Source organism: Ralstonia sp. Ralssp135, from assembly GCF_047304345.1.
Lineage (GTDB): Bacteria > Pseudomonadota > Gammaproteobacteria > Burkholderiales > Burkholderiaceae > Ralstonia > Ralstonia chuxiongensis.
In genome coordinates this window covers 56,590-99,946 of the sequence record NZ_JBGLYZ010000020.1, presented here as the reverse complement: position 1 = coordinate 99,946, position 43,357 = coordinate 56,590, and the positions used below count along the sequence as shown (strand labels likewise).

Here is a 43,357-nt window from a genome sequence, read left to right as displayed (position 1 = left end):
CACGATCGTGGCGGCAATGGCAACCACAGCGGTGACCACGAACGTGGCGGCAATGGCAACCACAGCGGTGACCACGAACGTGGCGGCAATGGCAACCACAGCGGTGACCACGATCGTGGCGGCGAACGCGACGACTCAGGCGGGCACGGCCAGCATCATGGTCAGGGCGAAGGCGGCCCGGGCCAGAACGACAATCATCAGGGCAACGATGGCAGCAACACGCACGGCAACGGCCAGCAACGCGGCGGCGACGGCGGACGCGACTGACCGCTCCCCCTTCGGCAGAAGGTCCGTCCTTAACGCGCCCGAACCCGGCCTCCAGATGTGAAATAAAACGCACTTCCGGAGGCCGGGCGGCCACCCCGCGTCATCGGGACGGCAGGGCTTTTGGTGTATGCTGGGCCGATGTTTAACGACGCGCGACCGCGCCATGAATGATCCGTATCCCAGTCCGAAGCCAGCCGACAAACCCCGTACGCTGCTGGAACGCCTGACCGACCTCATTTCGCCCGAGCCCGAATCGCGGGCCGAGCTGCTCGAAATCCTCCAAGACGCCCATGCGCGCAACCTGATCGACGCCGACTCCCTGTCGATGATCGAGGGCGTCTTCCAGGTCTCAGACCTGTGTGCGCGCGACATCATGATCCCGCGCGCGCAGATGGACGCGCTCAACATCGCCGACGCGCCGTCAGAATTCATCCCGTTCGTGCAAGAAGCCGCGCATTCGCGCTTCCCCGTCTACGAGGGCAGCCGCGACAACATCATCGGCATCCTGCTCGCCAAGGACCTGCTGCGCTTCTATACGGACGAACGCTTCGACGTGCGCGACATGCTGCGCCCGGCCGTGTTCATCCCCGAATCCAAGCGACTGAACGTGCTGTTGCGCGACTTCCGCGTCAACCGCAACCACATCGCCATCGTCGTTGACGAATATGGCGGCGTGGCCGGCCTCATCACCATCGAAGATGTGCTCGAGCAAATCGTTGGCGACATCGAAGACGAATACGACTTCGATCAGGAAGAAGACAACATCCTGCCGACCGCCGATGGCCACATGCGCGTGCGCGGGCTGACCGAAATCAGCCAGTTCAACGAAGCCTTCGGCACGCATTTTTCCGACGAAGACGTCGATACCGTGGGCGGGCTGCTGTCCAACCACCTGGGCCGCGTGCCGCACCGGGGCGAGAAGATCGTCATGGGCACGCTGCAGTTCGACGTGCTGCGCGCCGATGCGCGCCAGGTGCAGGTGCTGCTCGTGCGCCGCCTCACCGCGCCGGCCGGCGGCAATGCCACGACCGACACTTCTGGTTCCCACCCCGCCTGATCCTTCCGTGCCCGCTCAGTTCTCTTCCCCTGCCGCACCGTCCCGTCGGCAGGACGCCCAAGCTGTGCCGCTCGCGCGGCTGCGTTTTGCGATGCCGCTGGCAGCGCTGCTTGGCGTCATGCATACGCTGTCGTTCGCGCCGAACCACTGGTGGTGGCTGCAGATACTCTCGCTGACGGGGCTTGCCGCGCTGGTGCAGCGCGCACCGCGCTTGCGTGATGCGGCAATGGTTGGCTATGCGTTCGGGCTCGGCTGGTTCCTGTCGGGCGTGTGGTGGCTCTTCATCAGCATGCACGTCTACGGCGACATGCCGGCATGGATGGCCGCCCTGGCCGTGCTCCTATTCGCCGGCTACCTGGCGCTGCATCCAGCGCTGGCGGTGTGGTCATGGCAGTGGCTCACGCGACGCGGACGGTGGCCGGGTACCGCATCCGCGCTGGTATTTGGCGCGGCATGGGCCGTCACGGAGTGGCTGCGCGGCACGGTCTGGACGGGCTTCCCCTGGATCAACGGCGGCTACGCACACACCGATGGCCCACTGGCCGGCTATGCGCCGCTGGTGGGCGTCTACGGCATCGTGCTGATCGCCGCCGTTCTGGCCGGTCTGCTGTGCGTCGCGGCCGAGCGCCGCCTGCATTGGCTGGCCGGCATCGGGGGCGCGCTCGTGTTGGTGGCCGGCTGGCCGCTGCACGGCATTGCGTGGACGCAACCGGTGGGCAAGCCCATTTCCGTACGCCTCTTGCAGGGCAATGTGCCGCAAGACGTGAAGTTCCAGCAGACCGGCATCGAACGCTCGCTGGAGCTGTACGCCAAGATGGTCACCGAGAAGCCCGCACAACTCGTGGTCACGCCCGAGACGGCCTTCCCGATCATGATTCAGGAGATGCCGCAGGAGATCGCGCTGGCCATCCGCACCTATGTGGATACCACCGGCTCCAGCGTGCTCTTTGGCGCCGCCAGCGAGGACTCACGCGTCGATTACACCAACAGCGTGTTCGGCGTCGGCCCACAATTCCAGGGCGTCTACCGCTACAACAAGCACCACCTCGTGCCGTTCGGCGAGTTCATCCCCTTCGGTTTCCACTGGTTCGTCAACATGATGAACATGCCGCTGGGCGACTTCCGGCGCGGCCTGCCCGTGCAGCCGCCCATGGCGGTAGCCGACCAACGCGTCGCACCCAACATCTGCTACGAGGATTTGTTTGGCGAGGAAATTGCCGCCTCGCTGCGACATGCTGATCAGCCTGCCACGATGCTCGCCAACGTGACGAACCTTGCTTGGTTTGGCGACACCATCGCGCTGGACCAGCACCTGCAGATCTCGCGCATGCGCGCGCTGGAAACGGGCCGCCCGATGCTGCGCGCCACCAACACGGGAGCGACCGCCGTGGTGCGGCCGGACGGCAGCGTACAGGCCCGCCTGCCCGTCTTCACGCTTGGCGCGCTGCAGACTGACGTGCAGGGCATGCAAGGCTTGACGCCATTCGTGCGGGCCGGCAACGCGCCTGCGCTGGCCCTGGGCGCGCTGGTTCTGCTGGTGGCATTCGTGCGCCGCCGCCGGGCATCGGCAGATTGATCGTTCAGCGTCCGGAGGGCTTTCAAGCCACTTTCCGGAGTCGCTGACAAAAAACGCTAAAATTCAACGTTTTACGGCGGGCACGGAGCCAGGCGCTTCTCGTGCCCGCCGCTGCATTCCACCGTCGCGCGGTGCAACGCACGTTCCGTGCCGCCGCGGACCAACGGGTTCCACCATGCTCACCTTCCAGCAACTCATCCTCAAGCTGCAGTCGTACTGGGACGCCCAGGGCTGCGCCCTGCTGCAGCCGATCGACCTCGAAGTCGGCGCCGGTACGTCGCACGTGCACACCTTCCTGCGCGCGATCGGCCCGGAGCCTTGGCGTGCCGCCTACGTGCAACCGTCCCGCCGCCCCAAGGACGGCCGCTACGGCGAGAACCCAAACCGCCTGCAGCATTACTACCAGTACCAAGTAGTGCTCAAGCCGGCGCCGGAAAACATCCTCGACCTGTACCTCGGTTCGCTGGAAGCGCTGGGCCTGGACCTGAAGCAGAACGACGTGCGCTTTGTCGAAGATGACTGGGAAAACCCCACGCTCGGCGCCTGGGGCCTCGGCTGGGAGGTGTGGCTCAACGGCATGGAAGTCACGCAATTCACGTACTTCCAGCAAGTCGGCGGCCTCGACTGCAAGCCCGTGACCGGTGAGATCACCTACGGCATCGAACGTCTGGCGATGTACCTGCAGCAGGTCGAGAACATCTACGACCTGGTCTGGACGGAGTGGGAAGAGCCGGGCCCGAATGGCCCCGTGAAGCGCCGCCTGACCTACGGCGACGTCTATCACCAGAACGAAGTCGAGCAATCGACGTACAACTTCGAGCAGGCCGACACGACTGTGCTGTTCCGCCGCTTTGCCGAGCACGAAGCCGAAGCCAAGCGCCTGATGGGCGTGCGCGCAGAAGGTGATGCCGCTGCCGAGGGCGACGCACCTGTCGTGCAACTGGCCCTGCCCGCCTACGAGCAAGTGCTCAAGGCCGGCCACACCTTCAACCTGCTGGACGCACGCGGCGCCATTTCGGTGACGGAGCGCGCAGCCTACATCGGTCGCATCCGCAATCTGTCGCGTCTGGTCGCGCAGGCTTACTACGATTCGCGCGAGCGCCTGGGCTTCCCAATGTGCGGCACGGCCGCTGCCGCCGCCAAGACCACGGAGGCCGCATGACGGCCAACCGAGCACGGCGTGGCCTGGCGCTGCTGACGGCAGCGTCCATCGCCGCGCTGGCGCTACCGGCGAGCGTTGCGCAAGCGGCCCGACATCGCAGCTCCAAGGCGGCATCGGCGGAGAAGGTTTTTGTCGTGCCCAACACGTTGACGCAGCTTTGCGTGGCCGATTCCAAGCCGCTCCAGCAAGCGCTGAGCGGGGCCTGGGCGCCGCCTCCGCCGTCGCTCGATCAATGGACGAGCCTGGTGCGCACGATGGCCTGCGACCTGTCCGGCGCGCGTGACCTCGGCTGGCATCGCGTGCCGTTGCGCACGTATGCGACGGCCCTGCGCTTCCCGCTCACGTGGGTGGAGTGGCAAGGCACCGGCGCAAAGGCACAGCGCCGTGCGCGCGTGTTCCGCTCGGCAGGGCAATTGCCGAGCCGTCTGGAATTCAACGTGTCCGGCACGCTGCAGGAAGTGCGTTACGACGCGCGACGCGGCTTGCTGTCGGCCCGCTTCCTGCGCCGCGATGCGGCCGCGCCCGGCACCACGCCCGCGCCGATTGCACCGCCACCGCCGCCGGGCCAGTGCGCCGGCACGCAATTGCAGTTCCAGCAGCAGAACGGCGTGTGGCTGCTCTCGGGCGTGGAGCCCGTGCCCGGCTCGCCCTGCTGATTACTGAACCGAACCACACAACGTACCGCCGCACCTGATCTGAACACCCAGCGGCGCAGAACAACGACGTCACCGATTCAAACGCTATGTCCACCCTCCTGATCGAACTGCTGACCGAAGAACTGCCGCCCAAGGCGCTGGCTCGCCTGGGCGAGGCGTTTGCGCGCGGCCTGTTTGACGGTCTGTCGGCGCAAGGCCTGCTCGAAGAGGGCGCCGCCGTGGAAGGTTTTGCCACGCCGCGCCGCCTGGCTGCATCGATCACCGGCGTGCGTCGCACCGCGCCCGATCGCGAGCTGCGCGAGAAGGTGCTGCCCGTGACCATCGCCTTCGATGCCGAGGGCAAGCCCGCCGCGCCGCTGGTCAAGAAGCTGGCCGCGCTGGCCAAGACCGTGGGCGTGGACGCCATCGCGCCTGAATTGCTCGAACGCGCGCCTGACGGCAAGGCCGAAGCGCTGTTTTATCGCTACACCGCGCGCGGCGCCGTGCTGGCTGACGGCCTGCAGACTGCACTGTCGCAAACCATCGCCAACCTGCCGATCCCGAAGGTGATGACATATCAGCGCCCGAACGGCGAGAACGTTCAGTTCGTGCGCCCGGCCCACAAGCTGATCGCACTGCTCGACAGCGAAATCATCCCCGTCAGCGCATTTGGCCTGCAAGCGGGCAACGTGACCCTGGGCCACCGTTTCCTGTCGGCCGGCGAGATCGTCATCAAAGACGCCACGTCGTATGCGAGCGCGCTGGAGTCGCAGGGCAAGGTCATCGCCAGCTATGGCAAGCGCAAGGAAGCCATCCGCGCCGAACTGCTCAAGACCGCCGGCGCCGATACGGTGGTCATGCCCGAAGCGCTGCTGGATGAAGTGAACGCGCTGGTCGAATGGCCCGTGGTCTACCCCTGCCATTTCGAGGAAGCCTTCCTCGCCGTGCCGCAGGAGTGCCTGATCCTGACCATGCAGACCAACCAGAAGTACTTTGCGCTGACCGATGCACAAGGCCACCTGCGCAACCGCTTTCTGATCGTCTCGAACATCGCCACGGGCACGCCCGAGGCCATCATTCAAGGCAACGAACGCGTGGTCCGCCCGCGCCTGGCCGACGCGCGCTTCTTCTTCGAGCAGGACAAGAAGAAGCCGCTGGCCGATCGCGTGCCGCTGCTCTCGCGCGTGGTCTATCACAACAAGATCGGCACGCAGCTTGAGCGCGTGTCGCGCCTGCAGGCCATCGCGGGCCAACTGGCCGAGAAGCTCGGCGCGGATGTGGCACACGCCTCGCGCGGCGCGTTGCTGGCCAAGGCCGATCTGCTGACCGACATGGTGGGCGAGTTCCCCGAGTTGCAGGGCACGATGGGCACGTACTACGCCCGCCACGATGGCGAACCCGACGACGTGGCGCTGGCCTGCTCCGAGCACTATCAGCCGCGCTTTGCCGGCGACGCGCTGCCCAGCACCGCCACCGGGACCGTGGTGGCACTGGCCGACAAGCTGGAAACGCTGGTCGGCATCTGGGGCATCGGCCTGCAACCCACGGGTGAGAAAGATCCGTTCGCGCTGCGCCGCCACGCGCTGGGTATCCTGCGCATGCTGATTGAGAAGCCGCTCGCGCTCACGATCGACGATGCGCTGCGGATTGCTGCCGCCAGCTTCGATGGCATCGCGGCCGTCAAACCGGATCTGGCCGCCATCTCCGACTTCCTGTACGACCGCCTGCGCGGCTACCTGAAGGACAAGGGCTACAGCACCAACGAGGTGGAAGCCGTGGTCAGCCAGCGCCCGCAGCGCCTGGACGACATCGTCGCGCGCCTCGAAGCCGTGCGCGCCTTTGCTGCTCTGCCGCAGGCAGAAGCGCTGGCCGCCGCCAACAAGCGCATCACCAACATCCTGAAGAAGACCGACGTGGCCATTGGCGCCGTGCAGCCGCAACTGCTCAAGGAAGACGCCGAGCGCGCGCTGCACCAGGCCGTGGCCTCGTCGGAGCCGCAGGTGCACGATGCCTTCGCACGCGGCGATTTCACCACCGCGCTCAAGACGCTGGCCGGCCTGCGCGAAGCGGTCGACACGTTCTTCGACGGCGTGATGGTGATGGCCGACGACACCGCGCTGCGCGACAACCGCCTCGCGCTGTTGGGTGAACTGCACGGCTTGATGAACCGCGTCGCGGACATCTCCAAGCTGGCCGCCTGATCGGCACTCCAAGCACCGTTCGGAGCCCACCATGCCCCATGTTCCCAAACTGGTGATTCTCGACCGCGATGGCGTCATCAACCGCGACAGCGACCAGTTCATCAAGTCGCCAGACGAGTGGATCGCCCTCGACGGCAGCCTGGAAGCCATTGCCGAGCTGAACCAGGCCGGCTACCAGGTGGTGGTGGCAACCAACCAGTCGGGCATCGGACGCGGCCTGTTCGAGGCCGCCGCGCTCAACGCCATGCACGAGAAGATGTACAAGGCGCTGGCCACCTACGGCGGGCGCGTCGATGCCGTCTTCTTCTGCCCGCATACCGCCGCCGATGCGTGCGAGTGCCGCAAGCCCAAGTCCGGCATGCTCCGCGAGATTGCACGCCGCTTCGACATGGACCTGACGGGCGTGCCGGTCGTGGGTGACTCGCTACGCGACCTGCAAGCCGGCGTCGAAGTCGGCGCCGTACCGCATCTCGTACTGACCGGCAAGGGCGCCAAGACCCGCGATGCCGGCGACCTGCCCCCAGGCACCCAGATTCACGAGGACCTGCGTGCGTTTGCGCGTGCGCTGCTATCCCCTGCGCCCCAGGGCACGCCCACGCGCGCCCCTTGAATTCGCCCCCATGACTTTTATCCGTTCGCTGCTGTACCTGGTTTTCTTGATCGTCTGGACACCGATTTATGCGGTGACCTGCTTCATCGTCTTTCCGTTCATGAACCCGCACCGCCGTTTCTGGATGGTGTCCGGCTGGACGAAGTCTGCAATCTGGATGGCGCGCTGGCTGCTCGGCATCCGCTGGCAATACCAGGGCTGGGAGAACATCGAGGAAGCCGTCGCCACCAACAAGCAGGTGGTACTGCTTTCCAAGCATCAGTCAGCGTGGGAAACCATGGCCTATGTTGCAACCATGCCGCGCCCGCTGTGCTACGTGTTCAAGCGCGAGCTGCTATATGTGCCGTTCTTCGGATGGGCGCTCGGCATGCTCAAGATGGTGCACATCAACCGCAAGGACGGCGCCAATGCGTTCGCCTCGGTCGCGCGCCAGGGTAAAGAGCGCCTTGCAGATGGCGCATGGGTGATCATGTTTCCGGAAGGCACGCGCACGCGCTCGGGCGACCCGAAACCGCGCTACAAGAGCGGCGGTGCGCGCTTTGCCGTGGATACCGGCGCATGGGTCATTCCCATCGCGCACAACTCCGGCCGGGTGTGGCCGCGCAATTCGTTCCTGAAGCATCCGGGCTTGATCACGCTGTCGGTCGGGCCGGCCATTCCGAGCGCCGGCAAGACCAGCGACGAGCTTAACCGCGAAGTCGAAGCGTGGATCGAAGCAGAAATGCGTAGAATCGACGCCGATAGCTACCGCGAGCACGCATGAAACTGCTGCGCCCACCGACTTCGCCCACCCCCGCCGACAGCGTCCAGCTTGAGCTGCCGCTGCTCGCGCCCGCAGCCCCGTCGCCTTCGCAGCCGCCTGACGCGTCCCTCCTCGCCCCGCCCGCACTCGACTTTTCCACCGCACCGCTCGGCCCCAACCAGCGCCGTCTGACGCTGGGCGAGCGCGCGCTCATCTATAACCTCAAGCGTTCGTCGCGACGCACCATCGGCTTTGTCATCGATGATCGCGGCTTGTCGATTACGGCACCGCGCTGGGTCACACTCGCCGAGATCGAACACGCCATCGCCGAAAAGCAGAAGTGGATCTTCGCCAAGCTAGCCGAATGGCGGGCCAACGCCGCACGCCGCATGCTGCCGCCCATGGACTGGCAGGACGGCGCCGCGCTGCCGTTCCTCGGCAAAACGATCACGCTTAAGCTGGAATCGCCCATCGGCGCGTTGATGTTCGATGCCGACACCAGCATGCTGCATCTGGGCCTGCCGCCCAGCACCACCGAGCAGCAGATCAAGGACCGCGTACAAAGCTGGCTGCAGACGCAGGCGCGACGCCTCTTCGGCGAACGACTTGAGGTGTATGCCGAGCGCCTGGGTGTGCGGCACAGCGCGTATGCGTTGTCTTCAGCTGCCACGCGGTGGGGAAGCTGCACCGCCGACGGCAAGATCCGTCTGAACTGGCGCCTCGTGCATTTCCCGCTGAGCCTGATCGACTACGTGGTTGCGCATGAGCTCGCGCATCTCAAGGAAATGAACCACAGCCCACGCTTCTGGGACACGGTGGAGTCGATCTTTCCTGAGTTTCGTGAGGCTCGCGAGCAACTGCGCTCGCATCCGCCGGAATACTTGCCGGCGTTCTGATTCGCCTCGCCCACGCCGCAACGGCGTACGAGGGATGCGGCTGCAGGAAAAAAACCCCGCCTGCACGCTCCGCCACACCCTCCTACAATATGGCCTTCCGCAGTCCCCCAGGAAGGAAATCCCATGCGAATGCTCCACACCATGCTGCGCGTCGGCGACCTGCAGCGATCGATCGACTTCTACACCAAGGTGCTCGGCATGCAGCTGCTGCGCACCAGTGACAACCCGGAATACAAATATTCCCTCGCGTTCGTCGGCTACGGCCCGGAGGCCGGCAACACCGTCATCGAGCTGACCTACAACTACGGCGTGAGCGAATACGACCTCGGCTCAGCGTTCGGCCACCTTGCCATCGAGGTCGACAACGCCGCGCAGGCCTGCGACCAGATCCGCAACGCGGGCGGCAAGGTCACGCGCGAGGCCGGCCCGGTCAAGGGCGGCAGCACCATCATTGCGTTTGTGGAAGATCCGGACAGCTACAAGATCGAGCTGATCCAGGCGCGCTCGATGCCCGATGGCAACCGCCACTGACGCCATCCGCCGGCCGCTGGACGGCACCGCCATCGGCCTGATGGTGGTGCTGTGCATGTGCTGGGGCTTTCAGCAGGTCGCCATCAAGGTGGCCGCGCACGACGTGGGCCCCGTCATGCAGGCTGGCGTGCGTTCGGCAATTGCGTCGGTCCTTGTGTTCGCATTTGCGCTCTGGCGCGGCACGTGCCTCTCGTTGCGCGACGGCACGCTGGCCGGCGGCCTGATGGCCGGCGTGCTCTTCGGCGTCGAGTTCCTGTGCATCTTCATCGGCCTGGGCTACACGACCGCGTCGCGCATGGCGGTGTTCCTCTACACCGCGCCCATCTTCACCGCGCTCGGCCTGCATTTCTTTGTGCCGGGCGAGCACCTGCGCCCGCGCCAGTGGACGGGCATCGGCATTGCATTTGCGGGGATCGTGCTGGCGTTTGCCGACGGTGTCCTGCACCCGGCGGCCGGACCGTCGACGTCGTTGGGCGACGCGCTGGGCGTCGTGGCAGGCGCGCTGTGGGGCGCGACGACCATCGTCGTGCGGGCAAGCAAGCTCTCCGAAGCACCGGCGGCGAAGACGCTGCTGTACCAATTGGCCGTCTCGGCCGTGCTGCTGCTGTTGATGGCCGCCGGCACCGGCCAGGCCTTTACTGCGAACCTCACGCCCACGGCGCTGGCGAGTCTCGCTTACCAATCCGTGCTGATCGCATTCGCCAGTTACCTGACGTGGTTCTGGCTGCTGCGCCGCTACCTGGCGTCGCGGTTGTCAGTGTTCTCGTTTCTGACGCCGCTGTTTGGCGTGGCGTTTGGCGTGCTGCTGTTGCACGAGCCGGTGGGCCTGCGGTTTGCGCTGGCGGCGGCGCTCGTGCTGTCGGGCATCCTGCTGGTCAATCTTCGCTAAGCTCGGAAACGCTGCCGGCGATGCGGTTGGCCGGCAGCGCATTCGCCACCGCCACGAAATCTGCTACCGGCACTTCTTCTGCGCGGCGGCCCAGGTCAAAGCCAAGCGCTTCGAAATCGATCACGTCGCGCAGCGCGCCCAGCGTGTTGCGCAGCACCTTGCGCCGCTGCGAAAACGCCATCGTCACCACCGTGCCTAGCGCGCGCATATCGACCGGCGCATACGGCGATTTATCGGCTGGCCAGGGAATCATCCGCACCACCGCCGAATCCACCTTGGGCGGCGGGTTGAACGAACCCGGCGGCACATCCAGCACCAGCTCCATGTAGTACCGCACCTGCAGCATCACCGACAGCCGGCTAAACGCCTTGCTACCCGGCGCGGCCACCATGCGGTCAACCACTTCTTTCTGCAGCATGAAATGCTGATCGCGCACACGATCGACGAACGTAGCCAGATGGAACAGCAGCGGGCTCGAGATGTTGTACGGCAGGTTGCCGACGATGCGCAGCGGCCGGTCCGCCTCCACCAGCGAGCCGAAATCAAACGCGAGTGCATCACCTGCATGCACGATCAGCCGATCGCCGAAGCGCTTCTGCAAGCGCGCGACGAGGTCACGGTCAAGCTCGACTACCTGCAGCGTGCGCACGCGCTCCATGAGCGGCACGGTGAGCGCGCCCAGGCCCGGGCCGATCTCGACGAGCACATCGTCGGGTTTCGGATCAATGGCTGCAACGATGGCGTGGATCACGCCGTCATCGACCAGGAAGTTCTGGCCGAAGCGCTTGCGGGCCTGGTGCCCCTGGTGAACGCCGGTCGTGGATCGTGCCATTGCGAACTCGAAATCGAAAAGGTGAAGAAACTCAGGAACGTACCGTGTGCCGCGCCATGGCGATGGCGGTATCGATCGCCTCGATCATGCTGCCGAACTCGGCGCGCCCCGTGCCCGCTAGGTCCAGCGCCGTACCGTGGTCCACCGATGTGCGCACGAACGGCAGGCCCAGCGTGATGTTCACGCCATGCCCGAAGGTGCCGTACTTGAGCGGCGCCAGACCTTGGTCGTGGTACATCGCCAGCACGCAATCGGCGTCTGCCAGAAGGCGCGGCTGGAACAGCGTATCGGCCGGATACGGACCGCGCGCATCCATTCCGCGCGCACGCGCACGCGCGATGGCGGGCTCGATCACCTCGAGCTCTTCGCGGCCGAGGTGACCTGATTCACCCGCATGCGGATTCAACCCCGTCACGAGGATACGCGGTGCGGTCAGGCCGAAGCGTGTGCGCAAATCGCGCTGCACGATGTCGAGCGTTTCGTCGAGCACTGCGGGCGTGATGGCGTCCGGCACCTCGCGCAGCGGCAAATGCGTCGTCGCCAGCGCGACGCGCAGCATGGCGTTGTCGTGCGCCGGCTGCGGGCCAGCGAGCATCATCACCACGCGCGGCGTGCGGCTGCGCTCTGCCAGGTATTCGGTATGGCCAGTAAACGGCACGCCTGCGTCGTTGATCGTGCTCTTCTGCACCGGCGCCGTGACCATCGCGTCGTAACGGACGCCGTCCGCCGTGCCAATCTGGCAGCCGTCGATGGCTGCATCGAGCAGGTCCAGCACATAGCGGCCGTTGGCGGCATCGAGCACGCCAGCGCGCACCGGCGCACCCAACGGGCGCTCCACAATAGTCAGTGCCGTGGAGGCAACGCGCCAGAAATCGCCCTGCCCGATCGCATCAGCGCGCGCCTGCAGCAATGCCGCATCGCCCATCACATGCCACTGCACATCGGCGTAACGCGGCGCCGCCTGTCGCGCCAAGTGCAGCAACGCTGCCACGGTGATATCGGGGCCGATACCGGCAGGTTCTCCGGTGGTGATGGCAATGTTCAGCATGCAGCGCTTTCCTGCGATGGTTTCCGGTCGGTCTAGAAACGCCACGGCCGCCCGCAGGCGGCCGTGAGCGATGCGGATCTCCGTAGCTTACTGCTGACGGTTCACGCGGTATTCCACGTGTGCCGAATCGCGCAGCTCACGCAGCCAATCTTCATAGGCGGCCTGCACCTTCTGCTCGCGAATCACAGAGCGTGCGTAGTCGCGCTGGCGGTCTCCCGACACCTCGGCCTCGCGGCGACCTTCCACCTGGATCAGATGCACGCCGAACTGGCTCTGCACCGGCTGCGACACATCGCCCGGCTTGAGCTGGTTCATCGCCTGCTCGAATTCCGGCACCAGCTGACCCGGGGACACCCAGCCCAGCTCGCCACCCGCACCGGCCGAACCGTCCTGCGAATACCGGCGTGCCGCATCGCCAAAGTCATAGCCGTGGACGATCCGATCACGCAGGCCCACCAACTGGCGGCGCGCGTCATCTGCCGACATCGTCGGACCGGTCTTGATCAGGATGTGGCGCACTTGCGTCTGCTGCACCTTGGCGGCAATCGCCGTGCTCGGTGCGCGCTTCTCCAACAGCTTGATCACGTGATAACCAGCCGGGCTTTCGACCACTTGGCTCGCCACCTGGCCGGCCTTCATGTCGACCACGGCATTGGCAAACACAGCCGGCAAGCGACCGATCGGACGCAGCCCAAGTTCGCCGCCTTGCGAGGCATCCGGCGCGCCAGAATTGTCACGGGCCAGCTTGGCGAAATCCGCACCGCCCTGTGCTTGTTTGAGCAGAGCTTCCGCCTTGCTGCGCGCTGCGGCCTTCTCGGCATCCGTGGCGCCTTCAGCGACCGGCACGAGAATCTGCGCGACGTTGTATTGCTGCTCGCCAGCCGGGGCCGTTCCTCCGCCCTGCTGTGCCAGATAGTTGTCAATCTCGCCGTCGTAGACCTGCACCTTGGAGTCGACCTCGCGCTCGCGCAGGCGAGCCAGGAGGATTTCCTGACGCAGGTCGTCGCGGTACTTGTCGTACGTCATGCCGGCATCTTTCAGCTTGCTCTTGAGCTGCGGCACGGACAGGTTGTTGCGCTGGGCCACGCTTTCCACGGCACGATCCACATCGGCGTCAGACACGCGGATGCCGCTTTCCTTGGCGGTCTGCGCCTGCACGCGCTCCAGGATCAGTTGCTCAAGCACTTCGCCGAGCATATCTGCGCGCGGCGGCAGCGGACGGTTCTGGGCGCGGAACGTACGCTCAACCAGATCGGCGCGGTTGAGCAGTTCGCGGCGGGTGATGACGTCGGTGTTGACCACGGCCACCACCTCGTCGACCAGCTGGCTGCGCGGTGCACCCGGAGCCGTCGGCTCGGGCAGCGTGCCCTGCAACAGCGGCTGGCTCGGCGACGAACCCGGGTTGGCGAAGATGCCGCGCACGGGTGCACTCTTCTTTGCCGATTGCGCCGGCTGCGCGTGGACGGCTGGCGACAGCGTGGTCCCCGCCATCAGCGCGACCAACACGCCGGTGGCAACACGCAAGCGGCCCAGAGGAGCCACACGCGTGGCGAAAGCGGTTGATTGGAAAGCCATGATGTCGTTATTCATATTGATCCAGCACGGACGGCGTGATCGGCTGCGCGGTCACCGGCTGGTAGCCGGGCACGTTCAAACGAATCACGTCGATCGGATTGTTCCCCACCTTCGACAAACCCTTGAATTCGATCTGGGCAAAGATATGCGTCGTATAGCCCGAAACCGCATTGCTGTAGCGCTGTACCGCCAGTCGGCCGACCCAGCAGTCCGCCACATACTCGAGGCCAAGCAGCATATCCGACGGCTTGCGTGCGTTCAGGTCATAACCGACGCGGCCCAGACCGTACAGACGCCGTGTGATCGGCCACTGCGTTGAGATATCGGCCTGTTCGAGAGGCAGTTGGCCGGTATTGGCATCTTGCCGGTAATAGCGGTAGCCGAGGTTGATCACCTTGTTGGCTTCCGGCTTCCAGCTGAATGCGACGGTCGAGCGCATGATGCGGTCGATGTCCTGATTGTACTGAAGGTTCGTATCGAAAAAGATGCCGCGGAACATCTGGATCGTGGTCGCGCCCAGAAGGTCCGAATAGCGGCGCACCGACGTCGGCGCCGCCCCCGCCAGCGTCACGCGCTGGCCTTCGAAATCGATGCGCTGCGCGATCGTGGCACGCAAACGCTCAATGCCCGATTCCGCTTCAATAAAGCGCGTGGTCACGCCCGCCGTCAGCTTGTTGTTGTCGGCAATGCGGTCATAGCCAGTGTACGGATTCTCCGTAAAGATCTGGCCGAGGTTGTAGTCGGACTGCGCTGTATCGAACAGCGGGATCTGGGACTGGTCGCGGTACGGCGTGTATACGTAGAACAGACGCGGTTCCAGCGTCTGGATGTAACTCACGCCAAACAGCTTGGTAACCAGCGGCGCATCGCGCTCGAAGGTCATGCCGGAGTCGAGCGAGAACGTGGGCAGCGTGCGATTGATCTGCGTGTCCTGCGTATCGCCTGCAGGACGATCCAGGCGGTATGCAGTGGCGTTCAGGATGAACTTCGGCGTGACGTACCAGCCCGGGCGGACGATCGGATAGCTGATCGTCGGCTGCATGAACAGGCGCTCGCCCTGGACGGTGTTAGCCGTCGGGATCGAGAACCGCGTGTAATCGGTGAGGAAATTGACGTCAAACCCGCCAAGGTCGAATCGCGCGTATGTCAGGCTCAATTCCGGCACACGTTCGTACGGTGCCGAAAGTGGCGTAGTGGCGGTCGACAAGGTCTGGAACTTCTGCACGCGCGCCTGAGCCACCCAGTCCCCGATGGAATAGGTAACGCCGCCTTCCTGGGTGTACTGACGCTGCGTCGCCGTGACGATGCTGCGGCCAAGGTCATCCGGATAAGTGTTATCGGAGACCTTGTTGTAGTTGATGTAGCCGGTCAGGCCCGGCGCTAGGCGCTGCGTGTGCAGTGCTGAAATCGACCAGCGATTGCGACCCGCCTCACGATCATCGGGCAGAAATTCGCCGCGCAGGACGCCGTTGTACGAGGTATCAAGATAGCGGTATTCGGCGCCGAGCTGCAGACCCCGCTGGCTCAGCAGACGCGGGTACAACGTCAGATCGCGGTTCGGCGCGATGTTGAAGTAATAGGGCAGCGTAATGTCTGTCCCGCTGCGGCTGTTGTAGCCGAAGACCGGTGCCAAGAAACCGCTGCGGCGGTCGTCATTGAGCGGGAAGTCCATGATCGGCGCGGCAAACACCGGCACGCCGAAGAAGTGCAGCACGCCGTTGCGGCCAGTACCGACCTGGCGATCGCTGTCGATGTCGATGCGGCTTGCGCTGAAGTACCAGTCGACATTGTCGGGCGAGCACGTGGTGTACGTACCGTGCGTGATGCGGCTGTTGTCCTTGTCGATGAAGTCGATGCGGTCTGCGGTGCCGTGGCCACCGGTCGAGTGGAACTCGTAGGTCGGCGTGCTGATGGTGCCTTCGTTGGCGGTGACCTTGAGTTTGGCATCCGGGCCGGTGACGAGCGTGCCGCCCTTGAACAGACGCACGTTGCCGGTGGCGGTGGCAACGTCGGTGTCCTGGTTGTAGTCGAGGGTGTCGCCCTTGAGCACCGAACCGTTGCGGCGCAATTCGCCATTGCCGCGCAGGTGGATGTCTTCATTGGTGCGGCCGTCCATCTTGTCGGCCGCGGTAAAGGTGGGGACAGTGTTGTCCGGTCGCTGGACGGGCTCGGCCATCTTGGGCACCAGCGGACTGCCGCCAGGCGTGGTCGGGCCGGACGTGGCCAGCGCCGTCACCGACGAGGCCGGGGTGACAGCAGGCGCCGTCGCCTGCGTGGTGTCCGCGCTCTGCGCCGCGGACGTCGCTGTCCAGACACCGGCCACCGCGAACACCAGCGGGCGCAATGCCAGCGTGCCACGCCGGTTGGCGGGCCGCTGATCGGGCGCGGCAACAGCAGCGCGCTGCCGGTTTTTCCTGGCTCGGTTCGGTTCGGTCATGCAGATCGGGAACAGGGCCGCACGCGCAACGGCACGCACAGGCACAAAATCAGTCAGTACTGCGGTCAATCCCGCCGCCGGACGCGGCCTGGACAGGGCCGGCGCTCGCTCGCGGCGAAACTCGGTCGGGTATTATACGGGGCTTCCTTCCAGCCTCATTCCAGCATTCTCTCAGCATGGCCTCGACCCCTGGCGCCGCAGCAGGCGCAACCGACGCACGTCTCAGTCAACTGCGCGACTGGCTCGGCACATTGCCCGCCGCCCACGGCCTGCGCATCGACACGCTACAGCCCGCTTCGGCCGATGCCAGCTTCCGCCGTTATTTCCGCCTGGACAGCGCCAACGGCACGCTGGTCGTCATGGACGCCCCGCCGCCGCAGGAAGACTGCCGCCCCTTCGTTCATGTGGCGGGCTTGCTGAATGGCGCCGGCGTTCATGCACCTCAGGTGCTGGAGCAGGATCTCGCGCAGGGCTTCCTCCTGCTGACCGACCTGGGCCCGCAAACGTATCTGCAATCGCTGCGCGAACGCAATTTCGACCTCGCCTACGCCAACACGCTGTTCCGCCCCGCCATCCATACCCTGGTGCGCTGGCAATTGGCCTCGCGCGAAGGGGAACTGCCGCCGTACGACGAAGCGCTGCTGCGCCGCGAGTTGTCGCTGTTTCCCGACTGGTATGTCGATCGCCATCTGCAACGCCCGTTGGACGCCGCCCAGCGCGAATCGCTCGACAAGGTGTTCAAGCTGCTGGTCGACAGCGCCCTGGCCCAGCCGCGCGTGTACGTCCACCGTGACTACATGCCGCGCAACCTGATGATCAACGCGGCCGACCCGTCGCAGCCGGGCGTGCTGGACTTCCAGGATGCCGTCTACGGCCCGATCACCTACGACGCCGCCTCGCTGCTGCGCGATGCCTTCCTGTCGTGGGACGAAGAGCAGGAGCTGGATTGGGCCGTGCGCTACTGGGAAGCTGCCCGCGCGGCCAAGCTGCCGGTCGATGACGACTTCGGCGAGTTCTACCGCGCCCTCGAATGGATGGGCGCGCAACGCCATCTGAAAGTGGCCGGCATCTTCGCGCGCCTGCGCTACCGAGACGGCAAGACCGGCTACGTGGAAGACACTCCGCGCTTCATCGCCTACCTGCGCCGTGTGTGCAGCCGCTACAACGCGCTGGCCCCGTTGGCCCGCCTGCTCGATCAACTCGAAGATCGCGCGCAGCAGATCGGCTACACGTTCTGATGGCTTCCCCCCGCGCCGTCGAGTTTCGCGCCGGCATGCTGGCACTCGCGCCCATGCTGCTGGGCGTGGTGCCGTTCGGCCTGATCTACGGCGTGCTAGCCACGTCCGCCGGCATGCCCGCGTGGCTTGCCGTCGCGATGAGCGCTATCGTTTTCGGTGGCGCCTCGCAGATGATCCTCGTGCAGTTGTGGGCCGGTGGCGCGCCCGCGCTGGTGATTGCAGCGACGGTATCGATGGTGAATCTGCGGCACGCGCTCTACTCAGCCAGCATTGCACCGACGCTGGCGCACCTGCCGCGTCGCTGGAAATGGCTGATCGCCTATCTGCTGACCGACGAAGCGTTCGCCGCCATGAACCGCCGCGTTGTCACAGCACAGCCCGGCAGCGAGGAAACAGCCTACCGCCATTGGTATTTCCTTGGCGCCGGCGTGGCACTGTGGTCCAGTTGGCAGGCGTCGACGATCGTCGGCGTGGTGCTAGGCGCGCAGGTGCCGACTTCGTGGCCGCTTGATTTCTTCCTGCCGCTCACGTTCATCGCCATCGTGGTGCCGGCGCTGCGCACGCGTGCGCAGTTGGCCGCCGCCCTGACGGGCGCCGCGCTGGCCGTGGCGTGGACGGGCTGGCCGCACAAGCTCGGGCTGATGAGCGCGGCATGCGTGGGCATTGCCGTCGGCGCGCTGGTTGAGCGCTTGCTCGCCCGACCGGCCGACAAGGGGGCTGCAGCATGAAAGCCCTGGTCCTCTTCGGCGTGTTGCTGATTTCCGGCGCGGCCACGTACCTGATCCGCCTATCGTTCATCGCGCTGGAAGGGCGCATGAAGCTGCCGATGTGGTTCCGCAGCGCCCTGCCCTATGTGCCGGCCGCGATGCTGACCGCACTGATCGCGCCCGACCTGCTGGTGCGCGACGGCGCGCTCGCGGTGTCGGTCGACAACCCACGCCTGCTTGCCGGCATCGTCGCCATCGTCATCGCACGGGTGACGAAGAGTGCGATGTGGACCATTGTCGGCGGCATGGCTGTGCTGCTTATTCTGATGAAGGTGATGGCTTGAATTCCACGACGCGTGCCATGATTTTTGCGGCGGGCCGCGGCGACCGCATGCGCCCTCTGACCGACCACACGCCCAAGCCCCTGCTCAACGTGGGCGGCAAACCGCTGATCGTCTGGCAGATAGAGCGCCTGGCCGCGGCAGGCGTGCGCGACATTGTCATTAACCATGCCTGGCTCGGCGCGCAGATCGAAGCCTCGCTCGGGGATGGCAGCGCGTGGGGCGTGCGCCTCGCGTATTCACCCGAAGGGCAAGCGCTGGAGACGGCGGGCGGTGTCGCCCAGGCGATGCCGCTGCTGCATGCCGGCGATGGGAACAGCGTATTCATTGCCGTCAGCGGTGATGTGTTCTGTGATTACGACTACGCCGTGCTGCGCGACCGGGCGCCCGCAATGGCGGCGCAAGCGACACCCGGCATGCATTTGGTGATGGTGCCCAACCCGCCCTACCACCTGCGCGGCGATTTCGCTCTGGATGACGAAGGCACGCTCCACGCCGAAGGCCCCGAGCGCCTCACGTTCGGCAACATCGGCTTGTACGACACGCGCCTGTTTACCGGCATCGCGCCCGGCACGCGACTGGCGATGACGCCGCTGTACCACCAGGCCATCGCAGAAGGCCGGGCCACCGGCGAGCGCTTCGACGGCCGCTGGGAAAACGTCGGCACGCCAGCCCAGCTGGCCGCGCTCGATGCCGAAGTTGCGTCGCGCTAAGCGCTTACGCCATCGCGGCGCTCAGTGATTCCGCCGTCATGGGACGGCCCAGCAGATAGCCTTGCAGCGAGTGACAACCGAGCCGCGTCAGGAACGCCTGCTGCTCGGCCGTCTCTACACCTTCTGCGACGATGCGCAGGTTCAGCGTCTGGCCCAGCGCCACAATGGCCGAGACGATGGCCGCGTCTTCCGTGTCGTGCGCCAGATCGCGCACAAAGCCACGATCGATCTTCAGCTCGCTGGCAGGCAAACGCTTGAGATACAGCAGGCTCGAATAGCCGGTGCCGAAATCGTCGATCGAAATCCCCACACCCATCGCGTCGAGCTGCTGCAGAATCTGCAGGCTCGCATCGACATCGCGCATGGCGGTCGACTCCGTAATCTCAAGCGTCAGGCTGCGCGGGTCCAGCGCATGGCGCTCGAGCGTGTCGCGCACGGTGTCGATGAGTGCGGCATGGCCAAACTGCAGCGCAGATAGATTCACTGCGACGGTCCAGCCGGTGCGCCCCTCGCGGTGCCATTGCGCCATCTGACGACAGGCTTCATCCAGCACCCACGTGCCGAGCGGCACGATCAGCCCCGTCTTTTCGGCCAGCGGGATGAACTCGTCGGCTGGCACCAAGCCGCGCTGCGGATGCTGCCAGCGCACCAGCGCCTCCACGCCCATGATCGGCCCATTGGGCGCGTTGAACTTGGGCTGGTAGTGCAGCACGAGTTCATGCCGCTCGACCGCGCGGCGCAGGTCTTGCACGAGCTGCAACTGGTGGTGCACGTCGGCGTTCATTGAGGGCTCGAAGAAACTGTAGGCGTTCCGGCCCAGGCCCTTCGCGTGATACATCGCCGCATCGGCATTGGTCAGCAGATCGTGTTGGTTGCCGCCGTTGCCGGGGTAGATCGCGATGCCGATGCTGGTCGACACCCGCAGCTCGTGACCGCCAGCCATGAAGGGCTCGCGCACCACTTCCAGCAGCGCATCGGCCAGGGTGCCGGCGTCTTCCGGATCGTCCACATAGGCGAGCACGACAAATTCGTCGCCGCCGACACGTGCCGCGGTGTCCTGTTGGCGTACCCGCGCGCTGATGCGCTGCGCGACGTCGATCAGCAGCAGATCGCCTACATGGTGCCCATAGACATCGTTGACGGCCTTGAAGCCATCCAGGTCCATGAACATGAGCGCGAAGCGGCGCTTCTCGCGTTCAGCCGTGCGGATCGCCTGGGTCAGGCGGTCTTCCAGCAGCACCCGGTTGGAAAGCTTGGTCAGGTTGTCGTGCAGCGCAAGGTAGGCCAGTTCCTTGTTGGCCGCGGCCAGCGAATTCGCCAGCAAGGCGGTGCGCGCTTCCATGCGCAAGTCGAGCACCGAGATGATGAGCGCGATGGCCAGCACCGCCAGCGTCACGATGATGATGACCAGCGCCAGCCATTCGGCACTCGCGCCGGTGTGCGCAGCGCCGCACACACTGCCAAATGGAAACGATGCCGCCGACATGCCCATGTAATGCATGCCGACGATGGCCACACCCATCACCACCGCCGAACCGGCACGCAGTGCACGAACGCGTCGCGACTGCCGCCTCAGGCGGAAGGCGATCCACAGCGCCACGCCAGAGGCCAGCACCGCAATCACGATCGACAGCGCAAACCTTGCAGGGTCGTATTGGATGCCTGGGTTCATGCGCAGCGCGGCCATGCCGGTGTAGTGCATGCCCGCGACGCCCGCGCCCATGAGCAGCGCGCCGCTCACCAAGCGCGGCCACGGCAATTCACGTCGGCTGACCAGCCACAACGCAAACATCGACGCACCAATACCGATGGCGAGCGAGGCAAGCGTGATTCCGACGTCATATCCAACCGGGATCGGCAGGTTCAGCGCCAGCATGCCGACAAAGTGCATCGACCAGATGCCCAGCCCCATGGCCGAAGCGCCGCCGATGAGCCACGACAACGCCGCGCGGCCGTGTGCGGTGACGACACGTCCTGCCATATCCAGCGCCGTATACGACGCCAGGATGGCCACGAAGAGGGAAAGCAGGACGAGAAGAGGGTTGTAACTGCTGGCGAGCATCGGTTCTCCTGGGCAGGCCGATCCAATGCGGCCAATCCACTGCAGGCAGAGGTCGCAACCGGGATGCAAAACAGGTCAGTATTAACGGCGGTGGCCGCCCGAGACTTTAGGAGAGGCCGCCCGCACCGCACAAGTCTCCTTACGGGTGTGGCAATGCCCCTCCCCCGAATGCCCACCAAGCGCGGCGTTACAATCGACGCATCCTTTCTGCCGCTGGAAAACACGCCATGTCCGCCACCGAACTCGCTTTCCTCCAGACCTATCGCCAGCGCCGCGAGCGCGTCGTGCAGTGGCTGCGCGCGGCGGGTGGCGGGGTCGCCATCGTGCCCACCGCACCCGAAGCGATGCGTAACCGCGACAGCGACTACCCCTATCGGCATGACAGCTACTTCTATTACCTGACCGGCTTTACCGAGCCCGAAGCGGTGCTCGCCATCGTGGTCCCCGCGGGCAGCTCACCCGCGCGCAGCGTGCTGTTCTGCCGCCCGAAGCACGAAGAGCGCGAAATCTGGGACGGCTTCCGCTTCGGCCCCGAAGCCGCGAAGGAAGCCTTCGGCCTGGATGAGGCGCACTCGGTGGAAGAGATCGACGCGACGCTGCCCAAGCTGCTCGCCAACGCTGCCGCCGTTGCGTATCCGCTGGCCGAGAGCGGCATGTTCGACCGCCGCATGCGCCGCTGGCTCGACGCAGTGCGCATGCAAGGCCGCGCGGGTGTGTCGTCGCCGCACCAGGCGTTGGACGTGCGCGCCATCCTCGACGAGCTGCGCCTGTTCAAAGACGCGAGCGAGCTCGACATCATGCGCCGCGCCGGACGCATCTCTGCAGGGGCGCATGTGCGCGCCATGCAGGCCTCGCGTGCCGGCCTGCGCGAATACCATCTCGAAGCCGAACTGCTGTACGAATTCCGCCGCCACGGTGCGCAAAGCGTCGCCTACAACTCCATCGTTGCCACCGGCCCCAACGCGTGCGTGTTGCACTACCGCGCCGGTAACGCCGAACTGCGCGACGGCGATCTGTGCCTGATCGATGCCGGTTGCGAGCTGGACGGCTACGCGTCGGACATCACCCGCACGTTCCCCGTGAACGGCCGCTTCACCGGCCCGCAACGCGAGCTGTATGCGCTTGTGGTTGCCGCGCAGGAAGCCGCCATTGCCGAAACGCGGCCGGGCGTGCCGTATAACGTGCCCCACGACGCCGCCACGCGTGTGCTGGCGCAAGGCATGCTCGACACCGGCCTGCTCGACGCCAACCAAGTCGGCACGCTCGACGACGTGATCGCCGGCGGTCAATACCGCCAGTTCTACATGCACCGCACCGGCCACTGGCTCGGCATGGACGTGCACGACGTGGGCGAATACCGCACGCCCGGCACCGCCGCTCCCGCGGAAGGCGAACGCCCGTGGCGCCCGCTGGAAGCCGGCATGGTGCTGACCGTCGAACCTGGCATCTACGTGCGCCCCGCGCCCGGCGTGCCGGAACAGTACTGGCACATCGGCATCCGCATTGAAGACGACGCCATCGTCACGCCCCAAAGCTGCGAAATCATCACGCGCGACGTGCCCGTAGCCCCAGACGAAATTGAATTGGTGATGCGGAGCCAGGCATGACCGACGGCATCACAGCAAGCAGCGCGGCGCCAGACTTCGACGTCGCCATCGTCGGCGCGGGGCCTGTCGGGCTGGCGCTGGCCAACTGGTTGCTGCGCGACACCGACTGGCGCATCGCCCTGTTCGATGCGCGCGATGCTGAAGCCGCCGCGCGAGACCCGCGCTCGCTGGCGCTCTCGCATGGCTCGCGCGTGCTGCTGCAGGAGATTGGCGGCTGGCCCACGCGCGCCACGCCCATCACGCACATTCATGTCTCGCAGCGCGGCCACTTCGGGCAGGCGCATATCCGCCGTGAAGACTACGACGTCCCCGCGCTCGGCCACGTCGTGCAATACGGCGACCTGAGCGCCGCGCTCAACGCCGCACTCGCCACGCAGATGGAGCGTCACCCGAAGCGCCTCACCCGCTTCGACCACACACCCGTGGAGCGCGTCGAGCAACTGCCGCGCGCCGACGGCACCGTCGCGCCGGCCCGCGTGCGCGCGCTACGCGAAGGGCGTCATCCGCTGGCCATCGAAACCGAAGTCGTCATCCAGGCCGAAGGCGGCTTGTTCGACGACACACGCAAGCAGCAAGGCGGTATCGGCCACGCGCGGCGCCGCGATTACGGCCAGACCGCCATCGTCGCGCACGTGCGCTGCAGCGCGCCGCTTGAAGGCTGGGCGTGGGAGCGCTTCACTCCCGAAGGCCCACTCGCTTTGCTGCCGCAGGATGACGCGCACGGTCCCGGCTACGCGCTCGTCTGGTGCTGCGCGCCCGACGAAGCACGCCGACGCGCAGCGTTGCCCGACGACGCCTTCCTCGCTGAACTTGGCGCGGCCTTTGGCGAGCGCATGGGCCGCTTCACGCACGCCAGCCCGCGCCACACTTTCGCGCTCGGGCTGCATGCCCAGCGCATTCCGGTCGACCGCCGTGTCGCGGCAATCGGCAATGCCGCGCAGACGATCCACCCCGTGGCGGGCCAGGGCTTCAACCTCGGCCTGCGCGATGCATTCGAGATGGCGCGCGCGCTTCGGGATGGGGCAACGGCAGCCACCCTCGCCCGTTTCGCCCGCGAACGCGCGTTTGACCGCGCCGTCACCATCGGCCTGACCGATTTGCTGCCGCGCGCGTTTGCCCTGCCGGGCAGGCCATTTGGCCACCTGCGCGGCGCGGCGCTCACGCTGCTGGAATGCCTGCCGCCGCTCAAGCATGGGCTGGCCCGGCAGATGATGTTCGGACAACGGGGCTAGCGCGTGGCGACTCCCGAAGTCAGCACTGCGGGCGATCGCAAACAGATCACCGTGGTGGGCGCCGGCATTGTCGGCACAGCGTGCGCACTGCAACTGCAACGTGAAGGCCATCAGGTCACGCTGCTCGATCAGGCCGGCATTGGCGAAGGTTGCTCGTTCGGCAACGCCGGCTGCCTGAGCGTGGCGTCGGTCGTGCCGATGGCGCTGCCGGGCATGCTCAAGCAGGTGCCCAAATGGCTGGCCGATCCGATGGGTCCGCTAACGGTGCGTTGGCCTTATCTGCCGCGCGCGTTGCCCTGGCTGCTGCAATGGGTGCTCGCCGGCAATGAGGCGCAGGCCCGTGCGACTGCGCAGCCGCTGGCGAGTCTTTTCAGCGCGACTTTTCCCGGTTATCGCGACCTACTCGACGCCGCGCAATACGACAGCCTGATCCGCCAGAGCGGCCATTTGTATGTGTGGCGCACACTGGCGCGCTCCTCCGGCGATGTGCTGGCGCAATCCATTCGCGATGCCACCGGCGTACGCTCGCAAGCCCTGAGCGCCGGTGAAGCGCGCGAGCTGGAGCCTGCGCTGGCCGCCGACATCCAATCCGGTCTGCTGCTGCCCGACAACGGCTTCACGATCAACCCGGAACGGCTCGTCAAGACGCTGGCGGCCAACTTTGCCGCTGCGGGTGGCACCTTCCTGCGCCGCAAGGTGCTGGACGTGGAATTCGGCCGAAGCGACTACGGCGGCCCGACGCGGCTGCATACCGATTGCGGCACGCTGCCCGTGTCGAAGCTCGTGCTGTGCGCCGGTGCGTGGTCGATGCGGTTGGGGGCCAAGCTCACCAGCATCCGCGTTCCGCTCGATACCGAACGCGGCTATCACGCCACGCTGCGCGCCCCCACCGTGCAGCCTTCGCGGCCGATCATGGATTGCGAGCGCAAGTTCATCGCCACACCCATGGAAGGCGGCTTGCGCATTGCCGGCACCGTGGAAATCGGCGGACTGGACGCGCCGCCCGATTACCGCCGCGCCCGTATCCTCATGCAGCAGGGCCAGCAGCTCTTCCCCGGTCTCAGATTCGCGGATGACAGCCAATGGATGGGCTATCGCCCATCGCTGCCCGACAGCCTACCGGTGATCGACCGCTCCGAGCGCTACCGCAACGTGTTCTTCGCGTTCGGGCACGGCCACCTTGGCATGACGGGCGCGCCGGGCACCGCCCGACTCATCGCTGATCTGGTCAACGGGCGCCGGCCCTTCATCGACGCCCGCGCCTACGGCCTGCAACGGTTCCGATAACGCCAGCCGCGGCAAGAACTGCTCCACCGACCGCACTGCCGCATAGTTTGTGCACAACATTTAGGCAATCCGACGGTTTGGCGGTAAAATCCCGTCCTCGCATTTTTCACTCCCGTCGCTCCGCCCGGTCATCATTCGACTCTGGGCGGAAGGGGTGATTTTTCGTTTCTTTCAGCCGCTTCTTCCTCGCCAGCCTTGCAGATCGGACCGCATACCCTCCGCAACAACCTGTTCGTCGCTCCCATGGCGGGCGTGACGGACCGCCCGTTCCGTCAGCTGTGCAAACGGCTGGGCGCGGGCTACGCGGTGTCCGAGATGGTCGCGTCCAACGCGCAGTTGTGGAAAAGCGAGAAGACGATGCGGCGCGCCAACCACACGGGCGAGGTCGAGCCGATCGCCGTGCAGATTGCCGGCGCCGAGCCGATGATGATGGCCGAGGCCGCGCGCTACAACGTCGATCGTGGCGCGCAAATCATCGACATCAACATGGGCTGTCCCGCCAAGAAGGTGTGCAACGTAGCCGCCGGCTCTGCGCTGCTGCAGAACGAGCCGCTGGTCCAACGCATTGTCGAGGCCGTGGTGGGCGCAGTGGGCGATCGCGTGCCTGTGACGCTGAAGATCCGCACCGGGTGGGACCGCGAACACCGCAACGCATTGAGCGTGGCGCGCATTGCGCAGGACGCCGGCATCAGCATGCTGACCGTGCACGGCCGCACGCGTGCCGATCTTTATCACGGTGATGCTGAATACGAGACCATCGCCGCGGTGAAGGCGTCGGTACGCATTCCGGTGGTGGCCAACGGCGATATCACCACGCCGGCCAAGGCCAGGCACGTGCTTGCCGTGACCGGCGCCGACGCCATCATGATCGGCCGCGCGGCGCAGGGGCGTCCGTGGCTGTTCCGCGAGATTTCCCACTTCCTGCAAACCGGCACGCTGCTGCCCGCGCCGGAAGTGGAAGAGATTCGCGGCATCATGAATGCGCATCTGGAAGAGCACTACGCGTTCTATGGCGAATACACCGGCGTGCGCACCGCACGCAAGCACATCGCCTGGTACACGCGCGGGTTGGCGGGGGCCAACCTGTTCCGCCACCGCATGAACACCATCGAAGACACTGCGGCCCAGTTGGCCGCCGTCAACGCGTTCTTCGACGAGCAGCGTGCGCTGTCCGACCGCCTGGTCTACGAAGATCAGGCCAGCGGTGGCGGCCACCCCACGACGGGCAACAACGACAATAACAAGGAACTGCTTGCCGCATGAGCCGCAATCCGATCGAACGTTGCATCCGCGACAGCCTGGATGCGTATTACCGTGACCTGGACGGCGAGAACCCGTCCAATGTCTACGACATGGTGCTGCAGGCCATTGAACGGCCGCTGCTGGAAACCGTGATGGCATGGGCTTCCAACAACCAGTCGCAGGCGGCCGACTACCTCGGCATCAACCGCAACACGCTGCGCAAGAAGTTGCAGCAGCACGGCCTCATCTGAGGTCGCAGGCCGGCCTTTGAACCGATTTCTTTTCTGACGGCGCCTCCTGCCAACTCGGCAAACTCAGCGCCACACCCGCCCACCGGCGTTTCCACCATGATCCAGCAAGCCCTGCTTTCCGTTTCCGATAAGACCGGCATCGTCGACTTTGCCCGTGCCCTGCACGAGCGCGGCGTCAAGCTCCTCTCCACCGGCGGCACCGCCAAGCTGCTCGCCGAGTCCGGCCTGCCCGTGACGGAAGTGGCGGACTACACGGGCTTTCCGGAAATGCTCGACGGCCGCGTCAAGACGCTGCACCCGAAGGTGCACGGCGGCATCCTGGCCCGCCGCGACCTGCCCGAACACATGGCCGCGCTGGCCGAGCACAGCATCCCGACCATCGACCTGCTGGTGGTGAACCTGTACCCGTTCCAGCAAACCGTGGCCAAGGACGAATGCTCGCTGGCCGACGCCATCGAAAACATCGACATTGGCGGCCCGACCATGCTGCGCTCGGCGGCCAAGAACCACCGCGATGTGACGGTCATCGTTGACCCGGCCGACTACGCCACCGTGCTGGCCGAAATGCAGGCCAATAACAACACGGTTGGCTACGAGACCAACTTCATGCTGGCCAAGAAGGTGTTCGCGCACACCGCGCAGTACGACGGCGCCATCACCAACTACCTGACGAGCCTGGGCGCCGACAAGTCGCACAGCACGCGCAGCGCTTATCCGCAAACGCTGAACCTGGCCTTCGAGAAAGTGCAGGAAATGCGCTACGGCGAGAACCCGCACCAATCTGCCGCTTTCTACCGCGACCTCAAGGCCACGGACGGCGCGCTGGCAGCCTACAAGCAACTGCAAGGCAAGGAGCTGTCGTACAACAACATCGCCGACGCCGATGCCGCGTGGGAATGCGTGAAGTCGTTCGACCCAGCCAAGGGCGCGGCATGCGTGATCATCAAGCACGCCAACCCGTGCGGCGTGGCCATCGGGGGTACCGCGCAAGAAGCGTATGAGAAGGCCTTCAAGACAGACTCGACCTCGGCCTTCGGCGGCATCATCGCCTTCAATGTGCCGCTGGATGAAGCAGCCGCACAGGTGGTGGCCAAGCAATTCGTGGAAGTGCTGATCGCCCCGGGCTTCTCGGAAGGCGCACGTGCCGTGTTCGCAGGCAAGCAGAACGTCCGCGTGCTCGAAATTCCGCTGGGCAAGGGCGTGAACGCGTACGACTTCAAGCGCGTTGGCGGCGGCCTGCTGGTGCAGAGCCCGGATGCCAAGAACGTGCAGCCGAGCGAGCTGCGCGTGGTCACCAAGCGCCACCCGACGCCGAAGGAAATGGACGACCTCATGTTTGCCTGGCGCGTCGCCAAGTTCGTCAAGTCCAACGCCATCGTGTTCTGCGGCGGCGGCATGACGCTGGGCGTGGGCGCCGGCCAGATGAGCCGCGTGGATTCCGCACGCATCGCCAGCATCAAGGCGCAGAACGCGGGCCTGACGCTGGCCGGTTCGGCCGTGGCATCGGATGCGTTCTTCCCGTTCCGCGACGGCCTGGACGTGGTGGTCGATGCGGGCGCCTCGTGCGTGATCCAGCCGGGCGGCTCGGTGCGCGACGATGAAGTGATCGCCGCCGCCGACGAGCGCAACGTGGCAATGATCTTCACGGGCACCCGCCACTTCCGCCACTAAACGCTCACGAAACAGCACCGTCCGCGCGACGGATAGACGGGGCAAGGCGTAAACTGGCGCCTTGCCCCGTTTCCATTTCTGCCTACATCCTTCATGCGCATCCTCGGCATCGACCCCGGCCTTCGCACCACGGGTTTCGGCGTGCTCGAACGGCACGGCCACAAGCTCGTCTACGTGGCCTCGGGCACGATCAAGAGCAACGGCAATGCCGACCTGCCCAGTCGCCTGAAGACGCTGTACGACGGCGTCTCTGAACTGGTGAGCACATACCAGCCGGACTGCGCTTCCATCGAAAAGGTGTTCGTCAACGTCAACCCGCAATCGACGCTGCTGCTGGGCCAGGCCCGCGGCGCGGTGATCTGCGGCCTGATGAGCGGCAACCTGCCGGTGTTCGAATACACCGCGCTGCAACTGAAGCAGGCCGTGGTCGGCTACGGCCGCGCCAACAAGGACCAGGTGCAGGCGATGGTCGTACGCCTGCTCAATCTGGAAGGCAAACCCGGCTCGGATGCGTCCGACGCGCTGGGCGTCGCGATCTGCCATGCACACGGTGGCGAAACGCTGGCCGCCATGGCCGGACTGGCCCCGCAGCTTGCGCAAAGAGGATTGCGCGTGCGTCGCGGGCGTCTGGTGGGCTGAAACTCCACGCACCGCGACAGCGTCCGCATTACCCCTCCCCCAATCGGTTAAACCCAACGCTTTACATGCCTCCGGCTGAAGGCAGACACGCGCCAAACCGATCTCTGCGCGTCAAAACAATTCAAATTCATTTGAATCTGAATTAATCAAATCGCTACATCCGATTTTCTATACAGAAAATCTCGTACCCGGCACCTGCCTGAACTAGAGTGCAGCAAGATCGGCCACGACCCAGCGCAACCAGCCGGCTGGGCGTCCACCGTCGATTGAGTTGATTTGGGCGCAAGACCCAACAGAAGCCCCCCGTCTTTGCAGTCACCGTCGTCATCAATAGCGCTCCCGCAAAGTGCTGGATGGCGGAATGCATCTTCCATTCAGACGGCAGAACCATTGGAGGCGATCTTGGAAACCACTGTTTTCGAATGGTTGTCCACCGGTGTGCGCTGGCTTCATGTCATTGCCGGAATCGCGTGGCTTGGCGCTTCATTCTATTTCCAGGGTCTGGCCAGAAGACTCAGGCAACGGGCAACCAGACCGTCGGGCGCGGAGGCTGACGTCTGGGAGGTGCACGGCTTCGGGTTCTTCCAGGTCGTCCACTATCTGGTCCCGCCCCCCTCCATGCCGCCGGCCGAAGAGTTGGTCTGGTATCGGTGGCAGGCCAACACAACCTGGCTCTCCGGCTTCGCACTGCTCTCGCTGGTCTACTACCTGAAGCCCGAGCTTTACCTGATTGCTCCGGCCGTCCTCAACATGCCGGCATGGGCGGCCATCGCAGCATCGGTTCTGGGTCTGTGCGCCGCCTGGATTGCGTACGACACGCTCTGCCGTTCCGTCCTTTCGCGAAACGGGGCCATGCTCCACTGCTCGGCCTTCCTGCTCTTCGTCGCCTGCGCGTACGCAGCGAGCCGGCTGTTCTCCCCACGCGGCGCATTCATGCAGATCGGGGCCACCATGGGCACCATCATGCTGGCCAATGTCTTCTTCTTCATCATCCCGAGCCTGCGCAAGCTGGTTGCGGACATCCCGGCACGCAAGAGCCCGGATGCGGCGGTGCTGGAACAGTATCGGCAACGCTCGCTACACAACAACTATCTCTCGTTGCCTGTCATCTTCGTCATGATCGGCAATCATTTTCCGCTGGCCTTTGCCACGCCCTATGCCTGGTTGATCGTCTCGCTCATCGTGCTGATCGGTGCGGCGATCCGACATTTCTTCAACACGATGCACAAGACCAAACGCAAGCTGATCTGGCCCTGGTGTGCGGCCGCATTGCTCTTTGGCTGCGTCATCGCTCTCAGCGAGTTGGGTCGGCAGAAGCCGGTACCGACGATCGCGGCGGTTACCACCGTAAGCGCGGTACACATGGCCGATGTCCAACAGGTCGTCAACGCCCGGTGCGTCTTGTGCCACAGCAGAGAACCCGTGTGGCCCGACCTTGCCGCGCCGCCGAAAGGTGTCGTGCTCGAAACGGTCGAGGATCTTCGCAACCACGCGGCCGATATCAACCGGCAAGCCGTCTTAAGCCATGCGATGCCGCCCGCAAACCTGACCGCGATCACCGATGCCGAACGCGAGCGCCTCGGCCTGTGGTTCCGAGACGGCGCGCGCATCAACTAGGCGCGGCCATGCCTTGCCTGCCATGAACCGCGCCTACCGCGAATCACGATGCGCACATGAAGCCTTCCCGTTTTGAGTTCGCCGCACCGCGATCCCTGGATGAGGCGCTCGTATTGCTCGCAAGCGTCGATGGCGCCAAGGTGCTGGCCGGCGGGCAAAGCCTCTTGCCGATGCTGAACATGCGATCGATCGCGCCAAGTATGCTCATCGATCTTCAGCACATCGCTTCGCTGAAGACCGTCACGGCTGCCGATAACACCCTGGTGATCGGCGCGATGGTACGTCAGCGCGATTGCGAACGCGACGAAGCCATCGCCCGCCTCAACCCGCTATTGCCTGCCGTGCTTCGGCACGTCGGCTCGGTCGCCATCCGCAATCGCGGCACGGTTGTCGGCAGCCTGTGTCAGGCCGACGCCGCAGCGGAACTGCCGCTCCTGCTGACGCTGCTCGATGGCGCGGTTGTCGCGCGGTCCGTCTGCGAAACTCGCCAGCTCAGCGCAAGGCAACTCTTCGTCGCTAATGGAATCACCTCCGTCAGGCGGGACGAGATCGTCACCGAGGCGCGTTTTCCTGTGCTGGGGCAGCGAGCCGCCTGGGCGTTCAACGCGTTTTCACGTCGCAAGAACGATCGCGCCCTGTGCATGGTCGGCGCCTTGATCCAACACGATCGCGATGGCCGAGCCGTGGATGTCAGGCTGGCCGCAGCCGGAATTGCGTCCACGCCGATACGGCTCCCGCAAGCCGAGGCGGTTCTGATCGGGGGATTGCTTGATCAGCACAGGGCCACCGAAGCCGGCCGGGCGGCCGAAGCCAGCGTGACGGTCGGCGACGATTTCAGGGCGAGTTCTTCGTATCGTCGGCGTCTTGTTCAGGTGCTCGTCCAGCGCACCGTGACACAGGCGCTGGAACGTCTCGAGCGGATGCAATCATGACGCGCAGCAAACTCACTCCGGAACCCGATGAGCCGCAGGCTCACCTGTCGTTGATCGTCAACGGGCAGATCGTGGAGCGCACCGTGCCCGTTCGCATGCTTTTGTCGGATTTCTTGCGGCACGAACTCGGGCTGACCGGAACACATGTCGGCTGCGAGCAAGGGCATTGCGGCTGTTGCACCGTGCAGATCGACGGGCGGGCGGCACGCTCGTGCCTGACGCTCGCTGTGCAGGCGGCCGGGGCCAGCGTTCGCACCATCGAGTCAGTCGCCGATGCTGATGGCGGGCTTCACCCGTTCCAGCAGGCACTTCTGGATTGCCACGCTTTGCAGTGCGGATTCTGCACGCCTGGCATTGTGATGAGCGTGCTCGGCTATCTCAAAGACATCGCACCGTCCAACCTGCCGCTCTCCGACGAAGCCCTGCATGAAGCCATATCAGGCCATCTGTGCCGTTGCACCGGATATGTGCCGATCATGCAGGCCGTCCACAGAGCGGCACAGCACGCCAATACGGAAGCGGTCAATCAGTTGGAGGCAACGGATGCCCACACGGCACCTCGGCAACCGGAGTCAGCGCGCTAACGCTGACACATTGCTGCGCGGAGAAGGACGCTTTGTCGACGACATCCCGCTCTCCGCCCCGCTGTACGCCGCGTTTGTGCGAAGCCCGCACGCGCGGGCACGCATTCGGTCTATCGACGTACGCGCCGCCAAGGCGCACCCAGGCGTATGGGCGGTCTACACGGCTGCGGACATCGGCGCGCTGGATATGGAATTTCCGATACTGATCCCGCATCCCATGATCGTCGGTGGACGCACGCAGCGCCCGCTTGCGCGTGATGACGTGTTCTACGTCGGGCAAACCGTGGCCATGATCGTCGCGACCAGCCGTTACATTGCGGAAGATGCGGCCGCATGTGTCGATGTCGACTATGAACCGCTTACCGTCGAGGTTGATCTGCGCGCCGCCGCGGCACCAGGCGCGCCGCTCGTCCATGCCGATGTGGCCGGCAACATCGGGGCACACTTCCTGCAGACTGCGGGGGACCTCCCGGCCGCCATAGCGCGCGCCGAGCACGTCACCCGTATCTGCGTCTGCGTCGAACGATCGACCGCAGCACCATTGGAGCCCCGCGCGGTCGCAGCGGCGTTCGACAACCGCACCGGCGAGCTGACCGTTTGGGATACGACACAGGCTCCGATTGCGGTGCGCAGCGGTCTCGCCTCCTTCTTGAATATCGACGAACACAAGTTGCGCGTCATCGCGCCGAACGTCGGCGGGGGCTTCGGTCAGAAGCTGCTCTTCTTTTATCCGGACGAAGTGCTGGTGCCGTTCGCGGCAATGCAGCTCGGGCGGCCGGTAAAGTTTGTCGAGGATCGGCGAGAGAATTTCATCGGTTCCACTCAGGAGCGCGGGCAACTCCACGAATTGACGCTGTACGCCATGCGGGATGGAGAGGTCGTTGGTTTGCACGATACGTTCCTGCATGACAGCGGGGCGTTCATGCCGTACGGCATCATCGTTGCGCACGTTTCGGCAACGTCCATCGCAGGGCCGTATCGCATCCCCAATCTTCATGTCGAGTTCAAGTCGATCTACACGCCGACGGTTCCGGTAACGCCCTACCGCGGATGCGGGAGACCCCACGCCTGTTTCGCCATCGAACGTGCCATGGACCAGCTCGCGGAAGAATTGGGGCTGGATCGTTTTGAAATCAGACGCCGGAATCTGGTTTCCGACAACGAATTTCCGTATCGCCGGGACGGACTGATTTTTCAGGACGGTGCCCCGGTCGAACTCGACAGCGGCCAATACCATCGCGCACTGCAGACGGTTCGCGACAGACTGGACCTGCCGCGATTCCAAATCGAGCAGGCAGCGGCAAGGGCGCATGGGCGTTGTCTCGGGCTTGGACTTGCCTTTTATGTGGAAGGCACCGGCCTTGGCCCCTACGAAGGTGCGGCGGCGCGAATCCATCCGATTACCGGCAAGATTCACCTCGTGGTCGGGGTCACCTCTCAGGGCCAGGGGCATGAGACGGCGTTTGCCCAGATCGTTGCAGACCAGATGGGAGTCGGCCTGGGCGACATCCTCTTTGTCCAGGGCGACACGCGGGCCTTTGACTGGGGGGTCGGCACCTACGCCAGCCGCGCCGCAGTCGTCGCAGGAAACGCAGTCTATGCGGCGGCGAAAAGCCTGCGCGCGCGGACAATCGATGCCGCTGCCAGAATGTTCGGCGTTCCACCCGCACAAGTCGTGCTACGCAACGGCCACGCGTGGAGCGCGGATGGCCAGCAATCCGCGTCGCTGGCGACCGTAGCGACCATGGCTAATCCGCTGCGCTATGCGTTCAACGATGCGGCAAAAGCCGCCACGCAGTTTGCCGCTACCTATGCCGCGGGGGGCGGCCCTGCCCTGGCTGCGGGCCAACAGCCGGGTCTCGAAGTTCGCGAGTTCTTCAGCCCGAAGCAGGCGACGTGGGGTTACGGCGTACATGCCGCCGTCGTTGAGATCGACATCGAACTCGGCCATGTCGAGATTCTCCGTTACATCACCGTTCACGACTGCGGCACCATGATCAATCCCGCGATCGTGGAAGGCCAGGTGATGGGCGGTATCGCGCAGGGCCTGGGAGGCGCGCTCTATGAGCGCATCGAGTACGACGCGTTGGGCAGGCCGCAGAACGCAAACTATGCGGAATTCTTGATGCCATACGCATCTGAAATGCCGGCGATCGAGTTGGTGCACATGGAGACCCCCTCCCCGCTGAATCCATTGGGCACCAAAGGCGTTGGGGAAGCGGGAGGTATTGCGGTGGGTGCCGCCTTGGCGTCCGCCATCCAGGATGCGGTCGCCCACCTTGGGGCCGCCAAATTCCATCAGCTACCGATCACACCGGAGATGATCTGTCGTGCGGTCGCCGCGCCCATTGCACCCGTTGCACCGGGACAAGCACAGGCCGGATCGTCTTGGGTGCGGTGAGGCGACTCGACAGCAATCGTCAAGGTACGCGCTGGCGCAGGGCGACATAGGCGCCTACCATGCCGGGAGTCCGTTTTCAGGAGCCCCCGATGCCGCACCGCCTCGTCCTGTTGAGCTCATTGATCTTGAGCACCGCCGTCGCACTTTCCGCCTGCCGGTTGGAATACAACCACGGCGGCGACAACGGAGGCGGCAACACCATGCCCATCGCCACCGTTCAGGTGATCGGCCATCGCGGTGCACCGGCATTGCGCCCCGAGCACACGCTGGCGTCTTACCAGAAGGCCATCGACGACGGCGCCGACATCATCGAGCCAGATATCGTTTCGACCAAAGACGGCGTGCTGGTTGCGCGCCACGAAAACGAGATCTCCGGCACGACCAACGTGGCCGACGTGGCCGCATTTGCCGGCCGCCGGACCACCAAGACCATCGACGGCACAAGCATCACCGGCTGGTTCACGGAAGACTTCACGCTGGGCGAACTCAAGACGTTGCGTGCGCGGGAACGCATTCCCAGCATCCGCCCGGACAACACCGTCTACAACGATCAGTTCGACATCCCCACGCTCGACGAGATCATCGCGCTGGCGCGTGACCAATCCGCCAAGCTCGGCCGCAACATCGGCATCTATCCGGAGACGAAACACCCGACGTACTTCCAGTCGATCGGCCTGCCGCTGGAAGACAGGTTGATCGACGGCCTGCGCCGTGACGCCTTCACGGCCAGCCGCACGACGGTCTACATCCAGTCGTTCGAAGTGGCCAATCTCAAGGCCATTCGGAACAAGATCGGCAGCAGCCAGCCGAACTGGAAGCTCGTGCAGCTGATGGGCACATCCAGCCGGCAACCCTACGACTTTGTGGTCGCCAAAGACAGCCGCACCTTCGGCGACATGATGACCAGCCAGGGGATGCGCGACATTGCCGCATACGCTAACGGTGTCGGCCCGGACAAAAGCAGCATCATGGGCCTCGACGCGAACGGCCGACTCACCGATCCGACCGACCTGATCCGCAACGCGCACAACGCCGGGCTGCTCGTCCATCCGTACACATTCCGACCAGAGAACACCTTTTTGCCGCCGTCGCTGCGCAGCGGTGCGGACAACACGCGCAACGTCAACGGCTCGATTACGGAGATCCAGACATTCCTGCGCGCGGGCGTTGACGGCTTCTTCACCGACGATCCTGCCGTCGGGCGGCAAGCCGTGTCGACCTTCAAACGCTAGTCTTCGCGCATCGGAACCGTAGCGAGCGGCCGAGCCTGGATCGGGCTGCGCAGTAGGTTTCGGCTACACTGCGTCCCGTTTTGGAGGAGGAACCCCACCCATGATCGGACGCATCGCCGGGACGCTGATCGAAAAGAACCCGCCGCACCTGCTGGTCGATTGCCACGGCGTCGGCTATGAGATCGACGTGCCGATGAGCACGTTCTACAACCTCCCCGCCACCGGCGAGAAGGTCGTCCTGCTCACCCAGCAGATCGTGCGCGAGGATGCGCACCTGCTCTACGGTTTCGGCACCGCCGCCGAGCGCGAAACCTTCCGCCAGCTCATCAAGATTTCAGGCATCGGCGCCCGCATCGCGCTGGCGGTGTTGTCGGGCATGTCGGTGGCCGAACTCGCGCAAGCCGTCACGCTGCAGGAAGCCGGGCGGCTGACGCGCATCCCGGGGATCGGCAAGAAGACGGCCGAGCGTCTGCTGCTCGAACTCAAGGGCAAGCTCGGCGCCGACCTGGGTGCGGTGCCCGGCGGCCCGGCCGTCTCGGACGACGCGGTCGACGTGCTCAACGCCCTGCTGGCGCTGGGGTACTCCGACAAGGAAGCGGCGCTCGCCATCAAGCAAGTGCCGGCCGGCACGGGCGTCTCCGAAGGCATCAAGCTGGCGCTCAAGGCGCTCTCCAAGGGCTGACGCCCGAGGCGCGGCGAAACGGTAGAATGGCCTGCTCGCGCCGTCCCGGCGCCGTCTGCCCGTCATGATCGAAACCGACAAGCTCGCCGCCAAGGCTGTCTCTGCTGAGCGCATCATCTCAGCCTCCCCCGCCTCCCCCAACGAGGAGGCGTTCGAGCGCGCGCTGCGCCCTAAGTTGCTCGACGAATACGTCGGCCAGGAAAAGGTGCGCGGCCAGCTCGACATCTTCATGACCGCGGCCAAGAACCGCAGGGAAGCGCTGGACCACGTGCTGCTGTTCGGCCCGCCTGGCCTGGGCAAGACGACGCTGGCGCACATCATTGCGCGCGAGATGGGTGTCAACCTGCGCCAGACTTCCGGCCCGGTGCTGGAGCGCCCGGGTGACCTGGCCGCGCTGCTCACGAACCTCGAAGCCAACGACGTCCTCTTCATCGACGAGATTCACCGGCTCTCGCCCGTGGTGGAGGAAATCCTGTACCCGGCGCTGGAGGACTACCAGATCGACATCATGATCGGCGAGGGCCCGGCGGCGCGCTCGGTCAAGCTCGATCTGCAGCCGTTCACGCTGGTGGGCGCCACCACCCGCGCCGGCATGCTGACCAATCCGCTGCGCGACCGTTTCGGTATCGTTGCGCGGCTGGAGTTTTATACGCCCGCCGAGCTGGCGAAGATCGTCATGCGCTCGTCGGGCCTGCTGAACGCTCACATCGTGGACGAAGGCGCGCTGGAAATCGCCAAGCGCTCACGCGGCACGCCGCGTATCGCCAACCGCCTGCTGCGCCGCGTGCGCGACTATGCCGAGGTGAAGGCCGACGGCGTCATCACCCGCGAGGTGGCCGACGCCGCGCTGGCAATGCTCGACGTGGATGCGGTCGGCTTTGACCTGATGGATCGCAGGCTGCTCGAAGCGATCCTGCACAAGTTCAATGGCGGCCCGGTCGGCATCGACAATCTGGCGGCTGCCATCGGCGAGGAGCGCGACACGATCGAGGACGTGCTTGAGCCCTACCTGATCCAGCAAGGCTACCTGCAGCGCACCCCACGTGGTCGTATCGCCACGGCTTCGGCGTACCAGCACTTCGGGCTGGGCGCCCCCAAGAGCGGCCCCGTACGCGATCTTTGGGAAGACAACCAATAAACGCCCACCCGGGCCGCCCCGACATGTCCGCCGCCCCGCATCACCCGAACCGCACGTTCCGCTACTACGACTTCGTCATGGCAGCCTTTGTCACGGTGCTGCTGTGCTCGAACCTGATCGGCGCGGCCAAGGCGGCGCAGATCACACTGCCGATCATCGGGCCGGTCACGTTTGGCGCCGGCGTGCTCTTCTTCCCAATCTCGTACATCTTTGGCGACATCCTCACCGAGGTGTACGGCTACGGGCGCGACCGGCGCGTGGTGTGGGCGGGCTTTGCCGCACTGATCTTCGCGTCGTTCATGTCGCTGGTCGTGCTGGCGCTACCAGTAGCGCCATTCATGGCGGAGTACCAGAAGAGCCTGAACGACGTGTTCGGCAACACGCCCCGCATCGTCGCCGGGTCGCTCATCGCGTTCTGGTGCGGCAGCTTTGCCAACAGCTACACGCTGGCGAAGATGAAGATCGCTACAGAGGGGAAATGGCTGTGGGCCCGGCTTATCGGGTCCACGGTGGTGGGCGAGGCAGTGGATTCTTCGCTGTTCTACGTGATCGCCTTCTACGGGATCTGGCCCCACCAGCAGGTGCTTCGCGTGGCCATCGCACAATACATCCTCAAGACCGGCTGGGAGGTCGTGGCAACGCCCCTCACCTACCGGGTCGTCGCCTTCCTCAAACGCGTCGAGCACGAAGACTACTACGACCGCGACACCGACTTCACGCCGTTCCGGCTGAAGGTTTAAGGAACGCGGCGGTCCACCTCGTCGAGCACCAGCAAATCCAGGTGCGCGACATCCCCCCATTGCAGTACGGTCAGTTGATGACCATCGGAAGAGAGCCGGTTGATGCTCGCGTTGCGCAGCTCATGCTGACGCGGCTCGGTGAGCGTCATGGCGTTGGCCTGGCGATACAGGCAATCGAGCACGCCGCCGTGGCTGACCAGCGCGATGCGCTCGCCGGGGTGGCGACGGATCAGGCGAAGCGCGGTCTCGACTGCACGTTCGTGGAATTCAGTCAGCGTCTCGCCGCCAGGTGGGGCGAACTCGGGCACGCGGTTTTGCCAGGCATCAAAGTCGGCTGGATGCTGTGCGGCGACTTCAGCATAGGTCAGGCCTTCAAACTCGCCGTAGCAGCGCTCGCGCAAACCGGCGTCGTCGCGCACGGTCACACCCACTTCATCTGCCAGCGCCTGCGCCGTCTGCCTGGCGCGCGACAGATCGCTCGCATAGACCGCATCGAACCGCTCGCGAGCCAACGCCTTGCCCAGCTGCGCCGCTTGCTCCAGCCCTTGCGTGTTCAGCGGCACGTCGAGCTGGCCTTGCAGACGGCGTTCACGGTTCCAGTCGGTCTCGCCGTGGCGGATGAGCACGATGTGGGTGATCTGCGGCATCGGCAGAGGGACAGCGGCGGCGCGTGGCATCACAGGGTTCCCGAACGAATCAGACAGATTTGGCCGCTTCCGGCGCGGCCGCTTTTGCGGCGGACGGAGCGGCTTGCGGCGCGACCTGCAGCCAGAATGTGACTGGACCATCGTTGACCAGCGACACCTTCATGTCGGCGCCAAACTCGCCGGTGGCCACGATGGGGTGCTGCGCACGGGCGCGCGCCACGAAGTGTTCGTACAGGCGGCGGCCATCTTCCGGCGCAGCAGCGGGCGTGAAGCTCGGCCGCGTGCCGGACTTGGTATCGGCCGCCAGCGTGAACTGCGATACCACCAGCAAGCCACCGGCCTGCCCGTTGCCGTCGATGTTGCGCACGGGCAGGTTCATCTTGCCCTGCGCGTCGGAGAACACGCGGTAGTTGAGCAGCTTCTCCAGCAGACGATCGGCCTCGGCGGTGGTGTCACCGCGTTCGGCACAGACAAGCGCGAGCAGGCCCGGGCCGATCTCCCCGACAACGCGGCCGTCCACCCGGACAGCCGCTTCAGATACACGCTGGATCAGTCCAATCACTTCAGCACCACGCGCGCGAAGCGACGCTTGCCGACCTGCATCACGAAGGTGCCGGCATCCACCTTCAGGCCCTTATCGCTGACGACGGTGCCGTCGATCTTCACGCCGCCCTGCTCGATATTGCGGTTGGCGTCCGACGTGGACGGGCAGAGGCCAGCCTGCTTGAGCAGTTGCGCAATGCCCAGCGGCGCGCCCGCCAGCTCGATCTGCGGAATATCGTCCGGCACACCGCCGCGTGCGCGGTGGTTGAAGTCTTCCAGCGCGCGCTCGGCGTCGGCCTGACTGTGGAAGCGCGCGACGATCTCCTGCGCCAGCAGCACCTTGCAGTCGCGCGGGTTGCGGCCCAGCGCGATCTCCGCCTTCATCATGTCGATCTCGGCCAGCGGGCGGAACGACAGCAGCGTGTAGTACGTCCACATCAGGTCGTCGGAGATGCTCATCAGCTTGCCGAACATCTCGTTCGGCGCCTCGCTGATACCGACGTAGTTGCCCTTCGACTTGGACATCTTCTCCACGCCGTCCAGGCCCACCAGCAACGGCATGGTCAAGATGCACTGCGGCTCCTGGCCGTATTCCTTCTGCAGTTCGCGACCGACCAGCAGGTTGAATTTCTGATCGGTGCCGCCGAGTTCCAGGTCGGACTTGAGCGCGACCGAGTCGTAGCCCTGCATCAGCGGGTAAAGGAATTCGTGCACCGAAATCGGCACGCCGGCCTTGTAGCGCTTGGTGAAGTCGTCACGCTCCATCATGCGGGCGACGGTGTACTTGGCGGCAAGCTGGATGATGCCGCGCGCGCCCAGCGGGTCGCACCATTCGCTGTTGTAGCGAATTTCAGTCTTGCTCGGATCCAGCACCATGCTGGCCTGGCGGTAGTAAGTCTGCGCGTTGGCCTCGATCTGCTCGCGCGTGAGCGGCGGGCGCGTGGCATTGCGACCAGACGGGTCACCGATCGTCGAGGTGAAATCGCCAATCAGGAAAATCACCTGATGCCCCAGGTCCTGCAACTGGCGCATCTTGTTGAGCACCACGGTGTGGCCGATGTGAATGTCAGGCGCCGTCGGGTCCAGGCCCAGCTTGATGCGCAGCGGCACGCCAGTCGCGGCGCTCTTGGCCAGCTTCTGCTCCCATTCGGCAGCAATCAACAGTTCGTCGCAGCCGCGCAGCGACACTTCCATTGCGTGCGCCACCTCCGGGGTAATCGGATACCTGGGTTTGGCCGGCGTGGCGTTATCGGAGGCGGCGGAAGTGTCAGGTGCAGTCATGGCAAAAAGAAAGGTCACCGCGCCGCACATGGAAAACGGCGCGAACGAATCAACAATCGGGGAAACGGTGCGTGCACGATGGCCGACATCGATTGAAACGTGCCGGCCGCGCAATCCCGGGATTTTACCGTGATGTGTCCGTTTGGCCCGCCATTGCGCTGGTAAGCTGTCGCGCATGAGCCACCCCAACCACACCGCACTCCCCAGCAACCGCTACATCGGCTTGATGTCGGGCACCAGCCTGGACGGCGTCGATGGCGTGCTGGCGGACTTTTCCGGCGAACACCCGGCCGTCCTCGCCGACGCCTACGTGCCCTTCTCGCCCGAGCTACGCCAGCGCTTTCTTGACCTGCAACACGCCGGCCCCGACGAGATCCATCGCGAGGCCCTGGCCGCCAATGCACTGGCCATGGTCTACGCCGACTGCGTTGCCCAACTGCTTGCTGCCGCCGGCTTGGCCGCCCGCGACGTACAAGCCATCGGCGCCCATGGGCAGACGATTCGCCACCAGCCCGGCACGCACGATGGCCTCGGCTACACGCGCCAAACCCAGCACCCGGCGGTGTTGGCTGAGCGTACTGGCATCGACGTCATTGCCGATTTCCGCAGCCGCGACATCGCCGCCGGCGGCCAGGGCGCGCCCCTGGTACCGGCACTGCACCGCGCGCTGTTCGGCCTGCCTGATGCATGGCGCGTGGTCTGCAACATCGGAGGCATCGCCAACCTCACCGTCTTGCCGCCGCAGGCTTCCGACGCACGCGACGCCGTACTCGGCTTCGACTGCGGCCCCGGCAACGCGCTGATGGACTACTGGGTTCACAGCCACCGCGATACCCGCTACGACGCCGACGGCGCCTGGGCCCGCACCGGGCGCATCGACGAAACGCTCCTCGCACGTCTGAAGGCCGAGCCGTTCTTTGCAGCGCCGCCACCCAAGAGCACCGGCCGCGACCTGTTCAACCCGGCGTGGCTGCAACAAACTCTCGGCGATGCGTTGAACACCGCCCGCCCCGAAGATGTTCAAGCGACGCTGCTCGCCCTCACCGCCGACACCATCACCGATGCTATGCGTGCCCATGCGCCGCAGGCCACGTCACTGCTGGTCTGCGGTGGCGGCGCCCGCAATGGTGCGCTCATGGCACGTATCGCGCAGCAATTGCCGGGCGTGCGAGTCGCTCCGACAGATGAGTTTGGCGTGCCCGCGCATCAGGTGGAGGCGCTCGCTTTCGCATGGCTCGCGCGCCAGTGCGTGCTCCGCGCCCACGGCAATCTGCACACCGCGACCGGCGCATTGGGCGGTCGCATCCTTGGCGCGATCTACCCCGCTTGAGCACACAATCTGCAGGCAACAAAAAAGCGCACCGAAGTGCGCTTTTTCTTTTACAGCGATGCGGCGTCAGACCGAGAACGACGAGCCGCAACCACACGTGGTCGAAGCATTGGGGTTCTTGATGACGAACTGCGCGCCGTTGATGTCTTCCTTGTAGTCGATCTCGGCGCCCACCAGGTACTGGTAGCTCATCGAGTCGATCAAGAGCGAGACGCCATTCTTGGTCATGGTCGTATCGTCTTCGTTAGTCTCTTCGTCAAAGGTGAAGCCGTACTGGAAGCCCGAGCACCCGCCGCCTTGCACGAATACGCGCAGCTTCAACTCCGGGTTGCCTTCTTCTTCAATCAGTTGCTTGACCTTGTCCGCAGCGCTGTCGGTAAAGACCAGCGGAGCCGGAACCTCGTTCACATCGGGCGTGGCTGCCTGGGCGACTGCGTTCATGAAAATCTCCTGTGGGAACGTCTGAAACTTGCCTGTATTTTAAGCGCAAGCTGCAAATCGTGCCGAAGCCCCGCGTTTCAAGTGGGCATTGTGCGGTGCGCCAGCAACGGCCAGCGCGCGATGTGATCAATCCTGATTGGATGCCAGCTTCAGATTGGGCAGCAACTTCACATCGCCAGGCGCCGCGTGCATCAACGTGCCCATGACGACGGCGCCTTGGTGCATTTCCAACGCCGCATATTGCACGTTGCCCTCAATACGCGCCTTCGGCTGCAACTCAAGCAGCTCCGCTACATGCACGGGGCCAACCACAGTGCCGTTCAGGATCAGGTGCCCGACGT

General features: G+C 65.1%; 40 protein-coding genes and 1 pseudogene (1 of these 41 cut by a window edge). 31 read left to right on the top strand and 10 right to left on the bottom strand.

Features of this window, described 5'->3' with window-relative positions:
* From ACCD03_RS15290 to ACCD03_RS15240, 11 genes and pseudogenes are all read left to right on the top strand, one after another.
* Positions 1-267 (top strand): annotated as a pseudogene (locus tag ACCD03_RS15290) (hypothetical protein); the annotation flags it as partial.
* A 163-nt stretch (positions 268-430) separates the two neighbouring features.
* Complete coding sequence (locus ACCD03_RS15285) at positions 431-1,324, top strand: HlyC/CorC family transporter (RefSeq protein WP_045203727.1); 894 nt, start codon at positions 431-433, stop codon at positions 1,322-1,324.
* A 64-nt stretch (positions 1,325-1,388) separates the two neighbouring features.
* On the top strand, positions 1,389-2,900 hold the full coding sequence (gene lnt / locus ACCD03_RS15280; protein WP_413412183.1) for an apolipoprotein N-acyltransferase: 1,512 nt from the start codon (positions 1,389-1,391) through the stop codon (positions 2,898-2,900).
* Between the two features lie 175 nt (positions 2,901-3,075).
* Positions 3,076-4,062 carry a glycine--tRNA ligase subunit alpha gene (glyQ, locus tag ACCD03_RS15275; RefSeq protein ID WP_024976606.1) on the top strand — a complete coding sequence of 329 codons (987 nt, stop codon included), beginning with the start codon at positions 3,076-3,078 and terminating at the stop codon, positions 4,060-4,062.
* On the top strand, positions 4,059-4,718 hold the full coding sequence (locus ACCD03_RS15270; protein WP_413412181.1) for a hypothetical protein: 660 nt from the start codon (positions 4,059-4,061) through the stop codon (positions 4,716-4,718). Before glyQ ends, ACCD03_RS15270 begins: the two co-directional genes overlap by 4 nt.
* Before the next feature lie 86 nt (positions 4,719-4,804).
* Positions 4,805-6,898, top strand: a complete 2,094-nt coding sequence (glyS, locus tag ACCD03_RS15265) for a glycine--tRNA ligase subunit beta (RefSeq protein WP_316676878.1) — start codon at positions 4,805-4,807, stop codon at positions 6,896-6,898.
* 31 nt (positions 6,899-6,929) lie between these two features.
* Entirely contained in the window at positions 6,930-7,508 is a 579-nt protein-coding gene (gene gmhB / locus ACCD03_RS15260) for a D-glycero-beta-D-manno-heptose 1,7-bisphosphate 7-phosphatase (RefSeq protein WP_024976609.1), read from the top strand.
* A 10-nt stretch (positions 7,509-7,518) separates the two neighbouring features.
* A complete protein-coding gene (locus ACCD03_RS15255) occupies positions 7,519-8,271 on the top strand; it encodes a lysophospholipid acyltransferase family protein (RefSeq protein WP_316676881.1) in 753 nt (250 codons plus the stop codon).
* Positions 8,268-9,146, top strand: coding sequence for a M48 family metallopeptidase (locus ACCD03_RS15250; protein ID WP_253536348.1), 879 nt, complete (start codon positions 8,268-8,270; stop codon positions 9,144-9,146). Before ACCD03_RS15255 ends, ACCD03_RS15250 begins: the two co-directional genes overlap by 4 nt.
* Positions 9,147-9,269: 123 nt before the next feature.
* On the top strand, positions 9,270-9,677 hold the full coding sequence (gloA, locus tag ACCD03_RS15245) for a lactoylglutathione lyase (RefSeq protein WP_413412180.1): 408 nt from the start codon (positions 9,270-9,272) through the stop codon (positions 9,675-9,677).
* Complete coding sequence (locus ACCD03_RS15240) at positions 9,661-10,566, top strand: DMT family transporter (protein WP_045203734.1); 906 nt, start codon at positions 9,661-9,663, stop codon at positions 10,564-10,566. Before gloA ends, ACCD03_RS15240 begins: the two co-directional genes overlap by 17 nt.
* On the opposite strand, the gene rsmA is transcribed toward ACCD03_RS15240, so the two are convergent.
* From rsmA to ACCD03_RS15220, 4 genes are all read right to left on the bottom strand, one after another.
* Positions 10,553-11,398: a 16S rRNA (adenine(1518)-N(6)/adenine(1519)-N(6))-dimethyltransferase RsmA gene (gene rsmA / locus ACCD03_RS15235; RefSeq protein ID WP_413412179.1), complete on the bottom strand. Its 846-nt coding sequence runs from the start codon at positions 11,396-11,398 to the stop codon at positions 10,553-10,555. The two genes, ACCD03_RS15240 and rsmA, sit on opposite strands and share 14 nt — an antisense overlap.
* 31 nt (positions 11,399-11,429) lie before the next feature.
* Positions 11,430-12,446: a 4-hydroxythreonine-4-phosphate dehydrogenase PdxA gene (gene pdxA, locus ACCD03_RS15230; protein WP_325653787.1), complete on the bottom strand. Its 1,017-nt coding sequence runs from the start codon at positions 12,444-12,446 to the stop codon at positions 11,430-11,432.
* Positions 12,447-12,533: 87 nt separating this feature from the next.
* A complete protein-coding gene (locus ACCD03_RS15225) occupies positions 12,534-14,021 on the bottom strand; it encodes a peptidylprolyl isomerase (RefSeq protein ID WP_325653785.1) in 1,488 nt (495 codons plus the stop codon).
* 7 nt (positions 14,022-14,028) lie between these two features.
* Positions 14,029-16,458: an LPS-assembly protein LptD gene (locus ACCD03_RS15220; protein ID WP_413412178.1), complete on the bottom strand. Its 2,430-nt coding sequence runs from the start codon at positions 16,456-16,458 to the stop codon at positions 14,029-14,031.
* A 176-nt stretch (positions 16,459-16,634) separates the two neighbouring features.
* On the opposite strand from ACCD03_RS15220, the gene ACCD03_RS15215 reads away from it, so the two are divergent.
* From ACCD03_RS15215 to murU, 4 genes are read left to right on the top strand one after another with little or no spacing between them, the layout of a single operon-like run.
* The gene (locus ACCD03_RS15215) at positions 16,635-17,696 is read left to right on the top strand and encodes an aminoglycoside phosphotransferase family protein (RefSeq protein ID WP_325654542.1); all 1,062 of its coding nucleotides are present in this window, start codon (positions 16,635-16,637) and stop codon (positions 17,694-17,696) included.
* Positions 17,696-18,424 (top strand): AzlC family ABC transporter permease, encoded by a 729-nt coding sequence (locus ACCD03_RS15210; RefSeq protein ID WP_253536340.1) that lies wholly within the window; start codon positions 17,696-17,698, stop codon positions 18,422-18,424. Before ACCD03_RS15215 ends, ACCD03_RS15210 begins: the two co-directional genes overlap by 1 nt.
* Complete coding sequence (locus tag ACCD03_RS15205; RefSeq protein WP_325654748.1) at positions 18,421-18,747, top strand: AzlD domain-containing protein; 327 nt, start codon at positions 18,421-18,423, stop codon at positions 18,745-18,747. Before ACCD03_RS15210 ends, ACCD03_RS15205 begins: the two co-directional genes overlap by 4 nt.
* A 17-nt stretch (positions 18,748-18,764) precedes the next feature.
* Positions 18,765-19,457 (top strand): N-acetylmuramate alpha-1-phosphate uridylyltransferase MurU, encoded by a 693-nt coding sequence (gene murU / locus ACCD03_RS15200; protein ID WP_325654791.1) that lies wholly within the window; start codon positions 18,765-18,767, stop codon positions 19,455-19,457.
* A 4-nt stretch (positions 19,458-19,461) separates the two neighbouring features.
* On the opposite strand, the gene ACCD03_RS15195 is transcribed toward murU, so the two are convergent.
* A complete protein-coding gene (locus ACCD03_RS15195) occupies positions 19,462-21,519 on the bottom strand; it encodes a putative bifunctional diguanylate cyclase/phosphodiesterase (protein WP_413412177.1) in 2,058 nt (685 codons plus the stop codon).
* A gap of 227 nt (positions 21,520-21,746) precedes the next feature.
* Between ACCD03_RS15195 and ACCD03_RS15190 the strand changes: the two genes are divergently transcribed.
* The 15 genes from ACCD03_RS15190 to ACCD03_RS15120 all read left to right on the top strand — a co-directional run bounded on the left by ACCD03_RS15190 (position 21,747) and on the right by ACCD03_RS15120 (position 38,774).
* The gene (locus ACCD03_RS15190; RefSeq protein WP_413412176.1) at positions 21,747-23,126 is read left to right on the top strand and encodes an aminopeptidase P N-terminal domain-containing protein; all 1,380 of its coding nucleotides are present in this window, start codon (positions 21,747-21,749) and stop codon (positions 23,124-23,126) included.
* Positions 23,123-24,358, top strand: coding sequence for a UbiH/UbiF/VisC/COQ6 family ubiquinone biosynthesis hydroxylase (locus tag ACCD03_RS15185; protein WP_413412175.1), 1,236 nt, complete (start codon positions 23,123-23,125; stop codon positions 24,356-24,358). The genes ACCD03_RS15190 and ACCD03_RS15185 overlap by 4 nt, the downstream gene beginning before the upstream one ends.
* Positions 24,359-24,361: 3 nt before the next feature.
* Positions 24,362-25,645, top strand: coding sequence for an NAD(P)/FAD-dependent oxidoreductase (locus ACCD03_RS15180; RefSeq protein ID WP_413412174.1), 1,284 nt, complete (start codon positions 24,362-24,364; stop codon positions 25,643-25,645).
* A gap of 195 nt (positions 25,646-25,840) precedes the next feature.
* The gene (dusB, locus tag ACCD03_RS15175; protein WP_413412173.1) at positions 25,841-26,908 is read left to right on the top strand and encodes a tRNA dihydrouridine synthase DusB; all 1,068 of its coding nucleotides are present in this window, start codon (positions 25,841-25,843) and stop codon (positions 26,906-26,908) included.
* Entirely contained in the window at positions 26,905-27,138 is a 234-nt protein-coding gene (locus ACCD03_RS15170) for a Fis family transcriptional regulator (protein ID WP_045203747.1), read from the top strand. Before dusB ends, ACCD03_RS15170 begins: the two co-directional genes overlap by 4 nt.
* Before the next feature lie 96 nt (positions 27,139-27,234).
* Entirely contained in the window at positions 27,235-28,809 is a 1,575-nt protein-coding gene (purH, locus tag ACCD03_RS15165) for a bifunctional phosphoribosylaminoimidazolecarboxamide formyltransferase/IMP cyclohydrolase (RefSeq protein ID WP_316676910.1), read from the top strand.
* 93 nt (positions 28,810-28,902) lie between these two features.
* On the top strand, positions 28,903-29,448 hold the full coding sequence (gene ruvC, locus ACCD03_RS15160; protein ID WP_325654760.1) for a crossover junction endodeoxyribonuclease RuvC: 546 nt from the start codon (positions 28,903-28,905) through the stop codon (positions 29,446-29,448).
* 402 nt (positions 29,449-29,850) lie between these two features.
* On the top strand, positions 29,851-31,065 hold the full coding sequence (locus tag ACCD03_RS15155; RefSeq protein WP_325654762.1) for a urate hydroxylase PuuD: 1,215 nt from the start codon (positions 29,851-29,853) through the stop codon (positions 31,063-31,065).
* A 56-nt stretch (positions 31,066-31,121) separates the two neighbouring features.
* A complete protein-coding gene (locus tag ACCD03_RS15150; protein WP_325654764.1) occupies positions 31,122-31,997 on the top strand; it encodes an FAD binding domain-containing protein in 876 nt (291 codons plus the stop codon).
* Positions 31,994-32,581 carry a (2Fe-2S)-binding protein gene (locus ACCD03_RS15145; protein ID WP_413412172.1) on the top strand — a complete coding sequence of 196 codons (588 nt, stop codon included), beginning with the start codon at positions 31,994-31,996 and terminating at the stop codon, positions 32,579-32,581. The genes ACCD03_RS15150 and ACCD03_RS15145 overlap by 4 nt, the downstream gene beginning before the upstream one ends.
* Positions 32,541-34,982 (top strand): molybdopterin cofactor-binding domain-containing protein, encoded by a 2,442-nt coding sequence (locus ACCD03_RS15140; RefSeq protein WP_413412171.1) that lies wholly within the window; start codon positions 32,541-32,543, stop codon positions 34,980-34,982. The genes ACCD03_RS15145 and ACCD03_RS15140 overlap by 41 nt, the downstream gene beginning before the upstream one ends.
* An 89-nt stretch (positions 34,983-35,071) precedes the next feature.
* On the top strand, positions 35,072-36,214 hold the full coding sequence (locus ACCD03_RS15135; protein WP_413412170.1) for a glycerophosphodiester phosphodiesterase: 1,143 nt from the start codon (positions 35,072-35,074) through the stop codon (positions 36,212-36,214).
* Between the two features lie 100 nt (positions 36,215-36,314).
* On the top strand, positions 36,315-36,896 hold the full coding sequence (gene ruvA / locus ACCD03_RS15130) for a Holliday junction branch migration protein RuvA (RefSeq protein ID WP_012761185.1): 582 nt from the start codon (positions 36,315-36,317) through the stop codon (positions 36,894-36,896).
* 64 nt (positions 36,897-36,960) lie between these two features.
* A complete protein-coding gene (gene ruvB / locus ACCD03_RS15125) occupies positions 36,961-38,034 on the top strand; it encodes a Holliday junction branch migration DNA helicase RuvB (protein WP_045203751.1) in 1,074 nt (357 codons plus the stop codon).
* A 23-nt stretch (positions 38,035-38,057) separates the two neighbouring features.
* A complete protein-coding gene (locus ACCD03_RS15120) occupies positions 38,058-38,774 on the top strand; it encodes a queuosine precursor transporter (RefSeq protein WP_325654771.1) in 717 nt (238 codons plus the stop codon).
* On the opposite strand, the gene ACCD03_RS15115 is transcribed toward ACCD03_RS15120, so the two are convergent.
* From ACCD03_RS15115 to tyrS, 3 genes are read right to left on the bottom strand one after another with little or no spacing between them, the layout of a single operon-like run.
* A complete protein-coding gene (locus tag ACCD03_RS15115; RefSeq protein WP_325654772.1) occupies positions 38,771-39,451 on the bottom strand; it encodes a histidine phosphatase family protein in 681 nt (226 codons plus the stop codon). The two genes, ACCD03_RS15120 and ACCD03_RS15115, sit on opposite strands and share 4 nt — an antisense overlap.
* Positions 39,452-39,470: 19 nt before the next feature.
* Positions 39,471-39,983: a D-aminoacyl-tRNA deacylase gene (dtd, locus tag ACCD03_RS15110; RefSeq protein ID WP_045203754.1), complete on the bottom strand. Its 513-nt coding sequence runs from the start codon at positions 39,981-39,983 to the stop codon at positions 39,471-39,473.
* Entirely contained in the window at positions 39,980-41,245 is a 1,266-nt protein-coding gene (tyrS, locus tag ACCD03_RS15105) for a tyrosine--tRNA ligase (protein WP_045203829.1), read from the bottom strand. The genes dtd and tyrS overlap by 4 nt, the downstream gene beginning before the upstream one ends.
* A gap of 175 nt (positions 41,246-41,420) precedes the next feature.
* Here tyrS and ACCD03_RS15100 point away from each other — a divergent pair, with 175 nt between their 5' ends.
* On the top strand, positions 41,421-42,575 hold the full coding sequence (locus ACCD03_RS15100; protein WP_325654776.1) for an anhydro-N-acetylmuramic acid kinase: 1,155 nt from the start codon (positions 41,421-41,423) through the stop codon (positions 42,573-42,575).
* Between the two features lie 66 nt (positions 42,576-42,641).
* On the opposite strand, the gene erpA is transcribed toward ACCD03_RS15100, so the two are convergent.
* Together erpA and ACCD03_RS15090 are read right to left on the bottom strand one after the other, a co-directional pair.
* Positions 42,642-43,016: an iron-sulfur cluster insertion protein ErpA gene (erpA, locus tag ACCD03_RS15095; protein ID WP_004633183.1), complete on the bottom strand. Its 375-nt coding sequence runs from the start codon at positions 43,014-43,016 to the stop codon at positions 42,642-42,644.
* Positions 43,017-43,142: 126 nt separating this feature from the next.
* On the bottom strand, positions 43,143-43,357 hold the 3' portion of the coding sequence (locus tag ACCD03_RS15090) for a bactofilin family protein (protein ID WP_024976637.1). 190 nt of this gene lie beyond the right edge of the window; 215 of the gene's 405 nt are visible here — the last part of the coding sequence; the start codon falls outside the window, past its right edge — the gene reads right to left on this strand; the stop codon is at positions 43,143-43,145.

Excerpts from the sequence above, each read along its gene's own strand:
- ACCD03_RS15285 (WP_045203727.1), top strand. The coding sequence starts at position 431 with ATGAATGATCCGTATCCCAGTCCGAAGCCAGCCGACAAACCCCGTACG.
- glyQ (WP_024976606.1), top strand. The coding sequence starts at position 3,076 with ATGCTCACCTTCCAGCAACTCATCCTCAAGCTGCAGTCGTACTGGGAC.
- ACCD03_RS15270 (WP_413412181.1), top strand. The coding sequence starts at position 4,059 with ATGACGGCCAACCGAGCACGGCGTGGCCTGGCGCTGCTGACGGCAGCG.
- glyS (WP_316676878.1), top strand. The coding sequence starts at position 4,805 with ATGTCCACCCTCCTGATCGAACTGCTGACCGAAGAACTGCCGCCCAAG.
- gmhB (WP_024976609.1), top strand. The coding sequence starts at position 6,930 with ATGCCCCATGTTCCCAAACTGGTGATTCTCGACCGCGATGGCGTCATC.
- ACCD03_RS15255 (WP_316676881.1), top strand. The coding sequence starts at position 7,519 with ATGACTTTTATCCGTTCGCTGCTGTACCTGGTTTTCTTGATCGTCTGG.
- ACCD03_RS15250 (WP_253536348.1), top strand. The coding sequence starts at position 8,268 with ATGAAACTGCTGCGCCCACCGACTTCGCCCACCCCCGCCGACAGCGTC.
- gloA (WP_413412180.1), top strand. The coding sequence starts at position 9,270 with ATGCGAATGCTCCACACCATGCTGCGCGTCGGCGACCTGCAGCGATCG.
- ACCD03_RS15240 (WP_045203734.1), top strand. The coding sequence starts at position 9,661 with ATGGCAACCGCCACTGACGCCATCCGCCGGCCGCTGGACGGCACCGCC.
- rsmA (WP_413412179.1), bottom strand. The coding sequence starts at position 11,398 with ATGGCACGATCCACGACCGGCGTTCACCAGGGGCACCAGGCCCGCAAG.
- pdxA (WP_325653787.1), bottom strand. The coding sequence starts at position 12,446 with ATGCTGAACATTGCCATCACCACCGGAGAACCTGCCGGTATCGGCCCC.
- ACCD03_RS15225 (WP_325653785.1), bottom strand. The coding sequence starts at position 14,021 with ATGGCTTTCCAATCAACCGCTTTCGCCACGCGTGTGGCTCCTCTGGGC.
- ACCD03_RS15220 (WP_413412178.1), bottom strand. The coding sequence starts at position 16,458 with ATGACCGAACCGAACCGAGCCAGGAAAAACCGGCAGCGCGCTGCTGTT.
- ACCD03_RS15215 (WP_325654542.1), top strand. The coding sequence starts at position 16,635 with ATGGCCTCGACCCCTGGCGCCGCAGCAGGCGCAACCGACGCACGTCTC.
- ACCD03_RS15210 (WP_253536340.1), top strand. The coding sequence starts at position 17,696 with ATGGCTTCCCCCCGCGCCGTCGAGTTTCGCGCCGGCATGCTGGCACTC.
- ACCD03_RS15205 (WP_325654748.1), top strand. The coding sequence starts at position 18,421 with ATGAAAGCCCTGGTCCTCTTCGGCGTGTTGCTGATTTCCGGCGCGGCC.
- murU (WP_325654791.1), top strand. The coding sequence starts at position 18,765 with ATGATTTTTGCGGCGGGCCGCGGCGACCGCATGCGCCCTCTGACCGAC.
- ACCD03_RS15195 (WP_413412177.1), bottom strand. The coding sequence starts at position 21,519 with ATGCTCGCCAGCAGTTACAACCCTCTTCTCGTCCTGCTTTCCCTCTTC.
- ACCD03_RS15190 (WP_413412176.1), top strand. The coding sequence starts at position 21,747 with ATGTCCGCCACCGAACTCGCTTTCCTCCAGACCTATCGCCAGCGCCGC.
- ACCD03_RS15185 (WP_413412175.1), top strand. The coding sequence starts at position 23,123 with ATGACCGACGGCATCACAGCAAGCAGCGCGGCGCCAGACTTCGACGTC.
- ACCD03_RS15170 (WP_045203747.1), top strand. The coding sequence starts at position 26,905 with ATGAGCCGCAATCCGATCGAACGTTGCATCCGCGACAGCCTGGATGCG.
- purH (WP_316676910.1), top strand. The coding sequence starts at position 27,235 with ATGATCCAGCAAGCCCTGCTTTCCGTTTCCGATAAGACCGGCATCGTC.
- ruvC (WP_325654760.1), top strand. The coding sequence starts at position 28,903 with ATGCGCATCCTCGGCATCGACCCCGGCCTTCGCACCACGGGTTTCGGC.
- ACCD03_RS15150 (WP_325654764.1), top strand. The coding sequence starts at position 31,122 with ATGAAGCCTTCCCGTTTTGAGTTCGCCGCACCGCGATCCCTGGATGAG.
- ACCD03_RS15145 (WP_413412172.1), top strand. The coding sequence starts at position 31,994 with ATGACGCGCAGCAAACTCACTCCGGAACCCGATGAGCCGCAGGCTCAC.
- ACCD03_RS15140 (WP_413412171.1), top strand. The coding sequence starts at position 32,541 with ATGCCCACACGGCACCTCGGCAACCGGAGTCAGCGCGCTAACGCTGAC.
- ACCD03_RS15135 (WP_413412170.1), top strand. The coding sequence starts at position 35,072 with ATGCCGCACCGCCTCGTCCTGTTGAGCTCATTGATCTTGAGCACCGCC.
- ruvA (WP_012761185.1), top strand. The coding sequence starts at position 36,315 with ATGATCGGACGCATCGCCGGGACGCTGATCGAAAAGAACCCGCCGCAC.
- ruvB (WP_045203751.1), top strand. The coding sequence starts at position 36,961 with ATGATCGAAACCGACAAGCTCGCCGCCAAGGCTGTCTCTGCTGAGCGC.
- ACCD03_RS15120 (WP_325654771.1), top strand. The coding sequence starts at position 38,058 with ATGTCCGCCGCCCCGCATCACCCGAACCGCACGTTCCGCTACTACGAC.
- ACCD03_RS15115 (WP_325654772.1), bottom strand. The coding sequence starts at position 39,451 with ATGCCACGCGCCGCCGCTGTCCCTCTGCCGATGCCGCAGATCACCCAC.
- tyrS (WP_045203829.1), bottom strand. The coding sequence starts at position 41,245 with ATGACTGCACCTGACACTTCCGCCGCCTCCGATAACGCCACGCCGGCC.
- ACCD03_RS15100 (WP_325654776.1), top strand. The coding sequence starts at position 41,421 with ATGAGCCACCCCAACCACACCGCACTCCCCAGCAACCGCTACATCGGC.
- erpA (WP_004633183.1), bottom strand. The coding sequence starts at position 43,016 with ATGAACGCAGTCGCCCAGGCAGCCACGCCCGATGTGAACGAGGTTCCG.